The organism is Pseudomonas sp. IT-P253 (assembly GCF_949768125.1).
Classification (GTDB): Bacteria; Pseudomonadota; Gammaproteobacteria; order Pseudomonadales; family Pseudomonadaceae; genus Aquipseudomonas.
This window is the reverse complement of sequence record NZ_CATKPT010000033.1, coordinates 57672-115342: the sequence shown is the minus strand read 5'-3', so window position 1 is coordinate 115342 and position 57671 is coordinate 57672. Positions and strand designations below refer to the sequence as shown.

Genomic DNA, 57671 nt, shown 5'->3' with positions numbered 1-57671 from the left:
CCCGAAGCAAGGAGAACACGATGTCCAACACCCTGTTTATTACCGGCGCGACGTCCGGTTTTGGTGAAGCCTGTGCCCGTCGTTTTGCCGAGGCCGGCTGGAAACTAGTGCTGACTGGCCGTCGTGAAGAGCGTCTGAATGCCCTGTGCGCCGAATTGTCGAAGCAGACCGAGGTTCATGGCCTGGTGCTCGACGTGCGTGATCGCAAGGCCATGGAAGAGGCGATTGCCAATCTGCCGCCTTCATTCGCCAAACTGCGCGGGCTGATCAACAACGCCGGCCTGGCTCTGGGTGTCGACCCGGCGCCGAAGTGCGATCTGGATGATTGGGACACCATGGTCGACACCAACATCAAGGGCCTGATGTACAGCACTCGTCTGCTGTTGCCGCGCCTGATCGCCCACGGTCGTGGTGCTGGCATCGTCAACCTGGGTTCCATCGCCGGCAACTACCCGTACCCGGGCAGCCATGTGTATGGCGCGAGCAAAGCATTCGTCAAACAGTTCTCCCTGAACCTGCGCTGCGACCTGCAAGGCACCGGCGTGCGGGTGAGCAACATCGAGCCGGGCTTGTGCGAGAGCGAGTTCTCGCTGGTGCGTTTCGCCGGTGACCAGGAGCGTTACAACGCGACCTACGCCGGTGCCGAGCCGATCCAGCCGCAAGATATCGCTGACACCATTTTCTGGGTGCTCAATGCGCCGGCACACATCAACATCAACAGCCTGGAGCTGATGCCCGTGAGCCAGACCTGGAGCGGGTTTGCCATTGAGCGCAATGGTGGCAAGGCGTAAGAGCCCATAACGGCCATTCGCGGGCAAGCCTCGCTCCTACGGTCGGTATAAATCCGTAGGAGCGAGCGGTGCGGCGATCCGACTTGCCCGCGAAGGCGATCTATCAATCAGCGAAGATAATCGGCCAGCCCGCGATAGCAGGTTGCCAAGTGATAAGGCGTGGTCGACGGCATGTCCTGACGGCTGACTTCACCCTTCTCGTCGCGACACTCATACCAGCCGCGTGCATGCAGAGAGTGCTGATGCAGCGCCCGCAGTTGGCGCAGCACCGAGGTCTCGCTGTCCGGGCGCAGCGTCAATGCGCGCAAGTATTCAGCCTGAGCCCAGATGCGCTGAGTGGCATCTCGTGGGCGGCCGCCCGGCTCGAGGTCCAGCATCGCCTGTACGGCGCCAGTAGCCGGGTCGACGCCCAGTTGCTCGGTGTACGAAAACGCGCGTTCCAGCGACGCATGCAGTGTCGAGCCGCGCAGCAGTGGCGAAGACTCCAGCAGGAAATACCACTCGAACTGATGCCCCGGTTCAAACCAGTTATCCAAAGCTCCCAGCGGTTTTTCCATCAGCACACCGTGTTGCGGATCGATAAAACGCGTGTGCATGGCTGTGCATAACTCGACGAGCGCGTCTTTTACCGCGAGGTCTTCGCGGACCGACAGCGTGGCGAGGAAGGCTTCAGCCAAGTGCATCAGAGGATTCTGCAGCGGCCCGGACTTCAGCGACGACCAGTCACGCTCAAGGCTCGCTTCGTACAGGCCGTCGCCCGTGGCGAAACGCTGCGCGATCACTTGAAGTGCCGCGTTGAGCACTGATTCCACCAGCGGCTCGCGCACCTTGCCCCAGTAATGAGCGCAGGCGAACAGGATGAAAGCATGGGTGTAGAGGTCTTTGCGTTGATCCAGCGGCGCCCCCTGCGGGTCGATGCTGTAGAACCAGCCGCCATGCTCGGCGTCGTGGAAATGCTGCTGCAAGGAACGGAATAATGCTGCGGCACGCTCCTCGGCGGCGGGCACCTGGCCAATCAGACTGGAAAACACGTAAAGCTGCCGTGCGCAGGCCATGGCCCGGTAGCGTTGCGGCGGCAAGGGTTGATGCCGGGCGTCCAGCGCCTCATAGGGCAACGCCATTTCCGCATTCCAGCCGGGGCCCTGCCAGAGTGGCACGATCACGTCCTGGAAGTGCTGTTGCGCCGAGGCAAACAGCGCGGTCAATTCTGGATTGGAGGCGGAGCGGGAAACATGCGGCATTGGCTGGCGTCGTCACGGCAGGGGCGATTGCGCGACATGTTATCAGGCCTGAGGGATGCGGTGTCTGTCAGGCCGCTATCGCGAGCAAGCTCGCTCCCACAGTACACCTGTGTACGCAATACCAATGTGGGAGCGAGCCTGCTCGCGAAGAGGCCATCACTGGCGGTAAAGATCTCAGCCCGCCAATAACCAAGCCCCAGTCGCTGCCGAAGCCGCACCCGCCAGACGAATCAAGGGTGCAGCAGCCTGAGGCAACACCCGCACCACGGCATAACCCAATCCATGCAATACCGCCGTCGCTGCGACAAAACCTGCCGCATACATCCAGGGACTCGACGTCTCCGGCAACTCCAGGCCATGCGCGACCCCATGAAACAGCGCAAACAGCGCCGTGGCCCCGACCGCCACGCCGATCGGCGGACGCACCGCCAACGCCACTGCCAGGCCCAGTGCCAATACCGACGCCGCAATCGCGCTTTCCAGTGCCGGCAGGTTCAACCCTTCAAACCCCAGCATTCCGCCGATCAGCAGGGTCCCAACGAAGGTGCACGGCAGGGCCCAGCGCGCCGCGCCTTGCTGTTGCGCCGCCCACAAACCGACGGCGACCATCGCCAGCAAGTGATCGAGGCCACCGATCGGGTGGCTGATGCCGGCGATCAAGCCATTGTCGCCATGGCCCGGGTGGGCGAAGGCGATGGCCGGGGTCAGCAGGAGCGCCAAGGCGCCCAGGATGCGTTTCAGTGTCATGGATAAGCTTCCTTGTTGATAAGTCCTGATCAGGTGGCGGTCAGCAGGCCCTGGCGCTCGATGAAGGCGATAATTGCTTCCAGGCCGAGGCCGGTTTTCTGGTTGCTGAAGACAAACGGCTTGCCGTTGCGCATGCGAGTGGTGTCGCTGTCCATCAGCTCCAGCGAGGCGCCCACCAATGGCGCGAGGTCGACCTTGTTGATCACCAGCAGGTCGGATTTGCAGATTCCCGGCCCACCCTTGCGCGGCAGCTTGTCGCCGGCCGAGACGTCGATCACGTAAATGGTCAGGTCGGACAGTTCCGGGCTGAAGGTCGCGGACAAGTTATCGCCACCGGACTCCACCAGAATCAGGTCCAGCCCCGGAAAGCGGCGGTTCAGTTGGTCCACGGCTTCGAGGTTGATCGAGGCGTCTTCGCGGATGGCCGTGTGCGGGCAGCCGCCGGTTTCCACGCCGATGATCCGTTCCGGGGCCAGGGCTTCGTTGCGCACCAGAAAGTCGGCGTCTTCGCGGGTATAGATGTCGTTGGTGACCACCGCCAGGTTGTAGCGGTCGCGCAGGGCCAGGCACAGCGCCAGGGTCAGGGCGGTTTTGCCGGAACCGACCGGGCCGCCGATGCCGACGCGCAGAGGTTGTGTGTTCATGGATTCTCCAAAATAACAGGCCCTAGGATCGGAACAGGCGGCTGTACTGGCGCTCATGGGCCATGCACGCCAGGGACAGGCCGAAAGCGGCGCTGCCGTAGTGTTCGGGGTTGATTCGGGTGGCGTTCTGCTGGGCTTGCTGAAGTAGCGGTAACAGTTCGCTGGTCAGGCGTTGCGCGGCTTGTTGGCCCAACGGCAGGGTTTTCATCAACACGGCCAATTGGTTTTCCAGCCAGCTCCAGAGCCAGGCAGCCAGCGCGTCCCGGGGGCTGATATGCCACGCGCGAGCGGCCAGCGCCCAGCCGAGGGCCAGGTGCGGTTCGGGGCATTGTTCGAGGAAGGCGCGGGCCGGTGCGTCGAGTTCCGGCAAACCGTTGAGCAATTGCTGCAGCGAATAACCCATCTGCCGGCTCTCCTGATGCAACTCGCGTGTTTCCCGGCTCGCGCGGTGTTCTTCGCAGTGTTGCAGTAACTCGCCCCAGTTTTCCTCTGCCGCCGCCACACAATGGGTAAGCAGCAGTGGCGCTTCGAAGCGCGCCAGATTCAGCAATAGCTGATCGCTAATCCAGCGTTTTGCGCTGGCGGCATCGTTGACGCGGCCGTTATCCACAGCCATTTCCAGGCCCTGGGAATAGCTGTAGCCACCAATCGGCAGCTGCGGGCTGGCCAGGCGCAGCAGCGCCCAGGCCGGATTCATGACCGCACGCCAAACTGATGCAGTTTCGGCGGGTAGTTGAAGTCTTCGTCGCCGTGCCGCGAATGGTGATGGCCCCCGCCATAAGCGCCATGTTCGGGCTGGAATGGGGCTTCAATGTTCTCGACCTTGGCATCCAGTTGTTCGAGCATGGCCTTGAGCACGTAATCGTCGAGCAGGCGCAACCAGCCGTCACCGATTTGCAGGGCCACGTGGCGATTACCCAAGTGATAGGCGGCGCGGGTCAGTTCGAAGGCATTGGCGCAGGTGATGTGCAGCAGGTGTTCGGGGCGGGCGCAGACTCGGATGACCCGTCCGTCCTCAGCCTGTAGGCATTCGCCGTCATACAGCGGTGGTTGGCCGCGCTCCAAAAACAACCCGACGTCTTCGCCTTCGGCACTGAAACAGCGCAAGCGACTTTTGCTCCGGGCTTCGAAGGTCAGGTGCAACTCGGCGGCCCAGACAGGTTGAGGGTCGATTCTGCGATGAATCACCAGCATTGGACGGCTTCCAGCAATAGACAGTAGTCAGGCTAGAGCAAGGGGCTTGCCAATCGGGTGAAGTGTAGGAAATGCCCGTCAGAAGCGTAGGGAGAGATTCAGCACGTCGAGGATTTCGAATGATGTTGGTGCGTCCATTTCCCAGGTGCACCAAGTTGAAGCGAAACTGCTTTATCTGTGGGAGCGAGCCTGCTCGCGAATGGGGCGCCACGGTTATTCGGATACACCGCGTTATCGTTCTTCGCGAGCAGGCTCGCTCCCACAGTGAATCACTCGGTGCTGCCCAGGCCTTGCCAGTGCTTGAGGCCGATAAAGATAAAGCGTAACTGCTGAGTGATTTTCGCCTGGGGCGTCAGATGCTCCGGCAATGCCTCGGCGGGCGGATCGATAATGTCCGGCAACGTGGCAAACACGCTTTTAACAATCAGGTCAGCCATGACGCTCAGGCCGGCGATGTCCAGGTGTTGCAGTTTCGGCATCAGCGACAGGTCGGCCGCGAGGTCCGAACTGATGTCTTCGCGCAATCGGCCGATGGCCTGGCGCACGGGCAACGAACCGCCGTACTGCTCACGGGCCAGAAACAGAAATTGCGAGCGATTGGCCGAAACCACGTCGAGAAAGATTCGTACCGAGGCATCAATAATGCCGCCCATGACGAACTCGTTGTGGCGCACCAGGCGGATGGTTTCACGGAAGGTCTGACCGACTTCGCTCACCAACACCAGACCCAGTTCATCCATATCGGCAAAATGCCGGTAGAAACCGGTCGGTACGATCCCGGCGGTTTTCGCGACTTCGCGCAGGCTCAGGCTGCCGAATCCTCGGCCGCATTCCATCAAGTGGCGGGCAGCGTCCATCAGGGCGTTACGGGTCTGTTGTTTCTGTTCGGCGCGGGGCAGCATCGCAAGAGTGATTTCTGGACAAGACAGCGGCGCACTCTAGCAAATCGGCTTTGCCGGCGTCGAACGACTATCGGGGGATCAAGCGGGGGGAAGTGCGGTGTATATAAATACGGACCTTAAAATCAAAAGCCCAATCCGGGGATTGGGCTTTTTTTCAGGGAGGCCATGGCCTTAGCTCACAGCGCTGTTGCGTTCGATTACACGGTCACCACCACCTTCGGCGAGGGTCTGGCCTTGTGGCGTGCGGTCGGTGCCGTCAGCGGCAAGGGTCTGGCCTTGTGGCGTGCGGTCGGTGCCGTCAGCGGCAAGGGTCTGGCCTTGTGGCGTGCGGTCGGTGCCGTCAGCGGCAAGGGTTTGGCCTTGTGGCGTGCGGTCGGTGCCGTCAGCGGCAAGGGTCTGGCCTTGTGGCGTGCGGTCGGTGCCGTCAGCGGCAAGGGTCTGGCCTTGTGGCGTGCGGTCGGTGCCGTCAGCGGCAAGGGTCTGGCCTTGTGGCGTGCGGTCGGTGCCGTCAGCGGCAAGGGTTTGGCCTTGTGGAGTACGGTCGGCGCCGTCAGCTGCGACGGTTTGGCTGAACACCGCGTGGGTGGATTTCACTTGTGGGGTTGCCTGGTCTGCAGCTGGCAGGGCAAAAGCAGTGCTGGCCAGCATCGAGAGCGTAAGGCTAAGCAGTAATTGGCGTTTCATGATTTGGGTGCTCCGTAGGAGGGCGATAAAGTGGGTACGAAGTTAATGCTACTCTCGATAAGTCGATATAAAAGTTCATAAACGCAATGGTAATAATCAACGGAATTGATTGTTCCGCGAAACGGCTCTAGGGCGGGTGTTTCCGACGGACGTTTTTGCACCGGAGTGGGTATTTTCGACTCGCATTCGCCTTGCCAGCGTGCGGGCTCGGTAACGTTGGATGAAGGGAGATGCAGTGGCCTACCGGCTATTTGCGTACCTGTCGGTCTTTCGATTAAACCTGCGGGCCATTTTTCAGTCGTAAATTCCCTGGCAGGCCGGTTCTGGTCTAACGTTTCACACGTGCGTCGCAGTCGGGGCGCTCAGTTGGAGTTCTGTGCAATGACGCGCATTCGTAAAGTTTTTGCCTGGACCTTCGCCAGTCTTATTGTTCTGTTGGCCGTACTGGTTCTGAGCATCGTGTTCTTCGATTGGAACTGGATCAAACCGCCCCTCAATGCCAAAGTGTCCGAAGAGTTGCACCGCCCGTTTGCCATCAACGGCAACCTGGCGGTGGTCTGGCAGCGCGAACTCGAGGAGAGGGGCTGGCGGGCCTGGGTGCCGTGGCCGCATGTGGTGGCGCAAGAGTTGAGCCTGGGCAACCCGGATTGGTCGAAACAGCCGCAAATGGTCACCCTCAAGCGTGTTGAGTTACGTATCTCGCCCCTGGCCTTGCTGACGCAGCGCGTAGTGATCCCGCGTATCGATCTCAGCGAACCCGACGCAAACTTGCAACGCCTGGCCGACGGCAGCGCCAACTGGACGTTCAAGTTCGATCCCAAGGACCCGAATGCCGAGCCTTCCAGGTGGGTGGTGGATATCGGTGCGATCGGCTTCGACAAGGGGCACGTTACTCTCGATGACCAGCGCCTGAAGACTCAGCTCGACCTGATCATTGATCCGCTGGGCAAGCCGATTCCGTTCAGTGAGATCGTTGGTGACAAAGCCACGAAATCCGCGCTGGAGAAGGGTGCTGCGCCCCAGGACTACGCGTTCGCCTTAAAGGTCAAAGGCCAGTATCACGACCAGAAACTCATGGGCGAAGGCAAAGTCGGTGGCCTGCTGGCGTTGCAGGACGCCGCCAGGCCGTTTCCGCTTCAGGCTCAGGTGACGATCGCCGAAACCCATGTCGAACTGGCCGGTACCCTGACCGATCCGCTGAACCTCGGCGCGTTGGACTTGCAGTTGAAATTGGCCGGTACCAGCCTCGGTAATCTCTATCCGTTGATCGGCGTAACCCTGCCGGACACGCCGCCTTACGCCACGGACGGTCACTTGATTGCCAAGCTGCACGAGGCGGGTGGCGCGGTCTATCGCTATGAAGGGTTCAACGGCAAGATTGGCCAGAGCGACATCCATGGGAGCCTGGCCTACGTCGCCAGCCAACCACGGCCGAAACTCAGCGGCTCGCTGGTTTCCAATCAATTGCTGTTTGCCGACCTGGCGCCCTTGATCGGTGCCGACTCGAATGCCAAGCAAAAAGCGCGTGGCGGTGAAAGCAAGCAGCCGGCGGACAAGGTGTTGCCGGTCGAGGAATTCAAAACCGAGCGCTGGCGCGAAATGGACGCCGACATTGAATTCACCGGCAAGCGCATCGTCCACAGTGAAGAGTTGCCGTTCAATGACCTTTATACCCACCTGGTGCTCACCGATGGCGTGCTCAGCCTCGAACCCCTGCGTTTTGGTGTGGCGGGCGGCAAGCTGGATGCACAGATTCGCCTGAACGGTCATGCCGATCCTTTGGAAGGGAAGGCCAAACTCACCGCGCGCGGCTTCAAACTCAAGCAGTTGTTTCCGACTTTTGAACCGATGAAAACCAGTTTTGGCGAGCTCAACAGCGATGCCGATATCACCGGTCGCGGTAACTCGGTGGCCAAGCTGTTGGGCACTGCCAACGGCAATCTGAAGATGCTGATCAATGATGGCGCCATCAGCCGTGAGTTGATGGAGCTGGCCGGGCTCAACGTTGGCAACTACGTGGTCGGCAAGATCTTTGGCGACGAGGAAGTGAAGATCAATTGCGCGGCCGCCGACTTCGATATCAAGACTGGGTTGGCGACCATACGCTTGTTCGTCTTCGATACCGAGAATGCAATTGTTTATATCGATGGCACGGCGAACATGGCCACTGAACAGCTGGACCTGACGATCACGCCGGAATCCAAAGGCTGGCGGCTGATCTCGTTGCGTTCACCACTGTATGTGCGAGGCGAGTTCATCAATCCGGATGCGGGCGTGAAATCGGTGCCACTGATGTTGCGCGGAGCGGGGATGGTGGCGTTGGGCGTAATTGCCGCACCCGCGGCAGGGTTGCTGGCACTGGTCGCGCCGAGCGGTGGCGAGCTGAATCAGTGTGCACCGTTGCTGGAACAGATGAAGGCAGGCAAGGTGCCAGTGACCGTCAAGCCCACCCGGTAATCTGCGGCGACTGTGACGACGCCATCGCGAGCAAGCTCGCTCCCACAGTGGATCTGTGCTTACAGGACCAATGTGGGAGCGAGCTTGCTCGCGATGGCGATCGTGCCGGTGCTACAGGTCATTCAGGATGGCGGTCGGGCTGAAGTAGGGCGGTTGTCATAGACTGGTCGCGGAGTTGTCATCTTCGATGGTGATGCTTGGCTGATGTCTTGCATTCATTGCATTCATTGCATTCATTGCATTCATTGCACTTTGCGTCACTTTACCGATCACAAGGATGTCCAGCCATGCCGCAAGGTTCTGCCACACGCTACCCGCTGGTGTTGGTCCCGGGCACGCTCGGGTTTATCCGCCTGGTGCTTTATCCGTACTGGTACGGGATCGTGGAGGCATTGCGCCGGGGTGGTGCGACGGTGATTGCGGTGCAGGTGTCGCCGCTCAACTCATCGGAGGTGCGCGGCGAGCAATTGCTGGCGCGCATTGACGAGATCCTGCAGGAAACCGGTGCCGACAAGGTCAACCTGATTGGGCACAGCCAAGGCTCGCTGACGGCCCGTTACGCCGCCGCCAAGCGCCCGGATCGGGTGGCTTCGGTCACCTCGGTGGCAGGAGCCAATCATGGCTCGGAACTGGCGGACTATCTGGAAAAACACTACCCGTCGGACACCATGAAGGGTCGACTGCTGGCGTTTTTACTGCGGGCGATCGGCGCGTTGATGTGCCTGCTGGATACCGGCTATCGCGGGCCGAAATTACCGGTGGATATCCACGCTTGCCATGAATCCCTGACGACGGCGGGCGCCACGCTGTTCAACCAGCGTTATCCACAGGGCCTGCCGGACACTTGGGGCGGGCATGGGCCGGAAGAGGTCAATGGCGTGCGCTATTACTCGTGGTCCGGAACGTTGCAGCCGGGCAAGACGGATCGCGGTCGCAACCTGTTTGACATGACCAATCGCAGTTGCCGGTTGTTTGCCAAGACCTTCGTGCGCGAAGCCGGGCATTGCGACGGAATGGTCGGGCGTTACAGCTCGCACTTGGGCACGGTGATTGGCGATGAGTATCCGCTGGATCACTTCGACATCGTCAACCAGTCGCTGGGGTTGGTGGGGAAGGGGGCGGAGCCGATACGGTTGTTTGTCGAGCATGCAGCCCGGCTAAAAGCCGCCGGGTTTTAAGTAGTAAGACCGCGTTATCGTTCTTCGCGGGCAAGCCTCGCTCCTACAGGCGTCGGCGATCCGTAGGAGCGAGGCTTGCCCGCGAAGGCGTCAGATCAGGCAATACTGACTTTGCGGCCTAAAACCGTGGTCCACCGCTCCGAAACAATCACCCCACCCAAGGTCAACACCCCGCCCACCAGGTGATACATCGCCAACTGCTCATGCAGTACCACCGCCGCAATCAGCGCCGTAATTAGCGGCAGCAGATTGAAAAACAGCGTGGTCCGGCTCGGCCCCAGATGCACCACGGCTTGCATCCAGGCCAGCGGTGCCAGCATCGACGCCAACAAGCACGCGTAAAGCACCAGCGGAATATTCTGCAGTGTCGGGCCGGTTTTCGGTGAGGCGGCGAATAGCGGGAACAGCACCACCACCGCCACCAGCACCTGCAAATAAAGCAACACCAGCGGCGGCAATCGCAACTGCCATTTTTTCAGCAGCGTGCTGTAAATCGCATAGGCCAGAGTGGCGATCAGCATCATCGCGTCGCCCAGGTTCACCCCGTGGGTCAGTAATGCACCCAGGCTGCCGGATGACACCACGACCAGCACGCCCGTAAACGACAGCACCGCACCGGCCAATGCCCCGGCCGTCAGGCGCTGGCCAAGGCTGACAATCGCCATCGCCAGTGACATCAACGGCATCAGCGACAAAATGATCCCCATGTTGGTGGCCGACGTCAGCGTCGCGGCGAAGTACGCCAGGCTTTGATAGACGGCCATGCCAAGCACGCCAAGGATGAAAATCCTGCCCAGGTTCGGGCGGATCAACGGCCAGTGGGCGATCACCGGTTTGAGCATGAACGGCGTGAACAGGATCCCGGCGAGCAGCCAGCGATAGAAACCGATTTCGGCGGGAAAAATAGCGCCGACGGCCAGCTTGTTGATGACGGTGTTGCCCGCCCAAATGAAAATGGCCAGCAGGGGATAAGCGTATTGCATCAGGAGAAAACCAGAACGTTAATGAGGGCCAATTATCCGCCTGTCTGTATCAAAGCCTATACTTCGATCCGGACAACTCGCCCCTGATGACGGACAGCATGAACAGCAAACACATCGACCTGCTGGACTTCAGCGAATTGCCTGCTCCGGTGTACTTCCGTTATGCCGACTTCGACAGCCACGAATACGCCTCGGCCCACCGTCATCCTTGGGGCACCCTCGAGTACTCGGCCAGCGGTGTCTTGCACATGGAAATTGGCAGCCGTCGTTTCATGTCGCCACCCCAGTACGCCGTGTGGGTGCCGCCGCAGCTCGAGCACAGTTTCTACAGCAACCAACCGATCAACTACCGCGCGGTCTGCCTCGCGCCTGCGCTCTGTCGCGACTTGCCACAGCAGGCCTGTACCCTGGCGATCAGCGACATCCTCAAGGCGATTCTCAAGGACTTCGCCGCCCGCGACGTAAAAATCCCTGAGCAGGAAGCCGACATTCGTCTGGCCCAGGTGCTGGTGGATCAGCTGCAACAAGCGCCAGTGCATGACTGTTACTTGCCTTACGCCAGCAGCCCCGGCTTGCTCGGGATACTCGAAGCCTTGCAGGCCGAGCCCGGGGATAACCGGCCTCTGGCGCACTGGGCCGAGCAAATTCATGTCAGTGAACGCACCTTGGCGCGGCAGTTCGGGCGCGAGTTGGGCATGAGCTTCGGCGAGTGGCGGCAGCGTTTGCGGTTTTTGGCGGCGATTGAAGCGCTGGGCAGTCAGCGCAGCATCCAGGAGATTGCCTTCGACATGGGTTACAGCACCGGCTCGGCGTTTATCGCCATGTTTCAACGCCAGGCCGGGTGCACGCCGGAGCAGTATCGGCGGCAACGAGTGGTTTAATCGATGGATATAGGACATCTCTTACAAACTAATCAGAAACGCACTTCATTAAGTAATTAATGCTCGCTGTACGCTCCTGCCTAAGTTGTTTTTTACGTACTTAGGCAGGCAGTCATCTATGCGTCATATCCAAGAACAAAGTATTCATCACGATTTTATTAAAAGTGCTATTCCCGCGTGGTTTACCCACGCTGTGCCGCAACGCGTTCGTGCACTTAAAGACACACTCTCAAGTATCCCTGAATGGACTAAAAAGGCCTCGGCCATTGAACATGTGGCCCTGAAACGCGCCACCGAGGCATGTTGGCGTGCACAAAGCGATGTCGATCAAATGCTACGTGAACTGCGAGATATTTACGCGTTCGCCCAACCGTTGCTGAGTCAGGCATTGAAAGATCAATACGGCGTTGAAGTCGATGTCAGGGAAACTTTTCTGAAGTTGTACTCTCCGGTCAAACTGTCCCCGTGGGTAATGAACGTAACCGGTGGTGTCAGTAGTCGAACCGTCTCTTTACTGGATGCGGCACTGCGTAACTTCGCTATTGGCGAGGTGCTTCTTGCCGATTCGCAGTTCATTACCCGACCCGACGAACGCGGCCAGTTCGAGATCAAAAATATCCGCACTCAAATGAGCATCGAACAGTTCAAGACGCTGTGCCGCGAACTGGATATAGGTGCTCGTTATTCGCAATACCTTGAGGACTACTTGCGCCCCACCGACGGTCTTGTGCAGGCGGTGCTGCAGAGCACAATCATCGAAAGCCAACAAACGGCCCTCAATGCGGCCGCGCATTTAGCGCTGATGAAAGGCGACCTTTCCCGCGACGGGTTTCTGGTTGTTCAAGGCGTGCTCAAGGGTGGCAAGGGGCTGAAGCTGGATGGCATTCCCGTTCGTCACTACCACCTGACGATGCTGGACACACGGCTCAAAGGCATCGTACTGATCGCGCCTGATCTGGATGTGCCCTACGGCGGAACCCGGCGTGTCATCGCCTATGTTCCACACGATCCGGAGCACCCGTTAAAAGAATATCCATCACTGGTGGCGTTGTCCCGCGAGCTGATACGCCAGCTGCGCGGCGCGGATCAGGCGGCATCGGGTCTGCGCTATCAGCAGTTCTTCAGCCGGTTTGTCGATCATCAACAACGGGGGCATTTTTTTGCGACGCTGAACCAACAACTGGAGCAACCCGATAACCCTCGCGTTCGCTTTGACGTGATGAGGTTTGAGCGCGACACCGAGCATCGCTTCAAGGGCGATCTGTGGGTGTATCTCTATCAGCAGCAGCAAAACAAAATACTCAACGACGCACGGGCGTTGGTGATCTCCACGGCAGATGCCGACAGCGAGGAACGTTGGGCCTGGGTCGCCAATCTGCAAAAAATACTGTCGGATATCTTCAACGTGGCCCTGTTGGTGGTAACGCCATTCGTGCCCGGGCTTGGGGAAGTCATGATGGTGTACATGGTTTATCAGTTGGTCAGTGAAGTCGTCGAGGGTGTGGTCGATCTGGCGGAAGGGATGTACCTGGAGGCCGCCGGGCACCTGATTGATTTCACCGAAAGCTTGATCCAGTTAGGGACATTTGCGGTCGGCATGCAAATCGCTGGCGGGACGCTGGTGCCCAAACTGTCGTCCTTCATCGAAGGAACACGACCGGTTACCTTGAGCGACGGCAGTCAGCGCCTGTGGGGGCAGGACCTGGAGCCTTACGTGCAAACGGACCCGGGTTTGTCCGCCGATTCGAAACCCGATTCGGCAGGGTTGCATCAGCATGCAGGTCAACCAGTACTGCGCGTCGATACGCGTCACTTCAAACTCAGGAAAGACCCGCAAACCAATCAGCATCGTGTTCAACATCCGGCGCGGCCGCAGGCCTATGAACCGTTGGTCAACAGCAACGGAGACGGCGCATTCGTGATTGAAGGCGAGCAACCGCATTTGTGGGACGACAAGACCCTAATGACACGGCTTGGGCCGTCGATGGGGGGATTGCCCGACGCCTACAGTGACATTCGCACTGTCAGCAGAACCGACACCAACGCCATACGCCGAATGTATACCGACAATGAGCGGCCCTTGCCGTCGCTCAGCGATACGGCGATCCGGTTCAGGATCGATCGCGACATTCAAACCTTCATCGAGCAGATTGGCAGCGATCATCCGCAGGACTATTTGCAAGCCGACCCTGTGTTGCAATTTCAATTGCTCGATGGCGTGTGGCCCGGTCGGGGCATGGCGCTTGTCGGTGCCGATGGCGAAATCCTGCAAGTCATTGGTGATGCGCAGGCGCCGCCCGTGCGCATCGATCCGAAGCAGTTGATCGACGGCGACCTGATGAAAACCCTGTTGTCGCATCTGGATAACAATGAAACCAAAGCATTGATGAATGTTGAGTTCGGTGAGCCGTTGTCCGCTCCCGACGTGAATGCGAAGCGAATGAGAACCGAGCTGGCGCGGTTGGCCCAGCGCAGGAGAACGTCATTGTTCAGCGCTGAATATTCACGTACCGAGGCCGCCAGGCATTCCGCGAGCGGCGAAGTGCGGATGCTCCAGGAAAAAGTCCCGGGCCTGCCTGGTGCCGTGGCGCAGGAGGTGCTGTCGGTCGCCACACCCGCAGAGTTGCAGGCGATCAAAGGTGGGCAATGGCCGCCGAGACTGGAAAACCTCGCACGCTGGGCGCTTCAGGACGTCAGAGTCTGTCGTGCCTATGAGGGGCTGTATCTGGACTCGGTAGACAACCCCGATACGCGCCGGCTGGCGCTGCATTCTCTGGAAAATCTGCCCGGGTGGAATCCCGATGTACGGATTGAAGTCGTCCGTTTCGATTACCGTGGCCGGGTGCTGGACAGCATCGGCCGAAGCGATGCGCCGATTCGCCGCACGCTTGTCGAGCGCGAAGACCTGACGTTTCAATCTCACGATGATGAAGGCAATGTTTTACATTCCGGTGCGGACTTTTACACTGCAATCTTGCAAGCGCTACCGGATGCCGAGCGCATCGGGCTGAACATTCATATCGGCGAAGGGCCGAAGTTGAAACGGGCCGTGCGTGAACACGCGTTGAAGTCTTATCGGCTGTTGCGCGTGTTGTCCGATCTTCCGGTCCTTGAGCCCCTTACGTTTGACCCTCAGGTGATGCGTCTTCGCGGGGGCGCCCCGACCGCTGGCGATGAAGTGGCCGACTTGCTGCACATCGACACACTTTATCCAGAGTTGGTGGCCGGAGCCTTTCATCCTTCGGTGTCGCGATATGAAAGATTCGACTATTTGCGGGGGCTGAAGTTAATGCACCGGTCCTGTCCTGACGTGTACTTCGACGCGCTCTGGCAAGCACTGAACAAAGCCAATGTTGCTGGCGATGCGCAAGCCAACGTCAGCGTGGTACGCAGCATCGAAGCCTTGCCCGACCTGGAGAAAATCATGCTGCCCGAGCAGTTTGACGCATTGGTCGAGCGCCTGTTTACCAAGGACGGGCTGATACCGCTCACGGAGTCCGAGCTGAATCTGGGGAGCAATGCGCGCAATCTGCAGCGCACCGGTCGCCTGGATGAATACCAGGCACTGTCACGCAATGTGAGAGACAACACCGCGCCGGCCAGTGAACCGTTGGCCGATCTGCGTAATTACCGCGAGACGCTCTTCACTGACGTTGTAACGCCCGACGAACCTGTCGGGGTGTCGCCGCAAATCATGGCCGACCTGCAATTGGCCCAGCGCGCGATCTATCGGGCCAAGGAGCTGATTCCTCTGTCCGGTAACCAGTTGCCGAGCCTCTGGGAAAAGGGTGGGTCGGCGATCGCGAAGATCAAAGGACTCAGGGAACTGAATCTGGAGGAGGGCGGGTTCACCGCGAAACTCTCCATCGCTGAAGCAGCGAGCAAAGCCATTGCGATCAAGGGGGGGAACTGTTCGGAAAACTCGAAGGTGACGTTTTCGATACTCGCCAGCCAACCCAGGACGTCCCGAATCCATATCGTCAGGGCCACCCGCTTTGACCATCAATACGTGGTGATCGGGGATGACTTGCTCAACCCCGATCAACTGGTCGTCGCCGATTCCTGGCCCGAGTTTCCCTCCGCGCACCTGGCCAGCAATGGCTACTTCCAGTTTGAACTGCCAGCGGTGGCGACGCTGGAACCTGGCCCTGCCGTCGCCGCGTATTCGTTTATAAACGATGCACCGCCGGGCCAGGCGGCACTGCCTGACGTTACCGAGGCAAACACCTACCGGCAGATAAAAATAAACAAACTTTATAAATCCGGTGCCTATGCCCAATTCACCTCATTGAAAGCATTGGGCGGCACCTACAGCGTGCCCGGCGGTACGCCGGTTTCGTTCGAACGTTTGCCCGCTTCAGTTATTAATCGGCGAATCGATGCCTATCATGGCTATCGCGAAGCCTTCAAAGCGTTTTTAGAAACAAGCGAAGACACCGAGTAAGGTTTAAGCCCCGCAGCGGTGTAACAAGCTTTGTCTACACTCCAGAATGAGGCCGCGTCCCTCGGCGCGGCAACAAGGAGAAAACGCCATGAAGATGTTGCGTGTCCCATTGTTGATGATCGGTTTGTTGCTCTGCTCCCAAGGCTTCGCCACCACTGCCCAACAGGACAAGATGACCACCTGCAATGCCGACGCTACCGCGAAAAGCCTCAAGGGCGACGAGCGTAAAACATTCATGAGCAACTGCCTGAAAGTGGCGCCGGCAGCCGAGGCCACCAAGCCCATGACCCCTCAGCAAGAAAAGATGAAGACCTGCAACGCCACCGCCACCACCCAGGCTTTGAAGGGCGATGCGCGTAAAGCCTTCATGAGTGAATGCCTGAAGAATAAATAAAATGGTGGGAAGCGAGCTTGCTCGCTTCGCCGCCAGAACGCTGGCAGACTGCCAATCCTTTCACGCCGTTCGTTTTGAGGCTGTATGCCAACGTTTTCTCAACGCCAAGTTTTGCTGCTGATCAGTTGGGTCATCATTTTTGGTGGTTTGCTGCTGGTGATCCCGCTACGTCTGTTGCCGAGCCTGCTCGCGGGTTTGCTGGTGTTCGAACTGGTCAACATGCTCACCCCGCAATTACAGCGGCTGATCGAAGGCCGGCGTGCGCGTTGGCTGGCGGTGGCGTTGCTGGGGACATTAGTGGTGAGTGTACTGGCACTGATCTTTGCCGGTGCCATCAGCTTTCTGCTGCACGAAGCGGAAAATCCCGGCGCTTCTCTCGACAAATTCATGGGGGTCGTTGATCGCGCGCGCGGGCAACTCCCGCCGTTCATCGACGCGTACCTGCCAGCCAGCGCCGCTGAGTTTCGTGTAGCGATCGGCGAGTGGATGACCAAACACCTCAGCGACTTGCAGCTCGTCGGCAAGGACGCGGCGCACATGTTCGTGACGCTGCTGATCGGCATGGTGCTGGGCGCGATCATTGCCTTGCAACTCGTGCCGGATGTGACCAAGCGCAAGCCTCTGGCCGCGGCGTTGTTTGATCGCCTGCACCTGCTGGTCCAGGCGTTTCGTAACATCGTGTTTGCGCAGATCAAGATTTCCTTGCTCAACACCTTCTTCACCGCGATCTTCCTCGCGCTGATCCTGCCGATGTTCGGCATCAAGCTGCCGCTGACCAAAACCCTGATCGTGCTGACCTTTCTGCTCGGCTTGCTGCCGGTGATTGGCAACCTGATGTCCAACACCCTGATCACCATCGTCGGTCTGTCGCTGTCAATCTGGGTCGCGGTGGCGGCGCTGGGCTATCTGATCTTTATCCACAAGCTTGAATATTTCCTCAACGCACGCATCGTCGGCGGGCAGATCAGCGCCAAGTCGTGGGAGTTGCTGCTGGCAATGCTGGTGTTCGAGGCCGCGTTCGGCCTGCCGGGCGTGGTGGCGGGGCCGATTTATTACGCGTATTTGAAGAGTGAGTTGAAGTTGGTGGGGATGGTTTGATCCGGTAGATGTGTATTGCCTGACAGGTGCTCTTCGCGGGCAAGTCGGATCGCCGCCCGCTCGCTCCTACAAGGATCACATGAATCCTGTAGGAGCGAGGCTTGCCCGCGAAGGGCGCGCCTCGGTTTTGGATCAGTCCATCGTGCCGTAGCGCTTCATGGCTTCAATCGCCAGCCCGCTGCCAATGCTGCCGAAGATGTTCCCTTCCACGTGCCGCGCATTCGGCAACATCGCCGAAACACTGTTGCGCAACGCCGGAATCCCGCTCGAGCCGCCGGTGAAGAACACCGTGTCGACCTGATCGACTCGCACATTGGCGTCGTTCAGCAGCTGGGTCACGCTGTTGCGCACGCGCTCCAGCAGGTTGTCGATGGCCGATTCGAACAGCGCACGGCTCAGCTCCACGCTCAAGCCCGGCTCAATGCGGTCCAGCGGCACGTGGCGGCTGTCGGCGTGGGTCAGCTGGATCTTGGTTTCTTCTACTTCCATGGCCAGCCAGTGCCCGGCGCGCTGGTCGATCAGCTTGAACAAACGGTCAATGCCGCCGGTGTCTTCGATGTCGTAGCGCATGCTGCCCAGCGCCAGGGTCGACTTCTGCGAGTACACCGAGTTGATCGTGTGCCAGGTCGCCAGGTTCATGTGGTGGCTGGTCGGCATGTAGGCGCCGCTCTTCATCCGGCTGCCGTACCCGAACAGCGGCATCAGGCCTTGCAGGCTGAGCTGCTTGTCGAAGTCGGTGCCGCCGATGTGCACGCCACCGGTGGCGAGAATGTCGTCGTGACGGTTGTCATGGGTTCGGCGCTCCGGTGACAGACGCACCAGCGAGAAGTCGGACGTACCACCGCCGATGTCGACGATCAGCACCAGCTCTTCTTTTTCGATGGTCGACTCGTAGTCGAACGCCGCCGCAATCGGCTCGTACTGGAACGAGACATCCTTGAAGCCAATGGCGCGGGCCACGTCCACCAAGGTGTTTTCCGCTTCCTGGTCAGCCATTTCGTCATCGTCGACGAAGAATACCGGGCGACCCAGCACCACTTCCTCGAACTCCCGACCGGCGGCAGTCTCGGCGCGCTGCTTCAATTGACCAATGAACAGCCCCAGCAGGTCCTTGAACGGCATGGCCGTGCCGAGAACGCTGGTGTCGTGCTTGATCAGCTTGGAGCCCAGCAGGCTCTTGAGCGAACGCATCAGCCGGCCTTCGTAGCCTTCCAGGTACTCGTGCAGCGCCAGACGGCCATACACCGGGCGGCGTTCTTCCATGTTGAAGAAGACCACTGACGGCAGGGTGATTTTGTCGTCCTCCAGCGCGATCAGCGTTTCCACGCCGGGGCGCAACCAGCCGACGGTGGAGTTGGACGTGCCAAAGTCGATACCGCAGGCACGGGCTGGAGATGCGTTTTTCATGTCTTTCGAGTTCCGGTTAAAAAACGGCCGCGCAGTGTATGTCAGTGCGACGAATATTCGAAGGCCGACTATCCGCTAAATCTCAGCGATTAGCGCCTTGAAAGACTATGCTTTGCCCCAAACTTGTCTGCATTGGGCTTGGTGGCCACCGGGCGGTCGCAAGAACCGTCCACCGCTGCCGATAAATTTCTGATGCGCTGCCCGGTCACAAACCTTGAGATCGGTCAACCTGGCGGCTGCCAATGAGCGCATGCTCCCAGTGACGGCGCGATATCGATAACGGATGGTGATTCCCTCGATGGACTTCAAAGACTATTACAAGATTCTCGGTGTGGAGCCGACAGCGGACGATAAGGCGATTAAGACCGCTTATCGCAAGCTGGCGCGCAAATACCACCCCGACGTCAGCAAGGAAAAGGACGCCGAGGCCAAGTTCAAGGATGCCTCGGAGGCTTATGAAGCGCTGAAAAGCGCGGACAAGCGCGCCGAATACGACGACTTGCGCAAATACGGCCAGCACGGCCAACCGTTCCAGGGGCCGCCAGGTTGGCAGGGTCGTGGTGCTGGCGGTTTTGGCGGTGGACAGGACTCGGGTGATTTTTCGGACTTCTTCAGTTCGATCTTTGGCAACCGTGGGCCTGGTTTTGGGGGTGAACAGTCGCGTCGCAGCACCGGACGTCGAGGGCAAGACGTGGAAATGGAATTACCGGTTTTTCTGGAAGAAACCCTCTCGACGGAATCAAAGAAGGTCACCTTCCAGGTGCCGCAGTACAACCCTGCAGGCCAGCATGTCAGCAATACCAGCAAAAGCCTGAACGTGAAGATCCCGGCCGGCGTGACCGACGGCGAGCGCATCCGCCTCAAGGGCCAGGGCGCACCGGGCGTGGGTGGTGGGGCCAATGGCGACCTGTTCCTGATCATTCGCTTTGCGCCGCACCCCAAGTTCGACGTCGAAGGCGAGAACCTGATCATTACCTTGCCGCTGGCTCCGTGGGAGTTGGCGTTGGGCACCGAAGTGGCCGTGCCGACACTGACCGGCAAAATCAACCTCAAGGTGCCGGCCGGCAGCCAGAATGGCCAGCGCATGCGCGCCAAGGGGCACGGCTTGTTGAACAAGGCGGGCGAGCGTGGCTACCTGTTCGTGCAATTGAAGGCGGTCATGCCCAAAACCTCGAGCGATGAGGTCAAGGCGCTGTGGCAGGAACTGGCGAACAAAGCCGCTTTCGACCCGAGAGAACACTTCTGATCCCAGAGACGGAGTAGCCCATCATGAGCACCCCCCTGATCGTTCAACTGGACCTGGCAGAATTCTGTGAGGCGACCGACCTGTCGGACGTTTACGTGATCGAAATCGTCGAGCACGGCATCCTCGAACCTCAGGGCAAGGCGCCCAAGGACTGGCGCTTCACCGATTATGAGCTGGTGCTGGCCAAGCGCGCCGCCAAGTTGCGGCGCGACCTGGAGCTGGAGTGGGAAGGGGTTGCCCTGGCGCTGGATTTGCTTGAAGAGGTTCAGCAGCTAAGGGCGGAGAACCGGATGTTGAGGCAGCGGTTGGGGCGGTTGGTGGTTGAATGATCACTCTTTGTATTGCACCACCAAACCAGTAGGAGCACGGCTGGCAATTCGGATTGCTAGTGCTCACTGTCCCTTCTGATGAAGTTTCTTAAATCAACCATTTCGACACTTCTATGTGACCAAGTGCCATCGGGGGTTCGACTCATACTGTATTGACGCACCACGTTGTCGGATATCCTTCTCGGCCGAGGAAGAGGCGGCACGTCTGAATCTATTGATCCGATTTCATGGATTGCAAATTCTGCAGGTCGAATTCTGGTTCTTCCGGTTGGACCCGAATTCGGTGACTCCATCATATAGCCTGTGCCCGTTCGTGACGCAGAACGCGTATGCGGAGACGGCGATACAGGTTGCGCACGCTGCGTAAACGAAGTTGGTTCTAACTGCGTATGCGCTCTTAGAGCCGCTGCCTCAGCATACGAAGGTAGTTCCGACGGTACATAGGGAGGCGGCGGATCCAGCGCATCGCCAGCGGATAGGGTTTGGGCCACAGAGAACGACCTCGTTGGGGGAGTTATATGCACATTAGCTGTAGCTGTCGTCCGAGTAGGTGCGGGGGGAGATGGAGACCTCCGTATGACAGACCTAATAGATGGAATTCTGAAATGCCCCGTCGGATCCGAAAGATTCACAGGATCCCCTACGCAATACATATACGCATTCAACCCACCCCCCCCAAACGGACTCCAACTGTCCGGGCTATGAAAGCGCATCAATACCGGGTTGTAAGCGCGGTAGCCATTACCTAGTAAATACCAGCCGATGTGCGCCTCGTGCAATTCACCGTTGAACTCCAATCCCGTTGCAACCTCCTGCTGCGCAGACGGCTGACCGTAGGCGGAATAGGCGATAGCGTTCGGCTTGCCCCCCGCGATTTCGGCGAGGACGGAATTTTTGTTGTCGGTCGCCAGCAACAGAGTGCGCGACAGGTTGGAGATGGCGTGTTTATCGGCAGGCGAAAGGGGCATGACGGGGTCTTCCTTGATGAGAGGATCGACGTGGATCAAAGTCCCGAGTTTGACGCTGTTGCTGAGTGTTGGGAACTATCAGAACTGATAGTGAGACGTCGCCCTGGCGCTGGATCTGTTTGCTCAAGCAGCGGCGGGGTGGTCTAGTGCGGTTCTGATGTATTTGTGTTGCCTATTCTGGCGCTATCGCGAGCAGGCTCGCTCCCACAGTTGATCGTATTCCATCTGAAAGAACTCGGTCGATGTGGGAGCGAGCCTGCTCGCGAAGAACGATAACGCCATTTCCCGCCCTCACACAGTCCTGGGCAGCACCACCGTAAACAGCGTGCCATCGGTTTCATTGGAGCTGACCTCGATCGTCCCGGCGTGCGCATTCACCACTTCCTTGACGATAAACAAACCCAGACCCAGGCTGGTGGAAGGTTGGCCGAGTTCTTCGTCGGCGCTGCGCACCAGTGGATCGAAGATCGTGCCGATGGCGTTCGCGGAAATCGGCGTTCCGTAGTTGTGGACAGTGAGGCGAACCGTGTCTGGCTCGCCGGTGAGCGTGACCGTTACATCCCGTTTGTTCAAACCGTGCTGCAACGCATTACCAATCAGGTTTTGCAGCAGTTGAGCCAGCCGTCCGGCATCCCAGACGCCTCGCGTATCGCCTTCCACCTTGACCGTGGGATCGCATTCCGGGTTGCCGGCGCAGGCTTCGGCAATCGCCGTATGTGTCGCCTGCGCAAGGTCCATCGGCGCGGTTTCGATCGGCAGGCTCTTGCCCAGGCGACTGCGCACCAACTCCAGCAAGTCGCTGACCATCACCGCCATGTGCCGAGCACCGCGCTTGATGTTGTTTGCGCAGACCAGCGCATCGCCTTCGAGCGTTGTTTTACGCATCAGCAACTCAGTCGACATGCTCACCGCTTGCAATGGCGCGCGCAGGTCATGGCCGAGGATCGCCAGGAAGATATCCCGCGAGCGATTCACCTGTTCGGCATAGGCCGCCGTGGATTCTGCGAGGGCTTCATCGATGGCTTCATTGAAGCGGATCATGTCCTGGAAATAGGCCAGGTCCGGCGATTCCAGGCCGTTGACCCACAGCCGAATCACACACGCGCGCAGGTGGCGGAACTCGCTGGTCATCTGTACCAGATCGAACCCCACGATATGACGCAGTTCACCATGGCTGGCGCCGGCTTCGTCCAGGCTAGGGGTTTTCTCCGGGCCTTCACCCTTGGCTTTGGCAAGTTGTTCGCTGGCGGTTTGTGCGCTGGTCATGTCGCGCGCTGCGGCCAACAGAATCGCCTTGGCGTGGTCGCGCAAGGCCGCACGATCCATGTTTTCGGCCGCCGGGGTAATGGTTCTGGCGAACTGCTCCCATTCATCGACGATACGGTCCACGTGTTGCCTGATGAATTCGGGGAGGCGCATGTCCGTTTTCCTGCGTGGGGTGTCGGGGAATCTTAGCCTTTTAAAGCGGGGGTAAAAACTACCGTCGGGAATCCAGATCAGCTGTTGGGTGGGCGGGGTGGTATTTATTTGTTTTTCAGGTTCTGAAGTTCAATGTTGTTTTGATTTTTTCGGGTTTTTTCAGCAGTTTTTTGAGCTTTTGTTTTTGCAGCGGATCAATAAGCTGGACGTTCTGTTCATCGCATAAGGATTTGCGAAATGACTGCAGTACCAGAAAAACCCTTGTCGGAAATGTCTCCGGAAGCGGTGAGGTTAGTCGGCAACATTTATTCGGATTATTTTGCGGAACATATTCCAGCCCTGATTCAACGGGCTCCCGTTTCAAGGCTGGAATCAATCGTGGACCTTAATCCAGGTTTTGCGGATTGGTACCTCCAGGCTCGCCCGATTGATCGTCAATACCTGCAACAACTCATACAGGAGCGCTGTTATTTACAAGACGCGGTCTCTGACAGTGTCGATAACCTGCAGACCGACATCAATGCGTTCGCGAAGCCATTACTGGCCCAAGCCATCAAAGACGAGTTGAACGTCGAGCTGGACGTCAGCACCACGTCATTGCGTCTGTATGTTCCCGCCACGCTTGGCTTTGGCATCGATACCCACGCCAGTCGTGTCAGGCAATCGTCACTGCTGGACGCGGCCCTGCACAATTTCGAGTTGTCTGAAACCCTTGAGGGCGCCTTTCGCGACGGTTCAGGGGTGTTTGTCAAAGACGCTCAAGGGGCGCTTCAACGCCATGAACTGACCGTCGAAAAGTTTGCCACGTTGTGTCGCAAGCTCGATATCGGTGCGCAGTATCAGCAACATATCCAGTCACTGTTGAAGCCCGCCATCGCCGTGGATCGCAAGCAACTTGAACAACGATTCATGGCCCATGAACGGGCTGTTTTCAATGAGGCCATGCTCGTTGCGTTACTGAAAAAAGAGATCGATTCTTATGCCTACGGCAAACTGCAAAAAGTGCGCGATGGCGAAAAAGACATCCTGTACCAAAACCGCCCCTTGCAGGCTCACCGGCTCTCACTGTTAGGGACGAGGCTGAGCGGCATCGTGCTGTTCAGCGCAGTGGCCGATCCCTCGCGAATTAAAAACGCTGTCGAGCAGTTGATACCGCAAGACCTGCAACGCCTGATGGAGTGGTCGCGCCGCCTGGCGGTCTTGCCGGGGCAGGAGTTTGACCAGTTCAAGATATTGCAGGCGTTTTTTGCCAACGGCCCGAGTGGCGTGGCCGAGGAAATGGTTCGCCGCAACGATACCTATGAGCAGAATCGGTTGGACGGGAGGCTGATCGCCTACGTTCCGGGCGACCCGGATCATCCCTTCAAGCAATATGATTCTTTTACCGACTTCATGAAGGAACTGACGAGCCAGTTGCGCGCGGAGCCGTATCAACAGTTCTTCAGCCGGTTCGTGCCCCATAAGGACAAGGGGCGCTTTTTCGCGCGAGTCAAAGAGCGCTTTAGCACCTTTACCTGGAAACAGCGCGAGCCGCTGGACATGGGCCCGTGGTGGCGAGAAACCGCCGTCGAGAACCCTGATGCCGAACCGATTACGAACGTGATCGAGGGTGATTTCTGGGAGCAGTTCTGCCTATGGCGCACAGACAAGGCGAGCGCCGACGCGCGACAGATCGCCGTTCCCACGGGCGATGAAGACGCCACTGCCCGCTGGAAACGACTGACCAGCTACCTGGACATCGGCTGGAACATTTTCAATTTCGGCGCCATGTTGATCCCCGGTTTAGGCGAAGCCGTGCTGGCGGCGATGGTCGGCCAAATGATGCTCGAGACCCTGGAGGGGATTGAGGACTGGAGTAAGGGCGACAAGGAAGAGGCCTCGTCTCATTTCACCGGAGTCCTGATCAATTTCGCCCAACTGGCACTCATGGGCGCGGGTCATTTTTTACCGGGTGGCGCGCCTGTAGCGGTCAAACCCTCGTCATTGATCGACGGACTGAAAAAGGTCGAACTTGCCGACGGCAAGACCCGCCTCTGGAAACCCGATCTAAACCCATACGAGCATAAGGTGATGTTGCCCGGCGATTCGAAACCAGACGCACGGGGGCTTCATCGCCACAACGAGCAAGACATCCTCTCGCTGCAGGGCAAACATTTCGAGGTCAAGGAAAACCCCCAAACCGGGCAACCGCGACTGCGTCATCCGGACCGGCCGACGGCCTACCAGCCGAGGGTGGAGCACAACGGTGCCGGTGCCTGGCAAACCGAACTCGACCGTCCCGTCGAGTGGGACAAAACCGCACTCATGCGGCGACTTGGGCCTGCTGTCGAGGGGGTCTCCGACGCAACTCTGGAGCAGGTCCGGATCGTCAGCGGCGTTGAAGAAGATGTTCTGCGCAAACTGCACGTGGAAGTTGCGCCGCCACCGGCGCTGTTGACCGACACCCTCAAGCGCTTCAAGGCCTATGCCGAGGCGGGCACGTTGGAGGGACCGAAGAAAAGCCGCTTCGAGTCGATTTACAAACGGAGCGAGGTCGCGGCCGACGCCAACGTGATCTTGCTTCAAGATGACTTCGGCCAGCTGCCGACCAGCGTCGCCGAGGAGCTGCTGGCGGATGCCTCGGCAGAGGAATTGACGGCGATGAGCCGCGACAGGCGTATTCCGTTGCAGGTAAAGGAGCGTGCCCGTGCCGCCCTGCCGGAAGTGCGGTTGAACCGCGCTTATGAAGGGCTTTTTCTCGAAGAACTCCACAGTACGGACACTGACAGGCTGATGCTGCACACGCTTGAAACCCTGCCGGGTTGGTCGGGCGACGTGCGCATCGAGGTGCGCAACGGTGCATTGTCAGGCTCGCTGGATGACAGCATCGGCCCGGCTGAAGCCCCCGTACGCAAGGTACTGCTCAAAAACGAAGACGGCCTGTATGAGGCGCGCAGTGAAGACGACCATGAGCTACACGGTCCCGATAACGTTTTGGCTGCGGTGCTGCATGCCTTGCCCGATGCCGAACGTGAAGCATTGGGCTACCAGATCAATCAATGGGAGGCCCTCGGTCAGGCCGTCCGGCGTTCCCCGCTGAACCACGAAAAATTCCGAGCGATCCTTGCCGACCATCCAGTGCGAAGGCTGAAGTTCGATCCGGAAACGATGAAACTTCGAGGCGGTATGCAAGGCTTTCGTCGGCTCTCTGGGCAACTGAGCGCACTAGAGCGTGTTCAGTCCCTTCGTCCCGGCTGGAGCGACACCGACATCCGGACCTTCCTGGAGCACAGCGACATCGCAGGGACGCCGGAGGAACGAGCGGGCGCCCTGGAGGCCGAGTTCAATCAACTCAACAGCAGCTTTCGGCGCTGGCTGGATTCACCCACCGATTCCTTCAGCATGTCCTCGGATGGCATTTCACAATGGCAGTCTCGTAATAGCGTCTATAGGGCCGTCAGGCGCTGTTGGCAGCGCACCGGCCCCCGGGATGTCGACGCCGTTGGCAACCCGAGAGGATGGGTTCTTGATCTCCGTAATATCCCCATGGGGCGGCACCTGGAAACGATGCCGAAACTGGAAGCGAATTTTGAGCATGTCACCCAACTGAAATTGCTCAACACCGAAATGAGCGATGCCCACGCTTCGTTTCTTGAGCATTTTCCAAGGCTGCGATCCCTGACCATGAACAACAATCGGCTGACCAGGCTGCCGACGGCAGTGGGCCGAATGCAATATTTGACAGAGCTTCACCTGGCCAACAACCGGATCGAATTGACCCTCCAGGCAAGGGACGCACTGCGCGATCTGATTCAACTTGAGTCCATTGATTTGCGCAGTAACCCGTTGCGATGGATTCCGGATATCAGGCGCATGCCGATGTTGCACACGCTGATTCTCGCGGACACCGGAATTAACACTTGGCCGGCCGGGTTGTTTGCTCAGCCTCGGTTTCGGCATTTTTACCTGGACCTGCGGCACAACGTCATTACCGTTGTACCCGAGGTCGTTCAGGGTTCCGCTGACGCCGAATTGCTGGCTCGAACGATGGTGAGTCGTGAGCCGCGCTGGATGTCGCAAACAAACCTTAATCGGTTCAGAGATTACATCCGCTACGTCGGCCTGGACCCTGATCGGCCCTATCCGTCCCGTGGCGTGCGCGACAGTCTTAACTGGGAAGAAGGCCTGACGCGTGCAGAATGGGTCGAACGACAGGAGCTGTGGAATGAAGTGGAAGATGAGTTCGGTTCGGTCCCGTTCTTCGATCACATCAGGCTGCTCACCAAGTCCAGCCACTTCACAAATGACCAGGCGTTCAGGGTCGACATGACCGCCAAACTCTGGCGAATGCTGGAGGCCATGCACAAGAACAGCGAACTGCGCAGCAATCTGTTCAAGCTGGCCCGAGAGCCGATCAACTGTGTCGATGCCGGGGCGGCGCTGTTCAATGCCATGGGCCTTGAGGTGCTGATTCATGAAGCCTACGAATTGGCCAACCCAAGTCTGGTCGAAGCCGAACTGGTATCGCTGGCCAAGGGTAAATCCCGCCTGGATGAGTTGAGCCGAATCGCTCGTAAAGAGGTTGCCCAGCGCCTGGAGAAGGGTGAGGACTTCAGGCGGGTCAATGAGCAAGGAGAGGTCTCGGGGACCATTGACGAGGTCGAGACTCACCTGGCTTACATGACCGACCTGGGCCGTCGGCTGGACTTGCCGTGGCAATCCCGGGATTTGCAGTTTCGAACGCACTCCGGCGTCACCCCGCAGATGATCGACGACGCTTTTACCCGTGTGCTGGCGCTGGAAGAGGGCGATCTGCTGCGCGATTCGATTGTCGAGCAACCATTTTGGCAGTCTTACATTCAGGGCTCCAATCGCGGTGCGTTCAAGGCCATGAGGCGCCGACTGGATGCGACGACAGAGTTTTACATGGCGCTGGACAGGCGCGCGACCGAGTCTCTTTCTGTGCAGGAAAAGGCGCAGTTGAAAGAAGAGATCAGGGTCCTCGCCGCAGAGCTCGGCAAATCGGAAAGCGAGATCGCCCCCGGTCGCGTCATGACCACCGATGAGTATGAAACCGAAATGAGTCTGCTCAATACCCAGAAGCTGGCATTACTCAAGACGCTCACCCAACAAGCGATGGATCGGGCAAAACTGCAACGGGTCGAAATCCCCTTCACCGTGAAACCCTGATGGTTGTCCCGGCCCCCAGACTGACAGTCTGGGGGCCGGCCCAAAAATTCGTACATAAGGATATGTACCATGCGCAACAAACAACAAAGCACCACAGAAACGACGGTGCAATCACCGGCCGCCGATCAACACAGTGTCCACGCCGACTTCATCGCCCAGTCCATCCCGGCCTGGCTGGTAAACGCCTCGCCGGAGCGGCGGGCGGCAGTCAAGAACGCTCCGATCGTTCTTCCCGATTGGTACCTGGCGGCATCCCAGGCGCAGCGCCTGGCCTTGAACGCGAATTTCGAGGCGAGTATGGCCTCGCAAAACCTGCTCGATAAAGCAATGTCGGGGATGCAAGACATCAATGCTTTTGCCGAACCCTTGCTGGTCAAGGCGCTCAAGGATCAGTTCGCTGTGGAACTGGACGTCAACAAGACGTTTGTACAACTGAAAAAGCCATTGGAGCTGGGCATTTTCAAGTTCGAGGCCGGTACATTCGAGGTACTGACGCTGCCACTGGTGCAAGCGGCACTGCACAACTTCGAAGAGGATGAGTGTGTAGCCGGTCACTTTCATTCCTCATCAGGCTTTGTGGCTGAGTCGACCCCGGGCGAACTCGGCCAGGTGGCCACCTCCCTGACGACGGCGCAGTTTTTGACGCTGTGTCGGGAGCTGGATATTGGTGCGAAGTATCAGGTGTACCTGAAGGACTTTTTGCAACCGGACAATCCGGTTGCAGTGGCGTTTCTGCGTCAACGGTTTGTGACCAGCCAAAAAGATGCGATGCGGGCTGCTGCCGAGCTGGCCTTGCTGAAAAAGGACATCGAACCGAAGGATTACTCAATGATTGTGTCGGTCATCGACGGGGAGATGAGTCCCACGGTAGATGGCCAACCGGTGTGGTTTCGTGACCTGGGGCTGATGAAGAAAAAAATGACGGGCTGTGTCCTGTTTCTCATCGGCGAAAAATACAAATACTCCGATGCAATGATTCTTTACGTTCCCCATGATCCAGAGCATCCACTGAAACGCTACAAAGGGCGTGAGATGGATGCCGAGCTCAAGCGCCAATTCATGGCCCGCGATCCGTCCAAACCTCGGGATGGCAGCCCGACTGAGTACCAACGCTTTTTCAGCCAGTTCGTGGCGTATGCCGATCGCCCGTATTACTTCAGTCAGTTCACCCGCAAGGCGGCAGATGCGCTGGCCGATCCGCTGGCTGCGCTGCGATCTCCCTGGATGAAAGGGTTTGATTTGATCAACCCCTTCTCTGTGCTTATTACGCCTAAAGAATTGCCACCGGAACAAGCGCCCAGACAGGAACCGGTCGAAGACCCTTACATTCGCACCTCGAGTTTCGCCCAGCGAGGGTTGTGGGGACCCAATGGCGATCTGTGGGTGGATCTCTATGAGAAGAGCCGTGACAAGATCATGGCCGATGCCCGCCACTATGCGGTCCCCACCTCTGATGTGGATGCCAGGGTACGCGCGCAGAAAATGGCGGTATTGCTTGGGGTCGGCATGCTGGTATTAAACGGTGTTTCGATGTTTGTTCCGGTACTGGGTGAAGTCATGATTGGCGTCATGGCCGCTCAGCTCATGAGCGAGACGTTTGAAGGGGTGATCGAATGGAGCGAGGGTGATCATCGGGCTGCCTTGGGGCACCTGACCGACGTCGCGGAAAACCTTGCGCTGATTGCGCTCATGCATGGCGCGAGCAAAGGGTTTGGCAAGCTGACTGCCGTCAAGCCCGAACCTGTTATCGAGGGTTTGCAGCCCGTTACATCGCCAACGGGCAAGCAACGGTTATGGACGCCTGACCTCGGGCCTTACACCGTTCCCCTCAAGCTGCCAGCGAGTTCAAAACCAAACGAACTGGGCCTGCATCGTTACAAAGGTCAGGACATCCTGCCGCTGGAGGATGAGCATTTTGTGGTCAAGCAGGATCCGGACGACGGGCAGTATCGTATCCAGCACGCAAGCCGAATCGATGCGTATGCCCCGCGACTGGAACACAACGGCGCCGGCGCCTGGACCCATGAGGCCGAAGAACCCTTGAACTGGGACGGGCCGATCCTGATGCGGCGCCTGGGTTATCGCGCACAGGCGTTCACCGATGTGCAGCTGGAACAGGCGAGGATCACCAGCGGCGTGGAGCCCGACCAACTGCGTCGGCTGCATATCGAGCAACAGGCGCCAGCGGCGCAACTGTCCAACACCCTCACGCGTTTTCGAATCGACCGGGACCTCGAAACGTTCAGGGAACAGATGGGGAGCGATAACCCCGAGGTCTACGCCAAGGCTGATTTACGGATGCAGTTCAGGGTCATGCGCAGTCAGGAACTATTGCCGGTTACCCCCCCGATCAAAGTCCTGGACAGTAAGGCACAACTTATCTGGGAAGACCCGATCGCGCAGAGTGAACGCTCAAACAGGCTAACGTTTGTCGTCAGTGACCAGGACGCGGCAAAGGGCACTGCACTCACCTCGCTGCTGGAGATGTTCAAGGCGCGCAAGGTCGACATCGAAAACGTTCCGGGGGCATCGGATCTGACGCTGGATCAACGGGCCGTTGAGCTGCGTAAGGAAATCGCTCGCACGGCACAGGACAAAAAACGCTCGTTGTTCGAGTCCTTGTACCGAGAACAGGACGTCAGCGCGAACAGCTCCGGGGAGCGGATCAAGATCTTTTTCCCGTCGCTGCCCGGCGTCGTCGTGGATCAGATTCTGGAGGAAGCGACTCAGGAGGAACTGCTGGCGTTGGGTCAACCCGGGCCTCTACCGCAGCGCATTTATGAGCACGCCAAGTGGGCCCGCGAGGATCTGCGTTTGGCACATGCATATGAAGGCCTGTACCTCGAGACTTACTCCGGCATCGATAGCGAACGCTTGGCCTTGCACAGCCTTGAGACGCTCCCGGGCTGGCCGAAAGACGTGCGCTTCGAGCTGCGCGAGTATGGGCCGCAAGGGAAATTGCTGGACGTGATCGGTGCGCCCCAGGCACCGACACGCGCAATACTGGTGGTTGATGAAAACACCCGGTTTGCTCAATCGTCCTCTACAAGCCTCTATTCGTCTGTCTTGCAGGCCTTGACGACAGAGGAGCGGCAAGCACTGGGCTTCACGCTCGAAGACGCCGAGCGATTGAAACGGGCGGTGCAGCAGGCACCGTTGCCGCGCGATCAGTTCAGTACGGTGCTTCAGCAGCACCGAGTGCTCAGGCCGAGCGTCGAGCCGGGCATGAAACTGCTCGGCGGCGTTGGTCCCTCGGTGCCTGTCGGGCAACAGGTGGCCAATTTTTTCCGAACGCCGCGTGCGCGAACGCTCAAGCTGTATCCCGACTTCAGCGAGGCCGAGGTCGAAGCATTCCTGCGCTCTTTAGGGGACGATGTTCGAGGTGGGCTGACGCGACAGGAAACCGAGTACGCGACCCTCAAAAATGAGTTGAACACCTGGGTTCAAGCGGCTGTTACGGCAGACAGTACCCCCTTTGCAAGAGTACAAGTCCCGGGCGGGCGCGAGCGACAGATAGCCAGCATCATTAAGCGTTGCTGGCGACGTCAGGGTGGCTCGAGATTGAGCATCAACTCGAGCGTAGAGCTGCCGTCGCTGAGTGCCCGCTTCAGTCATGTCGAGACACTCAAGCTGACCGACACCGGCGTGAACAACCTCGATGCATTCCTCAAGGGGTTTCCCGGGCTCAAGAAGTTGACCCTGAATACGATGCCCCGGCTCAGCGAATTGCCCGAGTCGCTCGGTGATATGAAAGGTTTGACTCACTTGAGTCTCACGGACAGCCGGGTTCGGTTTAACCAACACAATACGGCAGTGCTCGGTCAATTGAGCGCGCTTGAAGAACTCGATTTGTCGGAAACGCCGTTGGCTGTTGCGCCGGACTTCAGCACGATGGCTCGACTGAAGACCATCAACCTGCGCGGCACCGGCATAGACCATTGGCCATTGGGCACGGGTAATCTGCCTGACTTGAAAACGCTGGACTTGCGCGATAACCAGCTGACCGAAGTGCCCGGGGAGATGCTCTCTACGGTCGACGATCAACTCGAAGTGAACGCCAGGGTCAATCGGGTCACGCTTCTGGAGGGTAATCCGTTTACTCGCCAGGGTTGGCAGCAGCTCAAGGACTATCGGGAGCGTCTGCAAACGCTGAGACCTGAGCTGTTGGAGGGGAGTCTTCCAGGCGCATTTAAAGTTCAGGACTCGATGAGCGGCAGAATTCGTCAACTGTATCCCGGCTTCGATGAATTTGAGGTTGCCGAATTTCTGCAAACCCATGGCAGCGCCGTGGAGACCGAACTGGCTCGCCTTGAGGCTGAGTATGAAACGTTAAACCAGCAATTGTCGGCCTGGGCGTTTTCGGGGGGCGGCGCACGCCAGCGCTATGTTCGGGCTGGCCAGTTTTCTGCGGGTCTGTCCGAGCGGTCGGAGAGATACACGGCGGCTGACCGCATTCGAGCGTGCTGGAGGCGGCAAGCCCCGCAAAGAAATGCTGTCGACGGGAGTCCGATCGGTTTTGAGCTCGATTTAAGTGGTCAGACGCTGGACAGCGTGCCGGACCTTGAGGCCGACTTCAGTCACGTAGGGTCGCTCAAGCTCAACGGCATGGGCCTGAGCGTTTCTCCAGAGGGATTCCTTGCGCATTTCAGAGGCGTGCGCTGGCTGGACCTGTCGAACAACCAGCTGACAGCGATACCTCCGGCGTTGGGCGAAATGCATGGGTTGACTCGCTTGTTCCTTCAGAAAAACCGCATTCGTCTGACCCCGGAGACGGCTGAGTTGTTGGCGCGGCGGACAACACTCCGGGCGTTGAACCTGTCTTCCAACCCCTTGGGTCTGCTGCCGGACTTCAGCGGGATAACGGATATGCGCACGCTCTCTTTGAATTCGGTCGATGTTGATACCTGGCCAGTCGGGCTGGGTGCCCAGCCTTTGCTGGATACCGTTGATTTGAGAAACAACCGGATCGCGTCGTTTCCGGCGTCGGTCATCGCCCCGTCTGCCGAGCAACTGGAACAGGCGGCGCACCTCAACGGCTTTACCTTCATAGGTGGCAATCCCCTGTCAGAGGTGGGCCAGCAACAGCTGCGTGATTACTGGAGCCGACTCGAGCGTGAGCGTCTGGATCTGTGGGGGTTAAGGCGGCCGGGAGTGTTCGAATATCAAGCCCCAAGGGCGCCCGTTGAACGCGTGATATTGGGCGGGCAGGGACAAGTGGCACTTGATCGCTGGACCAAAGACCTGCCCGCCGACCAGCTCACGGCGAGGACTGCCCAGTGGCAGTCACTGGCTGCACAGGACGGCTCGCATGGATTCTTCCAGGTCCTCAATGACCTTGAAAACGCTCGCGCCAGTCACGGTGACCTTCAGCGGCGCGTATGGGCGGTGATCGACACCATTAGTGAAGCCAACCCCGAGTCCGAAGCGCTTCGCGCGCAGATGTTCGAGTGGGCCGGGCGGCCGGCCTGCTGCGACCGTGCAGCATTGTCGTTCAGCAATCTGGAAATCATGGCATTGGTGTACAGGGCCCGAACGCTGGCGTTGGACGGGGAGCAGAGCGCGGCGCTTTTGAAATTGTCCCGAGGCTTGTTCCGCCTGGATGAGGTCGAGAAGATCGCTCTTGCCGATATCGAACAGCGAACCACTGCGATCAACAACACGCCGGGTTTGTCGGCGGCCGAGAGAAATGAGCGCATCAGGCTCCTGGAAGAGGTCGAGATAAAACTGGCCTACCGTTACGGCCTCAAGGACCGGCTCGCCTTGCCGGGGCAGCCGCAGCAAGTCAGATTCACCAGGCTTGGCAATGTCACCCCCGCGATGCTGGATCAGGCGTACACCAAGGTAGTAGCGCTGGACAGTTCACCTGCAGAGTTTCAGTCGCTGGTGGCGAAAGACTTCTGGAAAGACTTCGTGACCAACAAGTACCGGCCGCAATTCGAAGCGCAGCGCGAACCCTATCAGGATCGCCTGGCCAGTCTGCGTGAAAGCCAGCAGGCCGGCACACTGTCGGAGGCGCAATACAAGACGCAGTCCGAAGAGCTGGATGCCCAGCTCCAGATCGAAGAATCCGGGCTGATCGAGAAACTTACCCGCGCGGAGTTGGCCAAACACCCACTCTGATGTTTTCAAACGGGGCTGACCAATGAACAAAGGCCTGGATCTGCGTAAGCTCCAGGCCTTTTTCGTAGTACCGCTCAACGGCTCAAAACAAGAAATAACGCTGAGCCATCGGCAACACATCCGCCGGTTCACACCACAGCAAAACGCCGTCCGCCTTGACCTGATAAGTCTGCGGATCGACCTCGATGTTGGGCAAGTAGTCGTTGTGAATCAGGTCGGTTTTCTGCACCTCGCGGCAACCTTTGACCACGGCAATTTTTTTCTTCAGGGCCAGGGCCTCCGGAAGACCCGCCGCCCGCGCCGCCTGGCTGATAAAGGTCAGGCTGGTCGCGTGCAGTGAGCCGCCGTAACTGGCGAACATCGGGCGGTAATGCACCGGTTGCGGAGTTGGAATCGAGGCGTTGGCATCACCCATCAGGCTGGCGGCGATGGCCCCGCCCTTGAGGATCAGCGTTGGTTTAACGCCGAAGAACGCCGGACGCCACAGCACCAGATCGGCCCATTTGCCCACTTCAATCGAACCGACTTCATGGCTGATACCATGGGTGATGGCCGGGTTGATCGTGTACTTGGCGATGTAGCGTTTGACGCGGAAGTTGTCGTTGCCTTCGCCATCACCGGGCAACGGCCCACGCTGTTTTTTCATTTTGTCGGCGGTTTGCCAGGTGCGGGTGATGACTTCGCCAACGCGCCCCATGGCCTGACTGTCCGAGCTGATCATCGAGAACGCGCCGAGGTCGTGAAGGATGTCTTCGGCGGCGATGGTTTCACGACGAATACGGCTTTCGGCGAAGGCCACGTCTTCGGCAATGCTCGGGTCCAGGTGGTGGCAGACCATCAACATGTCGAGGTGTTCGTCGATGGTGTTACGGGTGAACGGTCGCGTCGGGTTGGTCGAGCTCGGCAGCACGTTGGCAAAGCCGCAAGCCTTGATGATGTCCGGGGCGTGACCGCCGCCCGCGCCTTCGGTGTGGTAGGTGTGGATGGTGCGGCCCTTGAAGGCGGCGAGGGTGGTTTCGACGAAACCGGACTCGTTGAGGGTGTCGGTGTGGATCGCCACCTGCACGTCGTACTGGTCGGCGACGTTCAGGCAGTTGTTGATGCTGGCGGGCGTGGTGCCCCAGTCTTCGTGCAGCTTCAGGCCGATGGCGCCGGCCTTGACCTGTTCGATCAACGGTTCCGGCAGGCTGGCGTTGCCCTTGCCGGTGAAGCCGATGTTCATCGCGAATGCGTCGGCGGCCTGGAGCATGCGTGCCAGGTGCCACGGGCCGGGGGTGCAGGTGGTCGCGTTAGTGCCGGTGGCCGGGCCGGTGCCGCCGCCGATCATGGTGGTGACGCCGCTCATCAGCGCCTCTTCGATCTGCTGCGGGCAGATGAAGTGGATGTGCGTATCGATGCCACCGGCGGTGAGGATCATGCCTTCACCGGCGATCACTTCAGTGCTGGCGCCGACCGCGATGGTGACGTTCGGCTGAATGTCCGGGTTGCCGGCCTTGCCGATGGCGGCGATGCGCCCGTCCTTGAGGCCGACATCGGCCTTGACGATGCCCCAGTGGTCGATGATCAGCGCGTTGGTGATCAAGGTATCGACCACTTCGGCGGCCAGCAACTGGCTTTGACCCTGACCGTCGCGGATGACTTTGCCGCCGCCGAATTTCACTTCCTCGCCGTAGGTGGTGAAGTCCTTTTCTACTTCGATCCATAGCTCGGTGTCGGCCAGACGGACCTTGTCACCGACGGTGGGACCGAACATATCGGCGTAGGCTTGACGGGAAATCTTCATATGCATGCCTTGGGAATTAATTGGATGTGAAATCGCATTCGCGGGCAAGCCTCGCTCCTACAGGTGCTTGTGTTCCCTTGTAGGAGCGAGGCTTGCCCGCGAAGGGGTCGGTGCCGGCGCTGAATGACCTACAGGTCACCCATGATCCGCCCGGCAAAGCCGAACACCCGGCGATGCCCGGCCAGGTCCACCAACTCGACCTCGCGGCTCTGCCCCGGTTCGAAGCGAACGGCGGTGCCGGCAGGGATGTTCAGGCGCATGCCGCGACTGGCGGCGCGGTCGAAGGTCAGGGCATCGTTGGTTTCGAAAAAGTGATAGTGCGAGCCGACCTGGATTGGCCGGTCGCCGCTGTTCGCCACCTTCAAACTGACGGTGCGGCGGCCAACGTTGAGCTCGATGTCGCCGGGCTGGATTTGGTATTCACCGGGAATCATCAATGGGCCCCCTGGAGAATCTTGTAGTACAGGGCGGTCGGTTTGTACTGACCACTCGGGTCGCAGGCGTAGTCGGGGATTTCGCCTGCGCGGGTGTATCCCAAGGCCTTGTAGAAATCCTCGGCGGGGGAGCCGGCCTCGGTGTCGAGGTAGAGCATGCCGCGCTTGTGCTGGAGCGCAGCCTGTTCCAGCGCGCTCATCAATTGTTGGCCCAACCCTCGGCGGCGTGCCTGTTCGCGCACCAGCAGCTTTTGCACTTCGGCGCGGTTCAGGCCATTGGCTTTCTGGCACAGGGTCAGTTGCACACTGGCCAGTACCTCTTCGTCCTTGACCACCACCCATAGCAGCACGTTGCCTTTGTTCAGGTTGTCCTGGACGTCATCGAAATAGGCTCGGGCCTGGGTCGCGTCCAGATTGGCCATGAACCCGACGCTGGCGCCATAGCCGACGGCGTCGAGCAGCAAATCAATCAAACCCTGACGATAGTGCGCAAAACTTTCAACATTGACGCGTCGCAGTTGGGCGGGGTTCATCGGGCGTTACTCCTTGCTGGCAGTCGGCGGTTGCGCGCCAGGATTGAGGGTCAGTTGCATAAAGGTCAGGTCCAGCCAGCGGCCAAACTTGGTGCCCACCTGGGGCATTTGACCGGTGGTCACGAAACCGGCGCGTTCATGCAGACGAATAGACGCGGCATTTCCACTTTCAATGGCGGCAACCATGACGTGCTTGGCGCACTCTTTGGCGCGTTCAATCAGCACATTCATCAGTTGTGGGCCCAGACCATTGCCGCGCTGGTCGCTACGCACGTAGACCGAATGCTCAACGGTGTGGCGGAAACCATCGAACGGCCGCCAGTCGCCAAATGAAGCGTAGCCCAGCACGCTGTTGTCGACGTCGACGATGACCAGAATCGGATAACCCTGGGATTGCCGGGCGCTGAACCAGGCCTGGCGATTGCCGAGGTCCACGGCCTGTTCGTTCCAGATCGCCGTGGTGTTGAGCACGGCATCGTTGTAGATGTCGCGAATTGCCGGGAGGTCGGCGTGCACTGCATCGCGGATGTGGTAAGTCATGACGCGGCCTCAGGCGATGGGTTGGTGGACGGTGACCAGTTTGGTGCCATCGGGGAACGTGGCTTCTACCTGGATCTCCGGGATCATTTCCGGGATGCCTTCCATCACTTGTTCACGGCTGAGCAGGGTGGTACCGAAATGCATGAGCTCGGCCACGGTCCGGCCGTCACGCGCGCCTTCGAGCAGCGCCGCGGAAATGTAAGCCATGGCTTCCGGGTAATTGAGTTTCACGCCACGGGCCAAACGCCGCTCGGCCACCAGGCCAGCGGTGAAGATCAGCAGCTTGTCTTTTTCGCGTGGGGTCAGGTCCATTGTTGGAATCCATAATCGGCAGATAAAAAAGGTTACTCAACCTGTAGGAGCGAGGCTTGCCCGCGAAGGGGACCTTGAGGCCGCCAAAAGCTTCGCGGGCAAGCCTCGCTCCTACAGGAGATCGCATTTCAGGTGCTCCATATTCTGGGTGGGACGGCTTCCCGGCCTAGCAATGACGGGCGCAATAACCGCCACAAATCGATCAGCCAGCCTCGCGCCAACAGCGCTTCACTGGCCAGGCACCGGGCAACCAATAGCCCCGGCAACTGTGTCAGATCCCCGCGTACGTCATTGTTCAGCGAGCGGCACCTATCCAGTAGCTCACTATCAATTTCGCCGGTCACCAGCAACGTTGCAAACACCGGTTGCCCGTCCAGGCCGATTGGCGAATCAAGCAAACCGTCATCCCCGACAATGCGCTGGCGTTCGTGCCAGAGCAACTGGCCGTCACGGCGGATATCCAGTTTCGCCTGAAAATGCCCGAGGTCGAAACGCTCGCCGCTGGCCGGGCGACCCAAGGCCACGACGTCCCAGTAGAACAGCCGGGCATCGCCTTCAAGGTCGATGGAGGTGCTGAGTTCAGCCTGCGCCGCACTGAAGATGATCGTCTCCTGTGGCAACCATTCCAGTGTCGCACCGGCGGCGACCCGCAAGTCGAGCTGCTGATAGGCGGGGCCGGCCGCGCGATACCACTTGGCCGCGCCCGGACTGGTGATCTGCGCCCAGGCATCGCGGCCGACGCTGGCCGAGATGTCCAGCCGGTCACCGCCGGCAATTCCGCCCGGCGGGTGGACGATGATGTGCTGGCACACCTGCGGCCCTTCGGCATACAGGTGCTTCTGCACCCGCAGCGGACCCAGGTGGCGGCGCTGAACCGGGCGCGTGCTGTCGCCGAACCGGGCGTAACCCAGCTCCAGCTCGGCATGCCAACTCGGGGTGAACGGCGTTGTCGGGGCAGGCAAATTCATGGTTTCTAATTATCGATAGGACGCTGCAGATTAGATCGTAACCAGACCGCGTACACCCTCGGCCTCCATATTTTTTCCGCGGCCCTGCTGCACGATCTCGCCCCGGGACATCACCAGGTAGTGGTCGGCCAGTTCGGCGGCGAAATCGTAGAACTGCTCGACCAGCAAAATCGCCATGTCGCCGCGAGCTGCGAGTTTCTTGATCACGGCACCGATCTCCTTGATCACGGACGGCTGAATGCCTTCGGTGGGCTCATCGAGGATCAGCAGCCGTGGGCGACTGGCCAATGCTCTTCCGATGGCGAGCTGCTGTTGCTGGCCACCGGACAAGTCACCGCCGCGCCGTTGCTTCATTTGCAGCAACACCGGGAACAGCTCGTAGATGAACGCCGGGACCTCCCTGGCTTCGGACCCGGGAAAGCGCGACAGGCCCATCAGCAGGTTTTCTTCCACGGTCAGGCGGCCGAAAATCTCCCGGCCCTGAGGCACGTAGGCGATCCCGGCATGCACCCGTTGATGCGGCTTGAAGGTGGTGATCGGTTGACCTTCCCAATTCACCGCGCCTTCTTTGGCCGGCAGCAAACCCATCAGGCATTTGAGCAGTGTGGTCTTGCCCACGCCGTTGCGTCCGAGCAGGCAGGTGACTTCGCCGACCTGCACGTCAAACGTCAGGCCGCGCAAAATGTGGCTACCGCCGTAGTACTGGTGCAGCTTGTCGACTTGCAGCATGTTCAAATTCCCCCAAAGCTCTGTAGGAGCGAGCGGTGCGACGATTCGACTTGCCCGCGAAGAACGATGACGTGGTTTTGCAGTTGGACCGAGGAGCCCCTTTCGCGGGCAAGCCTCGCTCCTACAAACGCAAATTCATCTTCCGAGATAAACCTCGATCACCCGCTCGTTGTCCTGCACTTGTTCCAGCGACCCTTCGGCCAGCACGCTGCCCTGGTGCAACACGGTCACGTGGTCGGCGATGGAGCCGACGAAGCCCATGTCATGTTCCACTACCATCAGCGAATGCTTGCCCGCCAGGCGCTTGAACAGTTCGGCGGTGAATTCGGTTTCGGCGTCGGTCATGCCTGCCACTGGCTCGTCGAGCAGCAACAGTTGCGGGTCCTGCATGAGCAACATGCCGATCTCCAGAAACTGCTTCTGTCCATGGGAAAGCAAACCGGCGGGGCGATTGACCGAGGTGGTCAGGCGAATCGTTTCCAGCACTTCGCTGATGCGGTCTTGCTGTTCGCCACTAAGGCGCGCACGCAGACTGGCCCACACCGACTTGTCGGTTTTCTGCGCCAGCTCGAGGTTTTCAAACACGCTCAAGGCTTCGAACACCGTCGGTTTCTGGAACTTGCGGCCGATACCGGCCTGGGCAATCTGCACTTCACTCATCTGCGTCAGATCGAGGGTTTCACCGAACCAGGCCTTGCCGTGACTGGGGCGAGTCTTGCCGGTGATCACGTCCATCAGCGTGGTCTTGCCCGCGCCGTTGGGGCCGATGATGCAGCGTAATTCGCCGACACCGATGTACAGGTTCAGATCGTTCAGCGCCTTGAAACCGTCGAAGCTGACGCTGATGTCTTCCAGGGTCAGGAGGGTGCCGTGGCGGGTGTTGAGGCCGGGGCTGGCGCGTTGTCCGAGGCCGATGGCGTCGCGGCTACTGCCTGCGTCCTTGTTCGGGTCCACCGGGAAAAAGGCCGGTTCGAGCATGAATTCAGCCGTCGCAGTCACTCTCATTGTTCACCCCTTTTTTTCAGCAGGCCGATCACGCCTTTGGGCAGGTACAGGGTCACGACGATGAACAGCGCCCCGAGAAAAAACAGCCAGTACTCGGGGAATGCCACGGTGAACCAGCTCTTCATGCCATTGACCACGCCGGCGCCGAGCAGCGGACCGATCAGCGTGCCGCGACCACCGAGCGCCACCCAGACGGCGGCCTCGATGGAGTTGGTCGGCGACATTTCGCTCGGGTTGATAATCCCGACTTGCGGCACGTACAGCGCGCCGGCCAAACCGCACATCACCGCACTCAACACCCAGACAAACAGTTTGAAACCGCGAGGGTCGTAACCGCAGAACATCAAGCGGTTTTCGGCATCACGCAGCGCAGTCAGGACCCGGCCAAACTTGCTCTGCGCCAGGCGCCAGCCGATGAACAGACTCGCGACCAGCAACAGCACTGTCGCGAAAAACAGCACCGCGCGAGTCCCCGGTTCAGTAATGCCAAAGCCGAGAATGGTGCGGAAGTTGGTGAAACCGTTGTTGCCGCCGAACCCGGTTTCGTTGCGAAAGAACAGCAGCATCCCGGCAAACGTCAGGGCCTGGGTCATGATCGAGAAGTACACGCCTTTGATCCGCGAGCGGAAGGCGAAGAACCCGAACACCAGCGCCAGCAGCCCCGGCGCCAACACCACCAGGCACATCGACCAGAGGAAGCTGCTGGTGCCGGTCCAGTACCACGGCAATTCGGTCCATGACAGGAACGTCATGAACGCCGGCAAGCCATCACCCGAGGCCTGGCGCATCAGGTACATGCCCATTGCATAGCCGCCGAGGGCGAAGAACAAACCGTGGCCGAGGGACAGCAGGCCGGCATAACCCCAGACCAGGTCCAGCGCGAGGGCGACGATGGCGTAGCAGAGAATCTTGCCTACCAGCGTCAGCGTGTAAGCCGAGACATGCAGCGCGCTGTCCGGCGACATCAGCGACAGCAGCGGCAACGCCAGCAGCAGAGCGAGAATCACCGTGCCCAGCGCGATCGTGACTTTGGGGCCGGCCTTTTGCGTGGCCGTGAGCATCAGGGGCTGGTTCATCAGTCGATCACCCGTCCTTTCAGTGCGAAGAGACCTTGCGGACGCTTCTGGATGAACAGAATGATCAGTGCGAGGATCAGGATCTTTCCGAGTACGGCACCGATCTGCGGTTCGAGAATCTTGTTGGCAATACCGAGGCCGAAGGCGGCCAGTACGCTACCGGCCAACTGACCGACGCCGCCAAGCACTACCACCAGGAACGAGTCGATGATGTAGCTCTGGCCCAGGTCCGGGCCGACGTTGCCGATCTGGCTCAGCGCTACGCCACCGAGGCCGGCGATGCCCGAACCGAGGCCGAACGCGAGCATGTCCACGCGCCCGGTCGGCACACCGCAGCAGGCGGCCATGTTGCGGTTCTGGGTTACGGCGCGGACATTCAAGCCGAGACGCGTTTTGTTCAGCAATAGCCAGGTCAGCACCACCACGAACAGGGCGAACGCGATGATGACGATGCGGTTGTACGGCAGCACGAGGTTGGGCAGCACTTGAATCCCGCCCGACAACCACGCCGGGTTGGCCACTTCAACGTTCTGCGCACCGAACATCAATCTGACAAGCTGAATCAGCATCAGGCTGATGCCCCAGGTGGCGAGCAGGGTTTCCAGCGGCCGGCCGTAGAGGTGACGAATCACCGTGCGTTCCAACGCCATGCCGATGGCGGCGGTGACAAAAAACGCCACTGGCAATGCAATCAGCGGGTAGAACTCGATGGCTTGCGGGGCGAAGCGCTGAAACATCAACTGCACCACGTACGTCGAGTAGGCACCTAGCATCAGCATCTCGCCGTGGGCCATGTTGATGACGCCGAGCAGGCCGAAGGTGATCGCCAGCCCCAGCGCTGCCAATAGCAGGATCGAACCGAGGGACATGCCGCTGAACGCCTCGCCGAGGACCTCGCCGATCAGCAGTTTGTGTTTGACTTGCGCCAGGCTGGTTTCGGCGGCGGTACGCACGGTGGCGTCGGTCTCGACGCCCGGTTCAAGCAGGCTTTCGAGGCGGGTGCGGGCCAATGGATCGCCCGTTTCACCGAGCAGACGCACCGCGGCGAGGCGCACGGCGGGGGTGGTGTCTACCAGTTGCAGATTGGCCAGCGCCAGGCTCAGGGCGGCGTGAACGCTTGCATCTTTTTCGCCCGCCAATTGCCGGTCGAGGAAGGCAAGCTGCGCCGGTTTTGCGCTTTTCTGCAATTGCCGGGCAGCGGCCAGACGGAGGTGGGCGTCGGCGGCGAGCAATTGGTGGCTGGCCAGTGCGGTGTCGATGAGACCCCGCAGGCGGTTATTCAGGCGCAGGGTTTTCGGCTGGCCGTCGAGGGTCAACTCACCTTGTTGCAGGGCGTTGATCAGTTCGATGCGGGCCGGCTCGGGCTGCGCGGCCCAGGCTTCCAGAAGTTTGGCTTGTTGCACGGGATTGGCCGCGATGAAGTCTTCGGCGTCACTGGCGTGGGCGGCCATCGGCAACAACAGCGCGACGGCAATAATGAAGCGGTGAAGGGCGGTGGGCATAATTGGTCGCCTTGACGCGGACATTGTAGGAGCGAGCTTGCTCGCGATGGTGTATCAGCTACATTTATGTCGCCTGACACACCATCGCGAGCAAGCTCGCTCCTACAGGGAATTGTGTCGGGCCGGACAATTTCGTCAGGCCCGACATCCAGTGGCTTAGTTGCTCTTCACCGCATACTCAGGCTTCTTTTCGTTGCCCGGGATGAACGGGCTCCACGGCTGGGCGCGGATCGGTCCTTCTGTTTGCCATACCACGTTGAACTGACCGTCTGCCTGGATCTCGCCGATCATCACCGGTTTGTGCAGGTGATGGTTGGTGCTGTCCATGGTCAGGGTGTAGCCCGATGGCGCGGCAAAGGTCTGGCCGGCCAGGGCTTCGCGGACTTTGTCGACGTCGGTGGACTTGGCTTTCTCCGCCGCTTGTGCCCACATATGGATGCCCACGTAGGTGGCTTCCATCGGGTCGTTGGTCACCGCTTTGTCGGCACCCGGCAGGTTGTGTTTCTTGGCGTAGGCTTTCCAGTCGGCGACGAATTTCTGGTTCGTCGGGTTCTCGACGGACTCGAAGTAGTTCCACGCCGCGAGGTTGCCCACCAGCGGTTTGGTGTCGATGCCACGCAGTTCTTCTTCGCCGACCGAGAACGCCACGACGGGTACGTCGGTGGCTTTCAAACCCTGGTTAGCCAGCTCTTTATAGAACGGCACGTTGGAGTCGCCGTTGACGGTGGAGATCACCGCAGTCTTGCCACCGGCCGAGAATTTTTTGATGTTGGCCACGATGGTTTGATAGTCGCTGTGGCCGAACGGGGTGTAGACCTCTTCGATATCTTTGTCCGCCACACCTTTGGAGTGCAGGAACGAGCGCAGGATTTTGTTGGTGGTGCGCGGGTAGACGTAGTCGGTGCCCAGCAGGAAGTAACGCTTGGCGCTGCCGCCTTCTTCGCTCATCAGGTATTCCACCGCCGGGATCGCCTGTTGGTTCGGCGCGGCGCCGGTGTAGAACACGTTCGGCGACATCTCTTCGCCTTCGTATTGCACCGGGTAGAACAGCAGGCCATTGAGCTCTTCGAACACCGGCAATACCGATTTACGCGATACCGACGTCCAGCAGCCAAATACCACGGCAACCTTATCCTGGGTCAGCAACTGACGGCCCTTTTCGGCGAACAGCGGCCAGTTCGATGCCGGGTCGACGACTACCGGTTCCAGCATCTTGCCGTTTACGCCACCCTTGGCATTGATCTCGTCGATGGTCATCAACGCCATGTCTTTGAGCGAGGTCTCGGAGATCGCCATGGTGCCGGACAACGAATGCAGAATACCGACCTTGATGGTCTCGGCGGCCTGGACAGTCCAGGTCATGCCCATCGCGGCAATGCTTGCCGTGAGTGTGAAAGCCTTGATCAAGCTACGACGCTTCATTGTGCGATCTCCATGAATTTATGAATTTTGTGGGTGGCAGATGCGGACTACTGAAGGGTCTTTAGCAAGGGCTGTGCCCGGTCGGTAAAAGGCAGGAAAATGTCGTGTTAGAGCGGTTGCGTGGTTCAGGTGGCGCACCACGAAGGGACGCGCATGAGGCGTTGGTGCGACGAGGTGCGCTACATTGGGGCGGTCAACAGTGATCACTTGTGGGAGCGAGCCTGCTCGCGAAGAGGGCGTGTCATTCGCCATTTATGTTGTCTGACACACCGCATTCGCGAGCAGGCTCGCTCCCACAGGGGTTGGGTGAAGCCTGTGGGAGCGGGGAGAAAAGCGCGGAACGTGTTTTACGATGAAGTTGGGGCAGATTCGGTTTGCCGGGTGAGGCGCGACAGCAGCAGTCGATCCAGCAGCCATACGACGATCAGCGAAGCCCCCACCAACGGAAACGCCAGCGCCAGGGCAAACATGATGACCATCGCCGTTTTCCATTTCGGCAGATCGTGACGTAGCGGCGGGACACCGAATTTGCCCTGTGGCCGACGCTTCCACCAGATCACCACACCACTGACCGCGCTGAGCAAAATCATCAGGCAGATCAGCAGCACGACGATCTGATTGAAGGCACCGAACATCTTGCCTTCGTGCAACATCACGCCGGTTTCCGTGACGCGGGCGACGGTGCCGTAATGCTCCCAGCGCACATCGGCGAGGACATCGCCGGTGTACTGATCGATATGCAATGTGGCGTCGTTGCGCGGATCATCCGCAAACACCGCGATGGTGAACACGCCAGTGGCGGTGGTCGGCAAGGTGATGCTGTAACCCGGTTCGACCTTGCGCTGTACGGCGATGTTCTGCACGTCTTGCAGGCTGATGGTCGGAGCAGCAGGGCCGGCTTGTGCGCCGCCGTGGGTCATGTGTTCGGCGTGGTCGCCGGACATTGGCATCGGTGTGTTTTCCATCGCCCATGGCACGGTCTGGCGAGTGGCGGTATTGAGCGTCCGCGCCTCGACGTCAGACGTCGGCACGTTGTCCCACATCGCCGCCGGAAACACGTTCCACACTTGCGCGTATTTCTGTCCCCAGAACCCGGTCCAGGTCATGCCGCTGAGCAGCATCACCAGCAGAAAAGTGGCGCCCCAGAAACCGGTGACGGCATGCAGGTCACGCCAGAGCACGCGCCCGCGACTGTTCAGCCGTGGCCACAATATGCCGGCGGCTTGCCCGCGTGGCCACCACAAAAATACGCCGGAGACCACCAGCACCACGGCCCAACCGGCGGCCAGTTCGACCAGTCGATCACCGACCGTACCGATCATCAATTCACCGTGAATCGCTCGTGCAACGGCTTGCAGATTGTTCTTCGCATCTTGCTCGCCGAGGATGTCGCCGTGGTACGGATCGACAAACACGTTGAGCTCGCTGCCGCCATTGAGCACGACAAATTGCGCGCTGCGCTCGGCGTTGACCGGTGGCAGGTACTGTTTGATCGTGGCGTGTGGATACGCCTCTTTTACCCGCGTGAGCAGGTTGTCGGCCGGGACGTTGTGATGCCCGGCGGGGACGTTCATCAAGCTGTTGTACATCAACGGGTCGAGCTGCGGCTTGAACAGGTAAATGATGCCGGTCAGCGCCAGCATCACCATGAATGGCGCGACGAACAGGCCGGCGTAGAAATGCCAGCGCCAGGCCAGGTTGTAGAAATTCGGTTTGGGTTGTTGCATCGGTTGTGCTCCGCTTGGCGATTCAATTTGTCTTGAAAAGATCGCAGCCTCGTTTCACTCGACAGCTCCTGCAGGGGGCGCGTTTCATGTAGGAGCTGGCGTAGCCTGCGATCTTTTGATTTTCTTGTTAGAAACTCATGTCCACCCGGGTCCAGAGCGTTCGCCCCGGTTCTTTTATGGCCTGCGGGTCATTGGCCGGATAGCCAAAACCGGCGTTGCCGGCCAGGTTCAAATGCTCGGCGTAAGCCTTGTCGAACAAGTTGTCGACGCCACTGCTGACCTTCCAGTTTTTGTTAATCCGATACGCCCCATTGAGCGAGAACACGGCAAACCCCGGGGTCTTGTCGAAGTCCTTGCCGACCACGTTGCCCTTGTTCCGGTCGATGCGGTTTTGCGCCGCGACCACGCGCCACAAGGCGCCGGCGCTCCAGTTGTTTTCGCTGTAGGTCAGGCCGAACCGCGCGTCCAGCGGTGGCATTTGTGGCAGGGCATTGCCGTCGCTGCTGTTCTTGCCCCAGGCGTAGGCCAGGGTCGCGTCGGCCTTCCAGTTCGAGCTCAGCGTGTAGGCTGCGCCGAGTTCGCCACCCATGATTCGCGCGTCGATGTTCTCGGCTTGCGATGTCATGCCCATCATTGCGGGCGTGTAGTTGAACAGGATGTAGTCGCGCACTTGCCCGACATAACCCGACGCCCAGGCTTCGAGGTCTTCGGACTGGTATTGCAGGCCGACGTCGAGCTGGGTGGTTTTCTCTGGCTTGATCGAATCGAAGGCATTCACTGAACCGGCGGGCCCGGAGCTGGGCGAAAACAGTTCCCAGTAATCCGGGAAGCGCTGGGTGTGACCGAGGCCGGCGTAGAGCGTGGTCGGGCTGTCGGCCAGGTCGTGCTCGTACCGGATGAAGCCGCTCGGCAACGTGTCGGCGCGGGTGTCGTCGGCGGTCGGGTTGGCGCGGGTCATCATCCCCGAGCCGGTGGTCTGCCGGTAATCCTTGGCCGAAGCGCGGTCCAGGCGCGCGCCAGTGATCAGCCGGTCACGGTCGGCGGCGAACCAGGTCAGTTCGCTGAACACGCCGTAGTTGTGGAAGTCGGCGTCCTGGGTGTAGGGCAGGTCCTTGTAGACGTCGACGCCCATGGCGCTGCGTTGGCGGTGTTCGCTGGTCTGCGCATCGATGCCGCTGATCAACTGCACATCGGCCCAGTGCCAGGTGGCTTTGATCCGGGCGCCAAGGGTTCGGCGGTCAACGTTGGAAGCCATGGGGCCGGACATCATCCCGGTACCCGATGGCGTGCGCAGGGTGTAGTTGTCCATCACGTGGTCGGCGTAGTTGTAGTAGATCTGCGCTTCGACCTTATCCAGCACATCGCCGATGTTCGACTTCTCGACACGCAGGCCCAGGCTTTCGCGCTTGAACTGCGAGCCGTCCATGCTGCGCCCGGCGTAACGCGCTTCACCATCGCCCTTGCCGGCAGTCAGTTCCAGCAGGGTGTCGGCGTCGGGTGTCCAACCCACCGCGACATCGCCGTTCCATTTGTCGTAGCGCGACGGCACCGTATCGTTGTTGCCATCCTGGTAGTCGTCGGAGTGCGCGGTGTTGCCGATCACGCGCACGTAACCCAGAGGGCCGCCCGCAGCAGTGTCCAGCACTTTGTCGAAGCGTCCATTGGAACCGGCCAGCACACTGGCGTTCACCCGGGTACCAAGCTCGCCGAAGCTTTCCGGTTCGCGGTCGAAGAGGATGGTGCCGGCCGAGGCGCCCGGTCCCCAGAGCACGGTTTGCGGGCCTTTGATGACGGTGAGTTTGTCGTAGGTTTGCGGTGAAATGTAGGAGGTTGGCGCGTCCATCCGGCCGGGGCAGGCACCGAGCAGCTGGCCGCCGTTGGTCAGGATGTTCAGCCGCGAGCCGAACATGCCGCGCAGGACCGGATCGCCATTGGTGCCGCCATTTCGTACGAGCGCGAAGCCTGGGATGGTCTTCAGGTAATCCGCACCGTCGCTGGCCGGCACGGGTTGGCGTGGGTCCTTGGGGTTAGTCACGATCGTCAGTGGCGAGCTTGGCGCGACGGCGGTGATCACCGTCGGGCTCAGTTCTTCGCTGGGGCTTGCGTGTTCATCGGCCAACACCATCGGTGTCAGCAGAGCGCCGCAAAGGATGGCAGTGGCGTGCCTGAAACGAATACTGGATTCGTTCGCGGCAAAGAACGCTTGGGCAGGGCTCAAGCGTGTGTCAGCAGAAAACCTGGACATTACAATTTCCATCGAACAGTCGTAAACGACACGGCCGGCAGCCTGCGCAATCCCTGTAGGAGCGAGCTTGCTCGCGAAAGCGGTATGCCAGACGACATTTAAGCTGACTGACAGTCCCTCTTCGCGAGCAAGCTCGCTCCCACAGGTTGCTTCGGCTGTCTTGCGGACCGTGTGAGATCTGAGGTGGGTGTTTACGCGTCGATGGGTGGGGCGCGAGTGCGGGCGCCGGGGAAGAAAGTTTGCCGGGCGTGGCCCAGACGGGGGGAAGGGGTGGTGAAAGTGTTAGTGGGCGGGGTGTCGAAAGCGGCGAATGTCACACCGCCGGTCAGTGCCGGGCAATTGAACAGCAGGCTGCAATAACCGCACTTTTCCCAAAGTGCGTGATGGGAGGCTTTGGGCGGGCAGTGCTCGGCGGCGGCTTGCACGCCGTGCTCCATCGCCGACATGTCCATGCTCATGTCCATCGACATGCTCATGGAGACATTCATCAAAGCCGGGCTGCGTTGATCCATCGGCATCGACTGAGAAATCAGCGGGCCGATAAAGATCATCAACATGGCGAACAGGCTGATCCAGCTGCCGTGGGTCAGGCTCAATAGCTGACGTCGGGGGGCGGATAACCTGGCGCTAAGCGGGCGCATGGGCGTTTTCAGTGCAGATGATTACGGCGTGTGCATGTGCGCTTGCATGGCGTCAGGCGCCGATTTCTGCACCGCGACCTCGACGGTCACGTCGGCGGACTTCTCGAAATGCATCGTCAGCGCGAAGCGCTTGCCGTCGCTCAGCAGGCTGCGGTCTTTGAGCTCCAGCAGCATCACGTGATAGGCCATCGGTGCAAACGTGACGGTGCCTCCGGCCGGGATTTCGACGCTCGGCACCTGCTGCATTTTCATCATGTCGTTCTGCATTACATGCTCGTGTAACTCGGCGGCGCCTGCGATCGGCGAGTCGACACTGAGCAGCCGGTCGGCGGTTTTGCCCTTGTTGGTAATCAAAAAGTACGCCGCGACGGTCTGCGCATTGGGTGGCAGTTCCTGCGACCACGGGTGGGCGATTTCAAGCTCGCCGGTTTTGTATTCGTGGGCATTGGCAAAACAGGCAGGCAGCAGTAACGCCGCCAGAACGATGAGTTTGTTCAACATGGCAGTTCTCCAGAACGATTCAAGACGCAGGTCAATTGCGAGAAAGAATCACACCAGAGGGGATGCGCGGGGATTAAGACTGGGCCATTGCTGGCGCGGTGTCGGCGTATCGAGAGAGGCGGCGGGCAGGCTTCGATTGGCCTCGAAGTGCGCAAAATACAGCTGCGGCACGTGCCCGGGCAGCGCGATCGACGACGCGGAGCCGGAGCAACACCAGCAATGCTGCATGTTGGAATGATCGTCGCCCTGCGGGGCCTTTTGCTCGATATCGCCCAGCGAGATCGCCACCATCTTCGTGCCGCTGGAGGTGCAGAAACTGCCCCACAATAACTGTTCGGCTGGCGATTTTACCGTCTGTGCCATCGCACCGGTCATCGGCATGGCGAGCATGTTGAACAGCACTGCGAAGCAGGCTATCCAGGCAATTGCGAGCCGTTGTCGGGACATGGGACTAATCCGGTTGGGTGGGCGATCAGGCGCGGCTATTTAGCCTGATCAGGGCCGATAAGTAAAAAAGCGGCATGCGGTGTGGTGTCGCAGTTTGAGCTGCCGATTTCTCACACTTCAGTTCGTACGAACCGCATGAACGTGCATATCTACTCCAAGCGTAGCCCGAATCACGGTGAAGATTGCCGCCAGGTTATCCATGCTTGGATTGCCTTTGGCAGACAACATTCGATGAAGGCTTTTGCTTGGTTTTGCCGTTTCCTTTGCCAGTTCTTCAAAACCTACGGTGGCGTTGACGAGGTCGCGCAAAATGATCCTCGCCATTTCAGGCTCACCGTTAAGAAACAGAGTAGCAGCCTCATCCAGCAATGCCTGAGCGAACTCGGGATCACGCTGAGCGCGCTCGGCAATGGTGTGCTTATAGCTTCGGGTGAGTGCCATAACTTTATCTCCGGTTCCGCTCAGCTTTTTTTCGAGTCCGAAACTCCGCTATTAGAATCTTTGCCTGTTTGATGTCGGCTTTTTGAGTGGACTTATCGCCTCCACCAAATAGGATGATCAGACGTTTCCCCTCTTGAACAAGATAGATTCTATAACCGGGGCCCCAATTTATTCGGCATTCACCGAGACCTTCGAACCACTTGATGTTGGATGTATTGCCTAACTCCAGTCGTACCAACGCGTTGGATACCTTAAGCGCCGCTTGCGGACCCAGGGCGGAAAACCAGCGTCCAAACGGACTTGTTTCGTTTTCCTGCAAATATTCTTCGAGTGTGATCACAGTCGGCCCTGAAGGTAACAAATAGGTTACTGTTCATGCAAGCCAATGATCTTGGCTTACAGGGCTAAGGCCGCCAATGCATCAAGTGTTTCTTTTGACGTCAGAAACTCCCGATCCACCCCCGGCAACACCGGCCGCCTTAACACAATCACCGGCACCCCTCGCTCCCGTGCCACTTCCAGTTTCGGCTCGGTCGCGGTGCTGCCGCTGTTCTTGCTGATCAGCACATCAATCTGTCGCCGCTCAAACAGCTCACGTTCATCCTCGAGCAGAAACGGCCCGCGCGCGCCGATGACTTCACAGCGCTCGTTGCCCGGATAAACGTCCAGTGCACGCAGGGTCCAGAATTGCTCCGGCGGGATTTCGTGCAGGTGCTGCAACGGTTCGCGCCCCAGGGTGAACAGCGGTCGCCGAAAAGGTTTGAGTGTTTCAATCAACTGCGCCCAGTCGCTGACCTCGCGCCAGTCATCGTCGGCTTGCGGTTGCCAGGCCGGACGCCTTAGCGCCCAGCATGGAATGGCCGCCAGATGGGCGGCTGTCGCTGCGTTCTGACTGATTTGTGCCGCGTAAGGATGGGTCGCGTCCAGCAGCAGGTCGATCCCTTCATCACGGATGAATTGCGCCAACCCTGCGGCGCCGCCATAGCCACCGACGCGTACCTGGCAGGTCAAATCGGTTGGCACGCGACCGACTCCGGCCAGGCTATAGATGTGTTCGGGGCCGAGTGTCCGGGCGATGGCCAGGGCTTCCGTCACGCCGCCGAGCAACAAAATACGCTTCATTGAAAAGCTCCCGCGTGGCCAACAATCCCGCCCTGGCGATCGATGGCAAACACTTCAACCTGAACCTGCGTCGGCACCACGCTGCGGGCAAAATCCAGCGCGTGCTGACACACCGCATCGCCGAGCGCGATGCCTGCCGCGCTGGCCATCGCCAGCGCTTGCTGGCTGGTGTTGGCTTCGCGGATGGCTTGCTGCAACGGTTCATCGGCACCGACCGCCGCCGCCCACTCTGCCAGCTGCGGCAGGTCGATGCTCGAATGCCGACTGTGCAAATCCATGTGCCCGGCCGCCAGTTTGCTGATCTTGCCAAAGCCACCGCACAGGCTGAGTTTATCCACCGGCACTTTGCGCAGATGCTTGAGCACGGCGCCGACGAAGTCGCCCATTTCGATCAGGGCGATTTCCGGCAGCGCGTAGACGCGGCGCATGGTGTCTTCGCTGGCGTTGCCGGTGCACGCGGCGATGTGCAGGTAACCGTTGGTTGTTGCCACATCGATGCCCTGGTGGATCGAGGCGATGTAAGCCGCGCAGGAAAACGGCCGGACAATCCCGCTGGTGCCGAGGATCGACAGGCCACCGAGAATGCCCAGCCGTGGATTCATGGTTTTCAGCGCCAGTGCTTCGCCGCCTTCGACGTTAACCGTGACCTCAAAACCACCGCAGTAATCGAGTTCTTTGGCCAGCAGGGTCAAGTGATCGGTGATCATCTTGCGCGGCACCGGGTTGATCGCCGGTTCGCCGACGCCCAGTACCAAACCCGGTCGGGTGACCGTGCCGACACCACGCCCGGCACTGAAACGGACCCCTGGCTCGGCACTCAGGCGGACCTGGGAATAGAGCAGGGCGCCGTGGGTCACGTCCGGATCGTCGCCAGCGTCCTTGATCGTCCCGGCCTCGGCACCGTCGTGCATCAGCCGACAGAACTCGAGGCGCATCGGCACCTGCTTGCCTTTGGGCAGGATGATTTCCACGGCATCCGAGCTCACGCCACTGAGCAACAGGCGAGCGGCGGCGAGGCTGGTGGCGGTGGCGCAGCTGCCGGTGGTCAGGCCGCTGCGCAGCGGCGCGGGTTGTTCGGCAGTTTCGTCACGCATCGAGGGCTTTGACCACGTCCAGCAAGGTAATCGGCAGCGCCTGACGCCACGTATCGAAATCCCCCAGCGGCTGCGCTTGAGCGATATGAATACGCGTCAGCTCACCGCCGTGCTGTGCGCGCCAGGCCATCAGGGTCATTTCACTTTGCAGCGTGACGGCGTTGGCGACCAGTCGGCCGCCGGGTTTGAGTTGGGCCCAGCAGGCGTCCAGCACGCCTTCGCGGGTGACCCCGCCGCCGATAAAGATCGCGTCCGGGCGTTCGAGGCCGGCTAGGGCGTGCGGCGCACTGCCGCGAATCAATTGCAGGCCGGGCACGCCGAGCGCATCGCGGTTGTGCTCGATCAACTGCTGTCGACCTTCATCCGCCTCAATGGCCAGCGTCCGGCAACTCGGGTGGGCGCGCATCCATTCGATGCCGATCGAACCGCTGCCGGCGCCGACATCCCACAGCAGTTCGCCGGGTGTCGGGGCTAGGCGGGCGAGGGTGATCGCGCGCACATCGCGCTTGGTCAACTGGCCGTCGTGCTTGAAGGCTGAGTCCGGTAGACCAGCCAGTCGTGACAGGCGTGGCGTGTTCGGTTCGGCGATGCATTCGATGGCGATCAGGTTCAGATCGGCGATAGGTGGATCGACCCAGTCGCTGGCGACGCCGTCGATGCGCCGTTCGGCTGCACCGCCCAAATGTTCCAGCACGGTAAGACGACTCGGCCCGAATCCGTGCTCGCGCAACAGCGCAGCAATCGCCGCAGGGCTTTGACCGTCGTTGCTGAGCACCAGCAGGCGAACGCCGCTGAACAACTGCGCATTCAGCGCGGCGATGGGACGGGCGACTACCGAAAGTGTCACCACCTCTTGCAGCGGCCAGCCCATTCGCGCAGCAGCCAGGGAACAAGAGGAGGGCGCTGGCAGGATCAACATTTCGTCGCCGGGTAATTGCCGGGCCAGGCTGGCGCCGACACCGAAGAGCATCGGGTCGCCGCTGGCGAGTACGCAAACCGGTTCGCCACGCAGGGCCAACAGTGCATCGAGGGAGAACGGGCTGGGCCACGGTTGGCGCTCGGCACGGATGCACGGGGGCAGCAAATCCAGGTGCCGCCGACCGCCGAAAATCCGCGATGCACGCAACAGCGCATGCCGGGCGTTTTTGCCCAGCCCTTTGAAGCCGTCTTCACCGATGCCTACTACCGTCAACCAGGGCGTCATGCCTGCTCCTTGAAAAAATGACCCACTGCGTTGGTTGCAACCGGGTTCGGGCCTGCGCGGGATGATACCTCGCCCGTACTGGAATGTATGGTGGGTCACTTATTAACGTGGCTGCGCGGGATTAAATATCCTGAGTTACTTCGCTGATTGTTGGCGTGGAGAGTATCTGGTTAATTTGAGGTGTTAATTCATATTGAGATTAACTAATCAAACTACATAAAAAGGAATTTTATGTTCGATCCATCTACCGACTTTCCAACTGTGGAACAACGCTTGGCGTTTCTTGGCCTGATGCCCTCGGCATCTAACGATTATGTAGCGCCGATCACACCGCGCTCGCTGGCAGTCGCTCAGCCCCGCACAGCCTCCATCCATACTCGGGCAGCCATTGCGGGCAGCACGATTGTTTCTGTCGATGGTGCCGTCTCCGAAGACGATGAAAGCGATGTGCTGGACTGTGCGCTTTATCTGGAACAATACACGGACACAAAGTACGACCGGGAAACCGAGTGGTATGAGTGGTTGCAACATTACACATTGGGGCTCTGGAACCTTGGCTGGATTCATCAGCGTCCCGTCATGCTTGAAAGCCGACGTACTGTGCTGTACGAACCCATTACCCATACGATCCTCGACACACTGAAACCACAAGCCAGTGGGCCTATGTACACCGCTGCGATGGAGTCTTTCGAGGCGTTGAAAGGCAATCTGCAGGCCTCCATGCTATTGGCACAAACCAGCGGGAGAGAGCGCGGGCGACAGTTTCAAATCATGCCCTGTGCCTATGATGTCCGCGGCCGACTGACGCTCATGCTGATTCATTCATGGTATTTGGCTGCTGTGAACCCGGAGCAGTTTCTGTTCGTAAAGTGGCTGGATCATGACGTCACGCTGATTCAGCACTACGGGTCGTTCACGCTGGACCGCAAGCGCTTCGACGGGGTGGCCGCCGCGATGCGGGCCAAAATCACCGAGCGCAGCCGCGACTATCTCCTGCGGATGTGAGGAGGCTCGAGCGTTGATTCGATAGCGGCGGGTAACCGGGGGCGTTAATGCTCCTGTTGTCCGACAAGCTTTTCATACCCCGTTGCAAAGCAGGCATAATACCGCCCGCTTCGCCCGCGAAGTGCCTCGCCTCCTGAACGGGTCACCCCCTTGAACGAACGTCCGTTGTCCTCTGCCTTACGCCCCTCGGCCTGCCCGGGGCTATTGCGTATTGTCCCGGCGCTGGACGGTGGTATTTGTCGGATCAAGCTGAACGGTGGCTCGATCAGTAGCGTCCAGGCCCAGGCCGTAGCGGATGCCGCCGAGCGTTTCGCCAGCGGGGCGATTGAGGCGACCAACCGGGCCAACCTGCAGATACGCGGGATTGGCAGTGCGCAAACGGCGTTGATCGACAGTCTGCTGGCCGCAGGTTTGGGGCCACGAACGGCGGCGGGCGATGATGTGCGCAACCTGATGCTCAGCCCAAGCGCCGGGATTGATCGGCAGAGCGTGTTCGACACACGGCCACTGGCTGAACACATACTCGCTTCGGTACAGAGTCACGAGCGGTTCCACGACCTCAGCGCCAAGTTCGCGGTGCAACTCGATGGCGGCGAATCATTGGCGATGCTCGAACATCCCCATGACCTATGGCTCTCGGCCTTTGAGCGAAACGGAACATTACGGCTGGCGTTCGGTCTGGCGGGATGCCCGACGGACAGGCCCATGGGCTCTGTTGCGCTTGGCGATGGTCACGCCCTGGTGGTCGCAGTGCTTGAGTTGTTCCTCGAACTTGCGCGTCCCGAGCAAACCCGTATGCGCCATTTGCTGACCGACCATCCGGTCGAGGACCTTCTGGTTCGACTGGCCGGGTGTGTGCCGATTCAGGCCGTTGCCGATTGGCAGCGTATCCCTGGCTCAAGCGTGCTGCACATCGGGGCTCACCCCCAGGCGGAGGCTGAATTTGTGTATGTGGGTGCCGTGCCGGTATTGGGGCGGCTCGATCCGGCAATGCTTCGGGGAGCGGCACAACTGGCGCACGAGTTCGGCGACGCGAGCCTGCGTTTCACGCCTTGGCAAAGTCTGCTGTTGCCCAATGTCCGCATTGAAAACGCCGCGCAAGTCATCCAGCGTCTACAACGGTTGGGCCTGATGTGCGAAGCCGATCAGGCGTTGTCCCGGTTGATCGCTTGTACCGGTTCAAACGGCTGCGGCAAAGGTTTGGCCGATACCAAGGGCGATGCCCTGCAACTCGCTGCGCTGTTGCAGCAACAGGGGCGTGTACTGAACGTGCATTTGAGCGGGTGTTCACGCTCTTGCGCTGCCGCACACAGAGCGCCGTTGACGTTACTGGCCGTCGCCCCCGGTCACTACGATCTATATTTTCGCGATGCAGTGCAGCCGGGTTTTGGCGCCCTGCACGCACGCAACCTTACTATTGAAGCGGTCGGCGCCTTGCTCGACGCCCGCTCACGGAGCTCCCTTGATGCTTGATTACATCCGCGACGGTCAGGAGATCTATCGCAACTCCTTCGCGATCATTCGCGCCGAGGCCAACCTCGACCGAATCCCGGCCGATCTGGAGAAACTCGCGGTACGGGTCATTCACGCCTGCGGCATGGTCGATGCGATTGACGGCCTGCAATTCTCCGAAGGTGCGGGCAAGGCCGGGCGCGATGCGCTGGCCGCCGGTGCGCCGATTCTGTGTGATGCGCGGATGGTGTCCGAAGGTGTGACACGCACTCGCTTGCCTGCGAACAACGAGGTCATCTGCACCCTGCGCGATGAAAGCGTGCCTGACCTGGCCCGCGAGATGGGTAACACCCGTTCCGCCGCGGCGCTGGAATTGTGGCGCCCACACCTGGAAGGCAGCGTGGTGGTGATCGGCAACGCGCCGACCGCGCTGTTTTATCTGCTGGAAATGCTTGACGCCGGCGCCCCGAAACCGGCGCTGATCCTGGGCTTTCCGGTGGGGTTCGTTGGCGCCGCCGAATCCAAGGCGATGCTCGCGGCAAACAGCCGTGGTGTGCCGTTCGTCATCATGCAGGGCCGGCTGGGCGGTAGCGCCATGGCCGCTGCGGCCGTCAATGCCCTCGCCACGGAGATTGAATGATGCAGCAACCTGGACGTTTGATCGGCCTGGGCGTTGGCCCCGGTGATCCGGAACTGATAACCGTCAAAGCCTTGCGCCTGCTACGCGAATCCCCCGTGGTGGCGTACTTCGTCGCCAAGGGCAAAAAGGGCAATGCCTTCGGCATCATCGAAGCGCATCTGCAAGCCGCACAGAATCTGCTGCCGCTGGTCTACCCGGTGACCACTGAAGCCTTGCCGGCGCCTCTGTCCTACGAACAAGTGATCAGCGACTTCTATGATGACGCCGCCGAGGAAGTCGCGGCGCATCTCAATGCGGGTCGCGACGTGGCGGTCATCTGCGAAGGCGATCCGTTCTTCTACGGCTCCTACATGTACCTGCACGATCGTCTTTCCGAGCGTTACGAAGCCGAAGTCGTGCCGGGTGTGTGTTCGATGCTAGGCGGCGCTTCGGTACTCGGTGCACCGCTGGTGTATCGCAATCAGAGTCTGTCAGTGTTGTCCGGCGTGTTGCCTCACGACGATCTCAAACGTCGACTGGCCGATGCCGACGCGGCAGTGATCATGAAATTGG

Annotated in this window: 47 protein-coding genes (1 of these 47 only partly in view); 15 read left to right on the top strand and 32 right to left on the bottom strand. The window is 59.6% G+C overall.

Annotated features, from left to right (window positions below; all coding sequences use genetic code 11):
• Positions 1 to 20: 20 nt before the first annotated feature.
• Entirely contained in the window at positions 21 to 791 is a 771-nt protein-coding gene (locus ACM6IR_RS17800) for an SDR family oxidoreductase (protein ID WP_008153379.1), read from the top strand.
• Between the two features lie 107 nt (positions 792 to 898).
• Here the strand turns inward: ACM6IR_RS17800 and ACM6IR_RS17795 are convergent, their stop codons facing one another.
• From ACM6IR_RS17795 to ACM6IR_RS17765, 7 genes are all read right to left on the bottom strand, one after another.
• Entirely contained in the window at positions 899 to 2032 is a 1134-nt protein-coding gene (locus tag ACM6IR_RS17795) for an AGE family epimerase/isomerase (RefSeq protein WP_414908914.1), read from the bottom strand.
• Between the two features lie 174 nt (positions 2033 to 2206).
• The gene (locus tag ACM6IR_RS17790; RefSeq protein ID WP_414908913.1) at positions 2207 to 2779 is read right to left on the bottom strand and encodes a HupE/UreJ family protein; all 573 of its coding nucleotides are present in this window, start codon (positions 2777 to 2779) and stop codon (positions 2207 to 2209) included.
• Positions 2780 to 2808: 29 nt separating this feature from the next.
• The gene (gene ureG, locus ACM6IR_RS17785) at positions 2809 to 3423 is read right to left on the bottom strand and encodes an urease accessory protein UreG (RefSeq protein WP_414908912.1); all 615 of its coding nucleotides are present in this window, start codon (positions 3421 to 3423) and stop codon (positions 2809 to 2811) included.
• Between the two features lie 22 nt (positions 3424 to 3445).
• Complete coding sequence (locus tag ACM6IR_RS17780) at positions 3446 to 4120, bottom strand: urease accessory protein UreF (protein WP_414908911.1); 675 nt, start codon at positions 4118 to 4120, stop codon at positions 3446 to 3448.
• A complete protein-coding gene (gene ureE / locus ACM6IR_RS17775; RefSeq protein ID WP_414908910.1) occupies positions 4117 to 4617 on the bottom strand; it encodes an urease accessory protein UreE in 501 nt (166 codons plus the stop codon). The genes ACM6IR_RS17780 and ureE overlap by 4 nt, the downstream gene beginning before the upstream one ends.
• A 269-nt stretch (positions 4618 to 4886) precedes the next feature.
• Positions 4887 to 5519 (bottom strand): TetR family transcriptional regulator, encoded by a 633-nt coding sequence (locus ACM6IR_RS17770; RefSeq protein ID WP_010464134.1) that lies wholly within the window; start codon positions 5517 to 5519, stop codon positions 4887 to 4889.
• A gap of 171 nt (positions 5520 to 5690) precedes the next feature.
• Positions 5691 to 6203 carry a hypothetical protein gene (locus ACM6IR_RS17765; RefSeq protein WP_414908909.1) on the bottom strand — a complete coding sequence of 171 codons (513 nt, stop codon included), beginning with the start codon at positions 6201 to 6203 and terminating at the stop codon, positions 5691 to 5693.
• Between the two features lie 381 nt (positions 6204 to 6584).
• Here ACM6IR_RS17765 and ACM6IR_RS17760 point away from each other — a divergent pair, with 381 nt between their 5' ends.
• Both ACM6IR_RS17760 and ACM6IR_RS17755 read left to right on the top strand, forming a co-directional pair.
• Positions 6585 to 8660 (top strand): AsmA family protein, encoded by a 2076-nt coding sequence (locus ACM6IR_RS17760; RefSeq protein WP_414908908.1) that lies wholly within the window; start codon positions 6585 to 6587, stop codon positions 8658 to 8660.
• Positions 8661 to 8947: 287 nt separating this feature from the next.
• The gene (locus ACM6IR_RS17755; protein ID WP_414908907.1) at positions 8948 to 9838 is read left to right on the top strand and encodes an esterase/lipase family protein; all 891 of its coding nucleotides are present in this window, start codon (positions 8948 to 8950) and stop codon (positions 9836 to 9838) included.
• Positions 9839 to 9933: 95 nt separating this feature from the next.
• Here the strand turns inward: ACM6IR_RS17755 and ACM6IR_RS17750 are convergent, their stop codons facing one another.
• A complete protein-coding gene (locus tag ACM6IR_RS17750) occupies positions 9934 to 10821 on the bottom strand; it encodes a DMT family transporter (protein ID WP_414908906.1) in 888 nt (295 codons plus the stop codon).
• 98 nt (positions 10822 to 10919) lie between these two features.
• Between ACM6IR_RS17750 and ACM6IR_RS17745 the strand changes: the two genes are divergently transcribed.
• The 4 genes from ACM6IR_RS17745 (at position 10920) to ACM6IR_RS17730 (ending at position 17638) form a co-directional block, all read left to right on the top strand.
• The gene (locus ACM6IR_RS17745) at positions 10920 to 11702 is read left to right on the top strand and encodes an AraC family transcriptional regulator (protein ID WP_414908905.1); all 783 of its coding nucleotides are present in this window, start codon (positions 10920 to 10922) and stop codon (positions 11700 to 11702) included.
• A 118-nt stretch (positions 11703 to 11820) separates the two neighbouring features.
• Positions 11821 to 16146, top strand: a complete 4326-nt coding sequence (locus ACM6IR_RS17740; RefSeq protein ID WP_414908904.1) for a dermonecrotic toxin domain-containing protein — start codon at positions 11821 to 11823, stop codon at positions 16144 to 16146.
• 88 nt (positions 16147 to 16234) lie between these two features.
• Positions 16235 to 16540 carry a PsiF family protein gene (locus ACM6IR_RS17735; RefSeq protein WP_414908903.1) on the top strand — a complete coding sequence of 102 codons (306 nt, stop codon included), beginning with the start codon at positions 16235 to 16237 and terminating at the stop codon, positions 16538 to 16540.
• 84 nt (positions 16541 to 16624) lie between these two features.
• Positions 16625 to 17638, top strand: coding sequence for an AI-2E family transporter (locus tag ACM6IR_RS17730; protein WP_414908902.1), 1014 nt, complete (start codon positions 16625 to 16627; stop codon positions 17636 to 17638).
• A 132-nt stretch (positions 17639 to 17770) separates the two neighbouring features.
• Here ACM6IR_RS17730 and ACM6IR_RS17725 read toward each other — a convergent pair whose 3' ends face one another.
• The gene (locus tag ACM6IR_RS17725; protein WP_414908901.1) at positions 17771 to 19045 is read right to left on the bottom strand and encodes an Hsp70 family protein; all 1275 of its coding nucleotides are present in this window, start codon (positions 19043 to 19045) and stop codon (positions 17771 to 17773) included.
• A 298-nt stretch (positions 19046 to 19343) separates the two neighbouring features.
• Between ACM6IR_RS17725 and ACM6IR_RS17720 the strand changes: the two genes are divergently transcribed.
• Positions 19344 to 20291 (top strand): DnaJ C-terminal domain-containing protein, encoded by a 948-nt coding sequence (locus ACM6IR_RS17720; RefSeq protein WP_414908900.1) that lies wholly within the window; start codon positions 19344 to 19346, stop codon positions 20289 to 20291.
• A 23-nt stretch (positions 20292 to 20314) separates the two neighbouring features.
• Positions 20315 to 20620 carry a chaperone modulator CbpM gene (locus ACM6IR_RS17715; protein WP_414908899.1) on the top strand — a complete coding sequence of 102 codons (306 nt, stop codon included), beginning with the start codon at positions 20315 to 20317 and terminating at the stop codon, positions 20618 to 20620.
• Positions 20621 to 20676: 56 nt separating this feature from the next.
• Here the strand turns inward: ACM6IR_RS17715 and ACM6IR_RS17710 are convergent, their stop codons facing one another.
• Together ACM6IR_RS17710 and ACM6IR_RS17705 are read right to left on the bottom strand one after the other, a co-directional pair.
• Positions 20677 to 21588, bottom strand: a complete 912-nt coding sequence (locus tag ACM6IR_RS17710; protein WP_414908898.1) for an RHS repeat-associated core domain-containing protein — start codon at positions 21586 to 21588, stop codon at positions 20677 to 20679.
• A 291-nt stretch (positions 21589 to 21879) separates the two neighbouring features.
• Positions 21880 to 23007, bottom strand: coding sequence for a sensor histidine kinase (locus tag ACM6IR_RS17705; RefSeq protein WP_414908897.1), 1128 nt, complete (start codon positions 23005 to 23007; stop codon positions 21880 to 21882).
• 237 nt (positions 23008 to 23244) lie between these two features.
• Between ACM6IR_RS17705 and ACM6IR_RS17700 the strand changes: the two genes are divergently transcribed.
• Together ACM6IR_RS17700 and ACM6IR_RS17695 are read left to right on the top strand one after the other, a co-directional pair.
• Entirely contained in the window at positions 23245 to 28176 is a 4932-nt protein-coding gene (locus tag ACM6IR_RS17700) for an NEL-type E3 ubiquitin ligase domain-containing protein (RefSeq protein ID WP_414908896.1), read from the top strand.
• 69 nt (positions 28177 to 28245) lie between these two features.
• Complete coding sequence (locus ACM6IR_RS17695) at positions 28246 to 34296, top strand: NEL-type E3 ubiquitin ligase domain-containing protein (protein ID WP_414908895.1); 6051 nt, start codon at positions 28246 to 28248, stop codon at positions 34294 to 34296.
• An 82-nt stretch (positions 34297 to 34378) separates the two neighbouring features.
• On the opposite strand, the gene ureC is transcribed toward ACM6IR_RS17695, so the two are convergent.
• From ureC to cbiE, 21 genes are all read right to left on the bottom strand, one after another.
• A complete protein-coding gene (gene ureC, locus ACM6IR_RS17690; protein WP_414908894.1) occupies positions 34379 to 36079 on the bottom strand; it encodes an urease subunit alpha in 1701 nt (566 codons plus the stop codon).
• A gap of 128 nt (positions 36080 to 36207) precedes the next feature.
• Positions 36208 to 36513 (bottom strand): urease subunit beta, encoded by a 306-nt coding sequence (locus tag ACM6IR_RS17685; RefSeq protein WP_008146494.1) that lies wholly within the window; start codon positions 36511 to 36513, stop codon positions 36208 to 36210.
• Entirely contained in the window at positions 36513 to 37046 is a 534-nt protein-coding gene (locus ACM6IR_RS17680; protein ID WP_414908893.1) for a GNAT family N-acetyltransferase, read from the bottom strand. The genes ACM6IR_RS17685 and ACM6IR_RS17680 overlap by 1 nt, the downstream gene beginning before the upstream one ends.
• A 6-nt stretch (positions 37047 to 37052) precedes the next feature.
• Positions 37053 to 37586, bottom strand: a complete 534-nt coding sequence (locus tag ACM6IR_RS17675) for a GNAT family N-acetyltransferase (RefSeq protein WP_414908892.1) — start codon at positions 37584 to 37586, stop codon at positions 37053 to 37055.
• Positions 37587 to 37595: 9 nt separating this feature from the next.
• On the bottom strand, positions 37596 to 37898 hold the full coding sequence (ureA, locus tag ACM6IR_RS17670; RefSeq protein WP_033055605.1) for an urease subunit gamma: 303 nt from the start codon (positions 37896 to 37898) through the stop codon (positions 37596 to 37598).
• A 128-nt stretch (positions 37899 to 38026) separates the two neighbouring features.
• Complete coding sequence (locus tag ACM6IR_RS17665) at positions 38027 to 38866, bottom strand: urease accessory protein UreD (protein WP_414908891.1); 840 nt, start codon at positions 38864 to 38866, stop codon at positions 38027 to 38029.
• Positions 38867 to 38896: 30 nt separating this feature from the next.
• Complete coding sequence (urtE, locus tag ACM6IR_RS17660; RefSeq protein WP_414908890.1) at positions 38897 to 39595, bottom strand: urea ABC transporter ATP-binding subunit UrtE; 699 nt, start codon at positions 39593 to 39595, stop codon at positions 38897 to 38899.
• A 135-nt stretch (positions 39596 to 39730) separates the two neighbouring features.
• Entirely contained in the window at positions 39731 to 40600 is an 870-nt protein-coding gene (gene urtD / locus ACM6IR_RS17655; RefSeq protein WP_414908889.1) for an urea ABC transporter ATP-binding protein UrtD, read from the bottom strand.
• Positions 40597 to 41676: an urea ABC transporter permease subunit UrtC gene (gene urtC, locus ACM6IR_RS17650; protein WP_414908888.1), complete on the bottom strand. Its 1080-nt coding sequence runs from the start codon at positions 41674 to 41676 to the stop codon at positions 40597 to 40599. Before urtC ends, urtD begins: the two co-directional genes overlap by 4 nt.
• Positions 41676 to 43178, bottom strand: a complete 1503-nt coding sequence (gene urtB, locus ACM6IR_RS17645) for an urea ABC transporter permease subunit UrtB (protein WP_414908887.1) — start codon at positions 43176 to 43178, stop codon at positions 41676 to 41678. The genes urtC and urtB overlap by 1 nt, the downstream gene beginning before the upstream one ends.
• Before the next feature lie 156 nt (positions 43179 to 43334).
• The gene (urtA, locus tag ACM6IR_RS17640) at positions 43335 to 44600 is read right to left on the bottom strand and encodes an urea ABC transporter substrate-binding protein (RefSeq protein ID WP_414908886.1); all 1266 of its coding nucleotides are present in this window, start codon (positions 44598 to 44600) and stop codon (positions 43335 to 43337) included.
• A 347-nt stretch (positions 44601 to 44947) separates the two neighbouring features.
• Positions 44948 to 46327: a PepSY-associated TM helix domain-containing protein gene (locus tag ACM6IR_RS17635; protein WP_414908885.1), complete on the bottom strand. Its 1380-nt coding sequence runs from the start codon at positions 46325 to 46327 to the stop codon at positions 44948 to 44950.
• A gap of 127 nt (positions 46328 to 46454) precedes the next feature.
• Positions 46455 to 48572: a TonB-dependent copper receptor gene (locus ACM6IR_RS17630; RefSeq protein WP_414908884.1), complete on the bottom strand. Its 2118-nt coding sequence runs from the start codon at positions 48570 to 48572 to the stop codon at positions 46455 to 46457.
• Positions 48573 to 48763: 191 nt separating this feature from the next.
• Positions 48764 to 49213, bottom strand: a complete 450-nt coding sequence (locus ACM6IR_RS17625) for a DUF2946 domain-containing protein (protein ID WP_414908883.1) — start codon at positions 49211 to 49213, stop codon at positions 48764 to 48766.
• A 21-nt stretch (positions 49214 to 49234) separates the two neighbouring features.
• Positions 49235 to 49714, bottom strand: a complete 480-nt coding sequence (locus ACM6IR_RS17620; protein ID WP_414908882.1) for a copper chaperone PCu(A)C — start codon at positions 49712 to 49714, stop codon at positions 49235 to 49237.
• A gap of 48 nt (positions 49715 to 49762) precedes the next feature.
• Positions 49763 to 50161, bottom strand: coding sequence for a DUF2946 domain-containing protein (locus ACM6IR_RS17615; RefSeq protein WP_414908881.1), 399 nt, complete (start codon positions 50159 to 50161; stop codon positions 49763 to 49765).
• 117 nt (positions 50162 to 50278) lie between these two features.
• Positions 50279 to 50602 (bottom strand): DNA-binding protein, encoded by a 324-nt coding sequence (locus tag ACM6IR_RS17610; protein WP_414908880.1) that lies wholly within the window; start codon positions 50600 to 50602, stop codon positions 50279 to 50281.
• 4 nt (positions 50603 to 50606) lie between these two features.
• A complete protein-coding gene (locus tag ACM6IR_RS17605) occupies positions 50607 to 50942 on the bottom strand; it encodes a type II toxin-antitoxin system RelE/ParE family toxin (RefSeq protein ID WP_414908879.1) in 336 nt (111 codons plus the stop codon).
• A 56-nt stretch (positions 50943 to 50998) separates the two neighbouring features.
• Positions 50999 to 51724: a cobalt-precorrin-6A reductase gene (locus tag ACM6IR_RS17600; protein WP_414908878.1), complete on the bottom strand. Its 726-nt coding sequence runs from the start codon at positions 51722 to 51724 to the stop codon at positions 50999 to 51001.
• The gene (locus tag ACM6IR_RS17595; protein ID WP_414908877.1) at positions 51721 to 52818 is read right to left on the bottom strand and encodes a cobalt-precorrin-5B (C(1))-methyltransferase; all 1098 of its coding nucleotides are present in this window, start codon (positions 52816 to 52818) and stop codon (positions 51721 to 51723) included. Before ACM6IR_RS17595 ends, ACM6IR_RS17600 begins: the two co-directional genes overlap by 4 nt.
• The gene (cbiE, locus tag ACM6IR_RS17590; protein WP_414908876.1) at positions 52811 to 54022 is read right to left on the bottom strand and encodes a precorrin-6y C5,15-methyltransferase (decarboxylating) subunit CbiE; all 1212 of its coding nucleotides are present in this window, start codon (positions 54020 to 54022) and stop codon (positions 52811 to 52813) included. The genes ACM6IR_RS17595 and cbiE overlap by 8 nt, the downstream gene beginning before the upstream one ends.
• Positions 54023 to 54253: 231 nt before the next feature.
• Between cbiE and ACM6IR_RS17585 the strand changes: the two genes are divergently transcribed.
• From ACM6IR_RS17585 to ACM6IR_RS17570, 4 genes are all read left to right on the top strand, one after another.
• Positions 54254 to 55027: a hypothetical protein gene (locus ACM6IR_RS17585; protein WP_414908875.1), complete on the top strand. Its 774-nt coding sequence runs from the start codon at positions 54254 to 54256 to the stop codon at positions 55025 to 55027.
• Positions 55028 to 55192: 165 nt separating this feature from the next.
• Positions 55193 to 56500, top strand: a complete 1308-nt coding sequence (gene cobG / locus ACM6IR_RS17580; RefSeq protein ID WP_414908874.1) for a precorrin-3B synthase — start codon at positions 55193 to 55195, stop codon at positions 56498 to 56500.
• Positions 56493 to 57119, top strand: a complete 627-nt coding sequence (locus ACM6IR_RS17575) for a precorrin-8X methylmutase (protein WP_414908873.1) — start codon at positions 56493 to 56495, stop codon at positions 57117 to 57119. The genes cobG and ACM6IR_RS17575 overlap by 8 nt, the downstream gene beginning before the upstream one ends.
• On the top strand, positions 57119 to 57671 hold the 5' portion of the coding sequence (locus ACM6IR_RS17570; protein WP_414909119.1) for a precorrin-2 C(20)-methyltransferase. 179 nt of this gene lie beyond the right edge of the window; 553 of the gene's 732 nt are visible here — the first part of the coding sequence; it begins with the start codon at positions 57119 to 57121; its stop codon lies beyond the right edge, outside the window. Before ACM6IR_RS17575 ends, ACM6IR_RS17570 begins: the two co-directional genes overlap by 1 nt.

Coding starts and splice junctions, on each gene's coding strand:
- ACM6IR_RS17730 (WP_414908902.1), top strand. CDS start 16,625: ATGCCAACGTTTTCTCAACGCCAAGTTTTGCTGCTGATCAGTTGGGTC.
- ACM6IR_RS17770 (WP_010464134.1), bottom strand. CDS start 5,519: ATGCTGCCCCGCGCCGAACAGAAACAACAGACCCGTAACGCCCTGATG.
- ACM6IR_RS17715 (WP_414908899.1), top strand. CDS start 20,315: ATGAGCACCCCCCTGATCGTTCAACTGGACCTGGCAGAATTCTGTGAG.
- ACM6IR_RS17600 (WP_414908878.1), bottom strand. CDS start 51,724: ATGAAGCGTATTTTGTTGCTCGGCGGCGTGACGGAAGCCCTGGCCATC.
- ACM6IR_RS17800 (WP_008153379.1), top strand. CDS start 21: ATGTCCAACACCCTGTTTATTACCGGCGCGACGTCCGGTTTTGGTGAA.
- ACM6IR_RS17675 (WP_414908892.1), bottom strand. CDS start 37,586: ATGACTTACCACATCCGCGATGCAGTGCACGCCGACCTCCCGGCAATT.
- ACM6IR_RS17585 (WP_414908875.1), top strand. CDS start 54,254: ATGTTCGATCCATCTACCGACTTTCCAACTGTGGAACAACGCTTGGCG.
- ACM6IR_RS17710 (WP_414908898.1), bottom strand. CDS start 21,588: ATGCCCCTTTCGCCTGCCGATAAACACGCCATCTCCAACCTGTCGCGC.
- ACM6IR_RS17630 (WP_414908884.1), bottom strand. CDS start 48,572: ATGTCCAGGTTTTCTGCTGACACACGCTTGAGCCCTGCCCAAGCGTTC.
- urtE (WP_414908890.1), bottom strand. CDS start 39,595: ATGCTGCAAGTCGACAAGCTGCACCAGTACTACGGCGGTAGCCACATT.
- ACM6IR_RS17610 (WP_414908880.1), bottom strand. CDS start 50,602: ATGGCACTCACCCGAAGCTATAAGCACACCATTGCCGAGCGCGCTCAG.
- ACM6IR_RS17625 (WP_414908883.1), bottom strand. CDS start 49,213: ATGCGCCCGCTTAGCGCCAGGTTATCCGCCCCCCGACGTCAGCTATTG.
- urtD (WP_414908889.1), bottom strand. CDS start 40,600: ATGAGAGTGACTGCGACGGCTGAATTCATGCTCGAACCGGCCTTTTTC.
- ACM6IR_RS17725 (WP_414908901.1), bottom strand. CDS start 19,045: ATGAAAAACGCATCTCCAGCCCGTGCCTGCGGTATCGACTTTGGCACG.
- ACM6IR_RS17760 (WP_414908908.1), top strand. CDS start 6,585: ATGACGCGCATTCGTAAAGTTTTTGCCTGGACCTTCGCCAGTCTTATT.
- ACM6IR_RS17685 (WP_008146494.1), bottom strand. CDS start 36,513: ATGATTCCCGGTGAATACCAAATCCAGCCCGGCGACATCGAGCTCAAC.
- ACM6IR_RS17665 (WP_414908891.1), bottom strand. CDS start 38,866: ATGAATTTGCCTGCCCCGACAACGCCGTTCACCCCGAGTTGGCATGCC.
- ACM6IR_RS17745 (WP_414908905.1), top strand. CDS start 10,920: ATGAACAGCAAACACATCGACCTGCTGGACTTCAGCGAATTGCCTGCT.
- urtC (WP_414908888.1), bottom strand. CDS start 41,676: ATGAACCAGCCCCTGATGCTCACGGCCACGCAAAAGGCCGGCCCCAAA.
- ACM6IR_RS17705 (WP_414908897.1), bottom strand. CDS start 23,007: ATGCGCCTCCCCGAATTCATCAGGCAACACGTGGACCGTATCGTCGAT.
- ACM6IR_RS17790 (WP_414908913.1), bottom strand. CDS start 2,779: ATGACACTGAAACGCATCCTGGGCGCCTTGGCGCTCCTGCTGACCCCG.
- ACM6IR_RS17720 (WP_414908900.1), top strand. CDS start 19,344: ATGGACTTCAAAGACTATTACAAGATTCTCGGTGTGGAGCCGACAGCG.
- ACM6IR_RS17735 (WP_414908903.1), top strand. CDS start 16,235: ATGAAGATGTTGCGTGTCCCATTGTTGATGATCGGTTTGTTGCTCTGC.
- ureG (WP_414908912.1), bottom strand. CDS start 3,423: ATGAACACACAACCTCTGCGCGTCGGCATCGGCGGCCCGGTCGGTTCC.
- ureA (WP_033055605.1), bottom strand. CDS start 37,898: ATGGACCTGACCCCACGCGAAAAAGACAAGCTGCTGATCTTCACCGCT.
- ACM6IR_RS17700 (WP_414908896.1), top strand. CDS start 23,245: ATGACTGCAGTACCAGAAAAACCCTTGTCGGAAATGTCTCCGGAAGCG.
- ureE (WP_414908910.1), bottom strand. CDS start 4,617: ATGCTGGTGATTCATCGCAGAATCGACCCTCAACCTGTCTGGGCCGCC.
- ACM6IR_RS17795 (WP_414908914.1), bottom strand. CDS start 2,032: ATGCCGCATGTTTCCCGCTCCGCCTCCAATCCAGAATTGACCGCGCTG.
- urtB (WP_414908887.1), bottom strand. CDS start 43,178: ATGCCCACCGCCCTTCACCGCTTCATTATTGCCGTCGCGCTGTTGTTG.
- ACM6IR_RS17635 (WP_414908885.1), bottom strand. CDS start 46,327: ATGCAACAACCCAAACCGAATTTCTACAACCTGGCCTGGCGCTGGCAT.
- ureC (WP_414908894.1), bottom strand. CDS start 36,079: ATGAAGATTTCCCGTCAAGCCTACGCCGATATGTTCGGTCCCACCGTC.
- ACM6IR_RS17595 (WP_414908877.1), bottom strand. CDS start 52,818: ATGCGTGACGAAACTGCCGAACAACCCGCGCCGCTGCGCAGCGGCCTG.
- cbiE (WP_414908876.1), bottom strand. CDS start 54,022: ATGACGCCCTGGTTGACGGTAGTAGGCATCGGTGAAGACGGCTTCAAA.
- ACM6IR_RS17765 (WP_414908909.1), bottom strand. CDS start 6,203: ATGAAACGCCAATTACTGCTTAGCCTTACGCTCTCGATGCTGGCCAGC.
- ACM6IR_RS17695 (WP_414908895.1), top strand. CDS start 28,246: ATGCGCAACAAACAACAAAGCACCACAGAAACGACGGTGCAATCACCG.
- ACM6IR_RS17615 (WP_414908881.1), bottom strand. CDS start 50,161: ATGTCCCGACAACGGCTCGCAATTGCCTGGATAGCCTGCTTCGCAGTG.
- ACM6IR_RS17575 (WP_414908873.1), top strand. CDS start 56,493: ATGCTTGATTACATCCGCGACGGTCAGGAGATCTATCGCAACTCCTTC.
- ACM6IR_RS17780 (WP_414908911.1), bottom strand. CDS start 4,120: ATGAATCCGGCCTGGGCGCTGCTGCGCCTGGCCAGCCCGCAGCTGCCG.
- ACM6IR_RS17755 (WP_414908907.1), top strand. CDS start 8,948: ATGCCGCAAGGTTCTGCCACACGCTACCCGCTGGTGTTGGTCCCGGGC.
- ACM6IR_RS17750 (WP_414908906.1), bottom strand. CDS start 10,821: ATGCAATACGCTTATCCCCTGCTGGCCATTTTCATTTGGGCGGGCAAC.
- urtA (WP_414908886.1), bottom strand. CDS start 44,600: ATGAAGCGTCGTAGCTTGATCAAGGCTTTCACACTCACGGCAAGCATT.
- ACM6IR_RS17740 (WP_414908904.1), top strand. CDS start 11,821: ATGCGTCATATCCAAGAACAAAGTATTCATCACGATTTTATTAAAAGT.
- ACM6IR_RS17680 (WP_414908893.1), bottom strand. CDS start 37,046: ATGAACCCCGCCCAACTGCGACGCGTCAATGTTGAAAGTTTTGCGCAC.
- ACM6IR_RS17620 (WP_414908882.1), bottom strand. CDS start 49,714: ATGTTGAACAAACTCATCGTTCTGGCGGCGTTACTGCTGCCTGCCTGT.